Origin of the sequence: Photorhabdus hindustanensis (assembly GCF_002968995.1) — a bacterium.
Taxonomy (GTDB): Bacteria; Pseudomonadota; Gammaproteobacteria; order Enterobacterales; family Enterobacteriaceae; genus Photorhabdus; species Photorhabdus akhurstii.
Genome location: NZ_PUWT01000049.1, coordinates 57,672 through 102,125 on the forward strand (window position 1 = coordinate 57,672; position 44,454 = coordinate 102,125).

Sequence of the window (44,454 nt, forward strand, 5' to 3'; positions counted from 1 at the left end):
AGCAGGACAAATCATTCTCAGTGGATCGTTTACCCGCCCGGTTCCAGCCAATAAAGGGGATACCTTCCACGTAGATTACGGCCCCCTCGGCGCTATCAGTTGCCGTTTTGTTTAAGGAGGAAAAAATATGGATCGATTAACCAATAAATTTAAACAGGCATTAAAAGCAGGCCAACCACAAATCGGTCTATGGTTGGGGCTTTGTAGCCCCTATAGCGCTGAATTAGTGGCCGGAGCCGGTTTCGACTGGCTACTCATTGATGGCGAACATGCACCGAACGATGTTCAGACGATTTTAAGCCAATTGCAAGCCATCGCCCCTTATCCAAGCCATCCCATTGTGCGCCCGCCTTGGAATGATCTGGTCATCATTAAACAACTACTGGATATCGGCGCCCAAACTTTATTAATCCCCATGATACAAAACGCCGAACAGGCTTATGAAGCGGTTCGCGCAACCCGCTATCCACCGGAGGGTATCCGTGGCGTGGGTAGCGCTCTGGCAAGAGCTTCCCACTGGAACAGAACGCCTGATTATCTACATCGCGCCAACGATGAGATCTGCGTTCTGGTTCAGGTAGAAACCCGTGAAGCACTGCGTAACCTGCCGGAGATCCTCAAAGTAGACGGTGTGGATGGTGTTTTTATCGGCCCTGCTGATCTGAGTTCCGATATGGGCTTCACCGATAATCCGCATCACCCCGAAGTGAAAGCGGCAATTGAGCAGGCAATCGGCCAAATCAAAGCGGCGGGTAAAGCGCCGGGCATTCTGATGTCAGCGCCCAATGTTGCCGAGCATTACCTGAAACTCGGCGCACTGTTTGTTGCCGTTGGTATTGATACCACTTTACTGGCTCGTACAGCGGAAGCGCTGGCAGCACGATTTATCAAGGATAAAGAACTGCCGACAACACCTTCATCCGGTGTTTATTAATCTCAACCAATACCACATTAACAACCGATTTACCCGACAACCTTTTGATTTGCCATGACCATGTAATACAAATAAAAAAGCAATTAAGGAAAATGACAATGAGCGATTCATCAACCGCTGCGCAACAACCGGGTAATCCCGCGGTTCAACATAAGCAACTCACGGCACAACAGCAATCCGTCATTAACAAACTATTCCGTCGCCTGATTATTTTCCTATTCGTCTTATTTGTATTCTCATTTCTGGATCGAATCAATATCGGGTTTGCCGGCTTGACAATGGGTAAAGATCTTGGACTGAACGCAACCATGTTCGGTCTGGCGGCAACGCTGTTCTATGTCACTTATGTCATTTTCGGTATTCCTAGCAATATCATGCTCAGCATTGTCGGGGCGCAACGCTGGATAGCGACTATCATGGTGCTTTGGGGGATCTCCTCCACTGCCACCATGTTCGCCGCCGGACCAACCAGTTTGTATATCTTGCGTATGCTGGTCGGTATCGCCGAAGCAGGTTTCGTGCCGGGTATCCTGTTATATCTGACTTACTGGTTCCCGGCTTACTATCGCGCCCGTGCCAATGCGCTGTTTATGGTGGCAATGCCGGTGACAATGGCGTTTGGTTCTCTGGCTTCCGGTTATATTCTGGAAATGGATGGCCTCCTGAACCTTCACGGCTGGCAATGGTTATTCCTGTTGGAAGGTTTTCCTTCTGTACTACTAGGAGTTGTCGTTTGGTTCTATCTTGATGATTCGCCAAAGCGTGCTAAGTGGCTGACAGATGAAGACAAAAAATGCTTACAAGAGATGATGGATAACGACCAGCTCGCTCAGATTCAACCGGCAAGTTCATCAACTCATCAGGCTATGCAAAAACACAGTATATGGCGTGAGATTTTCGCACCGATCATGCTGATGTATACCCTGGCCTACTTCTGCCTAACTAATACTCTGAGTGCGATTAATATCTGGACGCCACAGATTGTGCAAAGCTTCAATCAAGGCAGCAGTAACATCATGATCGGTATTCTGACCGCTATTCCTCAGTTTTGTACCATCATCGGAATGGTGTACTGGAGTCGTCGTTCAGACCGGTTACAAGAGCGTAAAACGCATACAGCGCTACCCTATCTGTTCGCCGCCGTGGGCTGGATATTGACCTCATTGACCCACCACAGCGTCATTCAACTGATTGGGATTATTATGGCTTCAACCGGTTCATTTACCGCGATGGCGGTTTTCTGGACCACGCCGGATCAAGCTATCAGCTTACGCGCAAGAGCGATCGGCATTGCGGTTATTAGCGCCACAGGTAACATAGGTTCAGCACTTAGCCCATTATTAATCGGCTGGCTGAAAGATCAGACCGGGAGCTTTAATACCGGTCTCTATTTCGTTGCCGGGTTACTGGTCATTGGCGCAGCCATTATCTGTCTGATCCCGATGAAACACGCCAGACAGAGAACAGCGCAGTAATTTCAATAAAAAGGAACAACCATCATGACTGAGCCTATCATTGCCAATATTGATATCAGCAAGGATTATGATGAAACCCAAGGCACCGATGATGTGCATTATCAGACCTTTGGCCGAATGGCGGCATTTTTTGGTCGTAATATGCAAGCTCATCGTCACGATGGTTTCTTCCAACTTCATTTTTTGATCACCGGCCATATTGAATTACAGTTGGATGCTCAACACTATTCTGTACAAGCACCGCTGTTTATTCTCACTCCGCCCTCCGTTCCTCACGCTTTTTTCACTCAAGATGACAGTGACGGATATGTCCTTACCGTACGGCAAGATCTGATATTACCGTTATTGGAATCGCTCTATCCGGCCAATAAAGATATTCTTGATATTCCGGCTATTTGCTTATCCGTCGCCGATAAACCGGAAGAGCTGGCCGCTTTTAATCACTATTGGGCGTTAATCGCCCGCGAATCATCTAATCACTTTATTGGTCGAGAGCAATCGCTGACATTCCTGGCACAAGCTATATTTACCCTGTTATTACGCAATATTCCTCTTGATGATCACCCGATTAATGGCGTGCGAGGAGAAATTAAGTTATTTCAGCGCTTTAACCAATTAATAGACAATTATTATCATCATCATCTTTCCGTACCGGAATATGCCCATAAGTTAGATATTACAGAATCGCGATTAAAAGATATGTGCCGTAGGTTTACCAACCGTCCACCGAAACGACTCATCTTCGATCGTCAACTGCGTGAAGCCAAACGGCTATTATTATTCAGTGATTGCCCGGTATTTGAAGTTGCTTATCAGCTCGGATTTAAAGATCCAGCCTATTTCGCCCGCTTCTTTAATCGATTAGTTGGCTGCTCTCCTAGTCATTGGCGAGAAAGAAATATTCACGAAAAATAAATATCCATGCTAATTATATCAAGCCCGGCATTTTATTCTGCCTGTTCAGCAAATCTCATGCTATTAATTCGTGCTAAACTGATTCATTTTTATTACAAAATCTCTTCCAAGAATTAAAATTCTGAATATACTGAGACTCTGTAACCCACTGGAGCTTTGTGAAGGATAAATGATGGCAACCGGAGTGCCGGTATAAATAAATTAATTTAAGAAAAGGAAACACAACATATGCAAAATCCTTACTATATGACAGGCGAATTCGGATTCCCACCTTTTGATGTCATAGACTTCATATAATCATGAGAATTCGAGAATGAGCAAATCAGCCATAGTTTTAAATATCACTTATGCTATCTTTTGTGCATTATTTATATATATGATGTCATACTTAGAAGAAGAGCATTATATCGGTGGTCAGGATACAGATAATCTCTGTACTGTTTACAGAGAGCTGGTAGATGATAACCGTGATGTATTTGCTCCGACATGTTTACTGATTATGTCCCCCTTAATTTATGCAACTGTAAAAAAAAGATTCAAATCACTCTCTCTTAATATCATTACATTCGCCTTGCTAGGATACTGGATATGGCGTTTTTTCATCAGATTAATAGTATGTACCTAAAATAATCTCAGATATTCAGGTAGCGGCTACTGAGTAGCTACCTGAATGTCAGCTTCCGCTATTCGATTATTACAAACATGCCATCTGGATACCGGATTTTTAATCTCCCTCTTAAATACTTTGACGCCATGTTTATAAGTATTCCGGTTTTATTATTTTATCCCCTTACAAATGTAAATTATTCCAAATTTATAAATTTTTGGTTGACTTTTATACACACCCTACAATAGAGTCGAAAAAATTTCATTTAGGAGAAACTAATATGTCAAATATCATTTATCTAACATTGAAAGGCAAAAAACAGGGACTGATCTCCGCTGGCTGCGGCTCCTTAAACTCTATAGGAAATAATTACCAGCACGGCCATGAGAATGAGATTTTTATTTACTCGCTTCAACATTTAATGACGAGGGAACAACACGTATCCCATCATCCGGTTATGGTAATAAAACCCATCGATAAATCTTCGCCTTTATTGGCGCGAAGCTTCGATGATAATGAAGAGCTGGAATGTTTATTTGAAAACTATCGCACATCACTAACCGGAGGATTAGAAAAAAAACTATTCTATCAGGCTAGGCCACGCCTTGATATCCAGCATAAAAAGCAATTATCCGCATTCCAGAGACAGTAATGCCAGCGTACCACAGGAAATCATCTGTTTTACTTACAAAGATATCACGTGGAACAATCTTGCTTGTTCAACCGGTTCTTATAGCTTCTGGGATGACAGGATTTATTGACGATGAATAATGCCGCTTATTTAACTGATACTCCTGTTGATTCAGAATCTGAGAATGGATTACGAATTGTTTTATCACCTGTGCAACTTGCGGCGGTCCTGTCGGATAATACTATTACCGAGGAAGAGACCTGGAGTAATAGAATATTAGGTGGCGCGGGTTTAGCGGCAGGAGTCGTTGAACTCATTGGCGCTGGCGCTCTTTGTCTAGCGCCCGATCCTTCAACCCTAACCAAAGCTGCCTGCGTTATTATCGGCGCACACAGTCTTGACGTAATGAATGCTTCTGCCAGTCAAGTAATTACTGGCAGAGAAACCATGACGGAAACTTATCGTGAGGCGGTAAGATTAGCAAAAGAATTTGGTGCTGATGATTATACCGCTTCTGAAATAGGACTCACCGTTGATATTGCTGTACCGTTGTCATTTGCTTCAATAGCGGGCGCTGTTAGAGTTGCCTCTGTACGAGTAGGACGAATTAAGTTAATTGAACATGAATCGCCTACAGGTTTAAAACCGGGTGGACATACTTTGGCTAAACATGTTGGGTTATCGGAGCAGGAGTTGAGGGCTAGGATACTAAATAGTAAAGGGAGATTAAAAGAAGCAAGCACATTTTATAATCAAGATGTGGCAGAGAAAGTGATTTCAAAAGCCTTAAAAAATAATCAGATAAAAATAACCACCTTGCTAAAATATACTCCAAAAGGAGTAAAAGAAGAGATAGAATATGCTTCAAGTACACCTGTTGGTTTTGGCATTGTTAATGGTTCCCAAGACATACAAAAATTATATAAAGTTAGAATAGTTTTAACTCATTCCGAATTTAATGGTAAACTATATTATATATTAACAGCGTTTCCCGCATATTAATATCTTAGGAAAAAAAATGGAACTAAATCGCTTAATGTTTGCTTATTTCAATCAAGACTATGACATAATATCTGGCCCTGAGCTTGATGATGTCATAAATGACTATCTTGATACCACGAATGAAGCAATGAAGAAAGAGCTAATAGAAGAAATAGAGTCTCTTATCCATAATTCAGAAAATATAGAGAAAGACTTTCAAACTCTCTATTATAGTTCTAGCTTTTGCCCTAAATTATGGGAAACCACAGCATTTGAATTTCTAAAATATGTATCAAAAAAAACAAAAGATTATCTGGATAAAAACGAATAATTAAACGTTTTTTCAGACAACAACAAACAAGGAAATTTAATCAATAAGAATGATTTATATATTTCAAGAAATTCTATTAATTTTGATTACCAAGAGATCGCAATAATATGAAAGGCCACAATTAAAATGAACGGACGATATCCATTTTTAGACATCTTAGTAGGCGCTTATTTTTGCCAAGATTATGACTTATTGTATGGAAAAACTATGGATGAAGTTACAGACTGCTTTCTTAATGTTGCAACTCAGGAAATGATAAAAAGATTAATAGAAGAGATTGATTCTTTTATTAACACCTCAGAAGATATAGAGAAAGACTTTGATGCTCTCTACTATAGTGACTTTGACCCAGATTTTTGGGACACTGCCACAGCGCTTGGCTTTTTAAATTATGTATCCAAAAGAGCGCGAGATTATCTAGATAAAAATAAATAATTACAGTATTTTTAATTCAAAAATAAACAAGGAAGTTTAATAAATAAGAATAGTTTATATATTTCAAGTAATTCTGTTGATTTCGGTTACTAGGAGATCGCAATAATATGAAAGGCTACAATTAAAATGACCGGACAATATCCATTTCTAGATATTTTAATGCATGCTTATTTTAATCAGGACTTCGATATAATATCAGGTCCCGAGCTTGATGATGTTATCAATGATTTTCTTAATGACGCATCTCAGGGAATGAGAAAAGGGTTAATAGAAGAAATCAACGATCTTATTGACTCTTCTGAAGATGTAGAGAACACATTTAATTATCATTATCATGATGTTGACGTTCTCCCGGAAGTATGGAATATGACAGCACTTGAATTTCTAACGCATGTGTCAAACAAGTCACAAGATTATTTAAACGAGCATACTGAACAAAATGAGTAATTAAGGCATTCTTAAATAAAAAAATAAACAAAGAGGTTTAATTCAATGGAAAAGGAAATAGAAAGAAAATATATCGATGATTTAACGCTGACTTATTTTCATCAAGATTATCAGTTATTTGGTGAAACAATAGATGAAATAGCAACTGATTATCTAAACTACCCAATAACTATAATAAATTTAATAAGAGAGATTAATAATTTCAGCCGTAATTCTAATGACGTAGAAAAAGACTTTCATAGCTTGAATTACCATGAGTTTGTTCCTGAATTATGGGAAACCACGGCGTTAGATTTTCTAAATCATGTATCCAAACTAGCACAAGAATATTTGGATAAAGATGACTAATCATAGTAATTTTTAACGTGATAGAAAATAAAGAGGTCAAATATAATGGATATGAGAGAAAAATTGCTGTACATAGATAAGATGAAAAATGCTGTTGATAAGAATGATTATGAATCATTTCAAAAAATATTCAATGAGCTGCAAGGGAATTATCTTAATATTGCACCACTAATGTTATTAAAAAATATTAATAATCTTATCCTTAGTGCTAAAAATATAAGAGGATGTTTTAGAACTCATTATTATGGCTCAGCTAATCCACAGTTATGGGAAACTATTTCCGCCGTATTAGAACATCTGAATGAATCATCTAAAATAATGCAAAATTATATGAATAAACACCATGAAAAGGATAAATAAATCAACCTTGAATCCATAAGATATTCAAATAAAAAACGCTTTTGAAGGTGATTAATTATATATTATACTTCAAAGGCGTCATTCAATGCTAATCCATAGCATAACAAATAGATTATTTCATTCTTAACTAAAAAATTATATAAATAATAATAAAGACATTGGAAATATCCCCATGCCATATGCAATAATTTGATTTTTATTCAGTTTTACTTTATTAATATCGGTCCGTTAGATATTTAATTTCTTAATATAAAACTTTAAATGAGAATATTATGCAAAAAATTACATTAATTACCGGTGGATCGCGTGGTATTGGTCGAGCAACCGCTTTTTATCTGGCAGAGAAAGGGCATCACATTGGTATTGGCTACCACACCAATCAAGATCAAGCGCTGGAAGTCATCGAAATTATCCGTCAAATAGGTGGTAAAGCTATCGCCATTCAGGTCGATGTCGCTGATGAAAAACAAGTTGTAGAACTCTTCCAGAGAACCGATGCCGAACTCGGATGCATCACCGGTTTGGTAAATAACGCCGGGATATTAAAACCACAAGCATCGATTGAACAATTAACCGCTCATCGCCTGCATGATATTTTTGCCACCAATGTTGTAGGCAGTTTTCTCTGTGCACGGGAAGCGGTTAAAAGAATGTCTTTCCGACATGGTGGTCACGGTGGATCAATCGTCAATGTTTCATCAGCAGCATCTCGACTGGGATCACCGCACGAATATATAGATTATGCCGCTTCGAAAGGGGCAATCGATACTTTGACTATTGGCCTGTCTCTGGAAGTGGCAGATCAGGGAATTCGGGTCAATGCTGTTCGCCCCGGATTTATTTATACCAATATGCATAGCGATGGCGGCGAGCCAAATCGAGTTGATCGGGTGAAAAATTCCTTACCAATGAAACGCGGCGGACAACCGAAAGAAGTGGCACAGGCTATCGCCTGGTTGCTGTCGGATGAAGCTTCATATGTAACAGGAAATTTTATCGATCTGGCCGGAGGGAAATAACGTTTAAAACAAGTATAAATTGAGCTGAATTTATCAATACATAGAGAAGGAGATCAGAAAATAAAAGGAGTTCCATATTTTTAGTCATCTTAAATCACTATTTAAGATCTATCATTAATTAGGTGAATTAGCATATCCATAGCAGTGATGATCACTGTTATCTATATCAAAACACCTATTCAGCTTAATGCAAATAAAGCTGTGATGACAGAAATTCTTAAATATAACAAAGAGGTAAATCATGAAAAACATTGATCCAAAACTTTATCAACATACGCCCACCGTTAACGTCTACGATAATCGTGGCCTGACCATTCGTAACATCGATTTTCACCGCACTGTCGCGGGAGGTGATACAGATACTCGTATTACCCGCCACCAATATGATGTCCGAGGACACTTGAGCCAAAGCATTGATCCACGGCTGTATGACGCCAAACAAACCAATAACTCGACAATCCCCAACTTCCTCTGGCAATACAATCTCACCAGCGATACTTTGCGGACAGAAAGTGTCGATGCCGGCCGTACCGTTTCCCTCAATGATATTGAAGGCCGTCAAGTGTTGATTGTAACCGCAACCGGCACCATTCAGACCCGACAATATGAAGCTAATACCCTGCCCGGCCGTCTATTATCCGTAAGTGAACAAGCCCCCGGAGAACAGACTCCCCGCGTTACTGAGCATTTTATTTGGGCTGGTAATACACAGGCGGAGAAAGATCATAATCTTGCCGGCCAATATGTGCGCCACTACGACACAGCAGGAGTGACGCAACTGGAAAGCCTGTCATTGACAGAAAACATCTTATCTCAATCCCGTCAGTTATTAGCCGACGGTCAGGAAGCAGACTGGACAGGTAACGATGAAACCCTCTGGCAGACCAAACTCAATAGCGAAACTTACACGACACAAAGCACCTTTGATGCTACCGGCGCTTTGCTGACCCAAACCGATGCAAAAGGCAACATGCAACGTCTGGCTTACAATGTGGCAGGACAATTACAAGGTAGCTGGCTGACATTGAAAAACCAAAGTGAGCAAGTCATTGTCAAATCCCTGACCTATTCCGCCGCAGGCCAGAAACTGCGTGAAGAACACGGTAACGGCGTTATCACTGAATACAGCTATGAACCGGAAACTCTAAGATTGATCGGTACCACCACTCGCCGTCAATCAGATAACAAGGTGTTACAAGATCTACGCTATGAACATGATCCTGTAGGGAATATTATTAGTGTCCGTAATGATGCAGAAGCCACCCGCTTCTGGCGCAATCAGAAAATAGTCCCTGAAAATACCTACACCTACGATTCCCTGTATCAGCTTATCAGTGCAACAGGACGTGAGATGGCTAACATCGGCCAGCAAAGCAACCAACTTCCTTCGCCAATCATCCCTCTTCCTACTGATGAAAACTCATATACCAACTATACTCGCAGCTATAATTACGATCGCGGCGGCAATCTGGTTCAAATCCGGCACAGTTCGCCCGCCGCCCAAAATAACTACACCACAGATATTACCGTTTCGAATCGCAGTAATCGGGCAGTGCTGAGTTCGCTAACCTCAGACCCAACACAGGTGGATGCACTGTTTGATGCCGGCGGACATCAAACAAAATTGTTACCGGGGCAAGAGCTGAGTTGGAATACACGAGGTGAACTACAACAGGTAACGCCAGTCAGTCGCGAGAGCGCCAGCGATCGGGAATGGTATCGTTACGGCAACGACGGCATGCGACGGTTAAAAGTCAGTGAGCAGCAGACTGGCAACAGCACGCAGCAGCAACGAGTAACTTATCTTCCCGGATTGGAGCTACGTACAACGCAAAATGGGACCACGACATCAGAAGACCTGCATGCTATTACCGTGGGAGCAGCAGGCCACGCACAAGTGCGGGTACTACACTGGGAAACTACGCCACCAGCCGGTATCAATAACAATCAACTCCGTTATAGCTATGATAATTTGATTGGTTCCAGTCAACTTGAACTGGATAACGAAGGACAAATTATCAGTCAGGAAGAGTATTATCCATTTGGCGGTACAGCGCTATGGGCAGCGAGAAATCAAATAGAAGCCAGCTACAAAATCCTCCGTTACTCAGGTAAAGAACGCGATGCTACCGGGCTCTATTATTACGGCTACCGCTATTATCAGCCGTGGGTTGGTAGGTGGTTAAGCGCCGATCCGGCTGGAACTGTGGATGGTCTGAATCTGTACCGGATGGTGAGAAATAATCCGTCAACACTGGTTGATATTTCTGGGCTTAATTCTGAAACTCACAAGATTTTTGGGTTTAATATACAAATAGATAACCCAGAAGAAGAATCAGGACCAACACAAATAAGAGTCAGCAATAAATTCTTGAATTTCGGTCCTGTAGATACTTTGCTAGAAGAAAAAAAAATATGGCCTCAATGTGCCAGAAGAATTATTCGATAGACAAATTGAAAAAAATGAGTCGATATTAACGTTCAAAAAAAAACCTACCCATAAGCTGTATCAGCAACACAGAGTATACCCTTGATATTTTATACAATAAACATGAAACTAAACCATTTCCTTACTCCCAAGAAGCAGCAGGTGAAGCAGATCTAGGAGTAATAATGTCCGTAAAATTCGGAAATACATCAATTGAAAACGCATCAGACGTAGATTTAAAAGACGTTCTACCATTAAAAAAATCCACGGATAACACAGACCTGCCAGATTTAAAACAAGGGTTAATGATCGCGGAGAAAACAGAAAGTGAAGAAGGGGCATATCCTTTTCATTTTGGTGCCGCAATAGCTGTTGTATATGGTAAAGATAAAAAAGTAGCCGCTTCAATTCTTACAGATCTATCTGAACCTAAAAGAAATCCAGGCCAGCGTTTAGAAAAGACGAGAAAGGTAAACGCAATGTTTATCAGGAACATAAGTAAATTTCGAGGTGAAATTGGTGACGAGGGACATTATGAAGAAAATAAATATAGCATCGGATTAGTTACAGCTAAAAAACGTCCACCGGTAAAGCGTGCAAACATGGAAGAGGCCCCTTCATCATCCAGAAATAAAAAATTGCGTACACATTAATCTCTGTACCTTAATCAAGGCTCCGGTACATAAGCTCATATAACTATTATCCCACTAAAGGTGACCGTATAAACGGTCACCAAACTCAATAATAAAATCACCACGAATCTGATTAATCCAACCAACAAAAAAGACCTTGAAATAACAATCACCAAAATCTCGCTTGGATCACACTTTAAATAATAAATCATCCTTCCCAACGAAAAGTACCAGCGAACCTTCCGAAAATCTATTCAAGAAACGCCGTTCTAAAGCTTCAATTAAGAAACACAAAACAAACATTAAATTAACATTTCCGTGCCAATATTGATTATATTATATCAAGACCGGCGCCTTTTATGACGACTGTGAGGTAGACATGAAACCAGAAGATTTTCGCGCCGACAAAAAACGTCCTTTCACCGGTGAAGAGTACCTGAAAAGCCTTCAAGATGGCCGCGAAATTTATATTTATGGCGAACGCGTAAAAGATGTCACCACACATCCCGCATTCCGTAATTCTGCTGCTTCAATCGGTCAGTTGTACGATGCCCTGCACGCCCCGGAAACTCATGATGTCCTGTGTTGGAATACCGATACCGGTAATGGCGGGTACACCCACAAATTCTTCCGCTTTGCTACCAGTGCGGATGATCTGCGCCAACAACGTGACGCTATTGCTGAGTGGTCGCGTCAAACCTACGGCTGGATGGGTCGCTCACCTGACTATAAAGCGGCCTTCGGCAACGTACTCGGCGCATTTCCTGAATATTATGGTCAATTCGCTGATAATGCCCGTACCTGGTACAAACGTATTCAGGAAACAGGCGTTTACTTTAACCATGCTATTGTTAATCCACCAATCGATCGTCATAAACCCGCTGATGAGACACGTGATGTCTATATTAAGCTAGAAAAAGAGACTGATGCCGGTATCATCGTCAGCGGCGCAAAAGTGGTAGCGACTAACTCGGCCCTGACCCACTATAACTTTATCGGTTTCGGCTCCGCACAAGTCATGGGGGATAACCCTGATTTCGCTCTGATGTTTGTCGCGCCAATGGATGCGGAAGGCGTGAAATTGATCTCCCGCGGTTCTTATGAATTGGTAGCAGGAGCAACAGGTTCTCCATTCGATTATCCTTTATCCAGCCGTTTTGATGAAAACGATGCAATTCTGGTAATGGATAAAGTACTTATCCCTTGGGAAAATATCCTGATTTACCGTGATTTCGATCGCGCGCGCAACTGGGCGATTCAAGCGGGTTTCACCAGCCTGTTCCCATTACAGGCTTGTATACGGCTGGCGGTGAAGCTGGATTTTATTACTGCTCTGCTACAAAGGAGCCTGGAATGTACCGGCGTGATCGAATTCCGGGGAGTTCAAGCTAACCTAGGCGAAGTGGTTGCATGGCGTAACCTGTTTTGGTCACTGAGCGACGCGATGTGGGCAGAAGCCAAACCGTGGAAAAGCGGCGCTTATATGCCGGATACTCAGGCAATACAAACTTATCGCGTTATGGCGCCAATGGCCTACACTAAGATTAAGAATATTATTGAAAGTAACGTCACCAGTGGCCTAATTTATCTACCATCTAGTGTACGTGATATGAACAACCCTGAAATTGATAAATATCTGGCCCGGTATGTTCGGGGTTCCAACGGTATCGATCACGTTGAACGTATCAAGATTTTAAAACTGATGTGGGACGCCATTGGCAGTGAATTTGGCGGTCGTCACGAGTTGTACGAAATCAACTATGCCGGTAGTCAGGATGAAATTCGAATGCAATGTCTGCGCCATGCTCATGGCTCCGGCAATATGAAAAAAATGATGGATATGGTTGATCGTTGCCTTGCTGATTATGATCAGCACGGTTGGCGTAGACCACACTTATACAATAATAGCGATATCAACCAGTTAGATAAGCTGCTGAAATAATCGGTAGCAGGAGGCCAATATGTCTGTAGAAAATGAACATCGCCTGCGTTTCAGGGATGCGATGGCGAGTCTGTCAGCAGCGGTGAATATCGTCACCACCGATGGCCGCGCGGGATGCTGTGGTATCACTGCCACAGCGGTATGCTCGATCACCGATACGCCACCCACGCTGATGGTATGCATTAACCGAAACAGTGCTATGAATACCGTTTTTCAGGAAAATGGCCGCCTGTGTGTAAATATTTTAAACCACGAACAAGAATTGATGGCACGCCACTTTGCCGGTATGACCGGAGTCAGCATGGAAGAGCGTTTTCGCTGGAATATCTGGCAAAAAGGGGTATTAGGTCAACCAGTGTTAACCGGCACCCTCGCGAGTCTTGAAGGTGAAATTGAACAGGTTCAAGAAGTGGGGACGCATAACGTGTATCTGGTTCAGATTAGACATATCACGGTAAGCGAACAAGGCCACGGCCTCATCTATTTCAAGCGTAATTTCCGTCCAGTTATGTTGGAAATTGAAGCTGCCGCAGTTTAACTGCCTCTCCTCCTGGCAGTCATTGTTCTTCCACTATTCAGGCCCTGAACGGCCTGAATAGCATTCCTTTGTCAATGCCTCTATTCAGCTCTTTTCCTGATCATTTTTAGCATTCACTTGATGAATATACTATTAAATTCAATATAAATATCTTTATGTTAGTGTGATCGGCCACCGGGAACATATTTTAACCATATAATAATCTACTGTCCTCCGACCACTTGAATAAAGTACATAAGAAAACCACTTTAGCGACAAATCATGTCACTGAACGTCACTGTACATTTACCGAGTGTATTTCAACCAATCAGAGGCAATTAACTATGAATAAACCCGTATCCATCGGTTTATTACAACAACCCAAGCCGTTCTTTATGATTTTCTTCGTCGAGCTTTGGGAACGATTCGGCTACTACGGCGTACAAGGGGTTCTCACTGTCTATTTTGTACAAAAATTGGGATTTTCCCAAGAACAAGCGTTTATTACCTTCGGTGCGTTCGCCGCATTGGTTTTTGGTTTGATCTCTATTGGCGGCTATGTAGGCGACCACTTACTGGGAACTAAACGAACCATTGTGTTGGGTGCCATTGTGCTGGCAATCGGCTACTTTATGACTGGCCTTTCTATCCTGCACCCTAATTTAATTTTCTACGCATTGGGAACGATCGCCGTTGGTAACGGCCTGTTCAAAGCCAATCCAGCCAGCCTGCTGTCTAAATGCTATCCCCCCAAAGATCCTCGTCTGGATGGGGCTTTTACGCTATTTTACATGTCAATCAACCTCGGCTCGCTGTTCTCACTCGCTCTCGCTCCCGTTATTGCGGAAAAATTTAGCTACGCCGTTACCTACAATATCTGTGGTATTGGTCTGATTATCGCGTTGTTGGTCTATATTTTCTGTCGCAATACCGTGCGTAATATTGGTTCCGAACCCGACCATCAACGAATCAACTACACAAACCTATTTCTAGTCGTGACAGGAAGTGTTGTGATGGTTTACGTCTGTGCATGGCTGATGCACAACGTGAAAATAGCCAATATTATGCTGATTACTCTATCTGTCATCGTAGTGTTTATCTTTTTCCGGGAAGCACTCAAACAGGATAAAATTAGCCGTAACAAAATGTTTGTTGCTTTCATTTTGATGCTTCAAGCTATTGTGTTCTTCATCCTATATGCTCAGATGCCGACTTCTCTCAACTTCTTCGCCATCCACAACGTTCACCATCAGTTGCTTGGTTTTAATATCAACCCGGTCAGTTTCCAGGCCCTTAACCCATTCTGGATCGTTGTCGCCAGCCCGATACTCGCCGCGCTATACACTCACTGGGGCGCTAAAGGTAAGGACCTGACGATGCCAGCCAAATTTGCGGTTGGTATGTTCCTATGCTCTTTAGGTTTCCTGACCGCCGCCGCTGCCGGTTTGTGGTTTGCAGATGAACAAGGTTTAACTTCCGCCTGGTTTATTGTTCTGGTTTACCTCTTTCAAGGCGTCGGTGAATTGATGATCAGTGCGTTGGGCCTGGCAATGATTGCGGCTCTCGTTCCTCAGTACCTGATGGGTTTTATTCTGGGGATGTGGTATTTAACTCAAGCGACTTCCTCCTTACTTGGCGGCTATGTCGCAGCCCTTACCGCCGCACCGAAAGGTATTACGGACCCATTGCAAACATTGCCAGTCTATACCAGCGTATTCGGCAAAATTGGTATTGCCACCTTTATCGTCGCAATCATTATGGCGGCCACCGTGCCGTTGCTGAACCGTATGATGCAGGAAAAATAAAAAATATGATTTGATCTAAAATAAAAAACCTCGCCAAAGGAGGAAATACCGCTCGTTTAAACACTTTTATTCGAGCGGAGTATACTTTTATTTCTCCGTAATTGTTTAATATTCTGACGGAGGAAATTACCGAAGAAAATGCCAAGGATCTTTACAAGAAAAACTTTAGTAATATCGAACCTGCTTCATTGGCAATGCCAGCATATCTTATAAGTTATTATAATTTAAGCAAGGGAAAACCCGTACCGACTGGTTTTATGGCTTTTTTTCCTCATTAAAAGGGCAAGAAACAGTAAATGAATGAAAAAGAGGCGCAGGAAGAAAAGGATGCACTGGAGTGCCGGTTTTTCAGTGAAACTCTCTCAGACCTACTTACTTTTCATCTTCGAAACTAGTCATGTGGAATCCCTCACTGACATTTTTGTCATAAGCAAGGAATTCCATCGGTCAGAATATAGTGCATCTAGAATTTAGTCGCTTTGAACATGACAAAAGGTGGGTAACATCGTAGATCTTCATTATCCTTTAAAGCATCCGCGTCACTGTGTTCAAAAAGCTCAATAGTTTTGAACCCGGCCTCGCTCAAGATTTTGTAATATGTATCTTTATGCCAATGCGTATCTGAAATCTTAAAAATAGTTCCATTTGGCAGATCTAAATACACTGGTTTAATTTCTCCATCATTGTATTTTTTATTTAGATCACCGCTCATAAAAGAACTGAATTTAATCCCAGCAGAATCTGGATTATTATCCAATACGTAAAAAATGCCGCCAGGTTTTAATGTCCTATGAATTTCCTTAGCGATTTTTAAAAGATCAGACTTTTTACCAGTACTGATGAACACATAACAGCATATAGCTGCGTCGAAAGTATTATCATTGAAGTCAAGGACATCGGTTTTGATTTGATGATAAGAACTATTGCCACGATTGATGTTGCTGGAAGCTTTGTCCACCATAGTTTGTGAGATATCTACTCCCGTTACCGTCTTTATGCCTCCAGCAATTAGCCGACGTGACACTTTCCCATCACCACAACCGTAATCAAGAACCGATATGTTTTGCCCCAAGCTCTCCTTAAGGTTCTCAATTAACGGCGTGTACCCAAGTCTCTCTTCCAAATAATCATCATATTGTTCGAATAAGTTTGAAACCTCTTCATTCATCCAGTCAGTATTCATTTGTCATCTCATATTCATGTATGTTTAGTAATAACCAAAAAAGGACTATACCCGTTATCTTTCAAGTTGCCTCTTTGTTGGCTGCATTCACTCGCTCCAGTCATATTGCAATCAATTCTAAAGATACAAGGGCTTACGGCGATTTTTGCTAAGAAAAAACATAACTGAGTTAAATAAACAGGTCTAACAGGACCTAAAATAATAAATTGATTTTTGCAATATTGCTTTTTCTTTAAATTGATCACACTCCTCCAAAATACCATTATGAAAAAAATTCAACATCAACATGACACAAATACAACCATGTGTATATAATTATTATCTATATGTTGAGTCCAGTCACAACATTCCTTTTTTTTTACAGGAAATTTTTTTGTATATACTTGAATCCCGCATTTTCAAATTAATGGAGTATATTATCATTCTAAAAATAATTTTAAAAAATAATAACCACACTCATTGAAAATCACTACTTTATACAGACTAATATATAGTCTAAATAATTACTGAAATAATAACAAAAAAGAAAAAATATTCACTGAATGCCATATGACAATTACCTAAAAACAGCCCAAAATGAGGCCAGAAAACAGTCGAAATAATGTTTTTTATAATTATTCTCTTCGCTCATCACAAAATATTAATCACTTTACTTTCCATAAAACACCATTCAAAACAATAGCAATTATTTCATAAACTTATCATTAATCAAATTAACTATTATTTATATGATTATAAATTTTGTTATTGCATTGCCGCAGGCATTTAGAGAAACAATAGATAATAACGTAATGAAATAGTTAATGACCGAATGATACCGTTTTATCTACCCGTTACTTTCAGCCTATTTCAACCCGTTATCAGACGCCATATTTGCTGCCTTATTTTAATGAATATCAATAACTTTTTTATTGTATCCATGACACGCAGGGCAGCATAACTACCTTATTTATTTAACATTTAAAAGGAATAAACATGAGCACAATCACACCAGAACGCCCTGAAATGACACAACCGGAACAAAAAGCTAACCGACTGCATGAAGCAAGTATTCTCAAACGTGCTAATCCCCAATTACAAAATGCGGTACATCTTGCCATTACAGAACCTCATGCTGATCAGCAAGGTTATAACAGTAAATTTGGTGGCCGCGCCAGCCAGTATGTCGCCCCCGGCGCAGTTGCTTCCATGTTCTCTCCTGCGGCATATCTGACTGAGCTTTATCGGCAAGCACGGGATTTACATGCAGAAAACTCCATTTATCATCTGGATAAACGCCGCCCTGATTTAAAATCACTGACACTCAGCCAGCAAAATATGGATGATGAAGTTTCTACACTTTCTCTATCTAATAAAGTGTTGCTGGAAGGGATTAAGGCGCAGGCCGGGCTGGAAGGCCACACTAATGTGATGAAAGCGCTATCAATCTTTCGCTCTTCTGGCTCTCTGCCATATCACGATGCTTACGAAAGTGTACGTAAGGTTATTCAATTACAAGCTCCGATATTTGAGCAATTCAATACCTCCCCAGAAACAACAATCGCTAAACTGAAATATCAAACGGCCCTGTTGGGAATTAATATTTTTATCTCTCCAGAACTATTTAATATCCTAACGGAGAAGGTCACAGATGACGAAGAGGAAATTAAAAGGCTTTATAAAAAAAACTTTGACGATATTCAGCCTTCTTTAATAGCAACGCTAGAATATCTAAAAAGTTATTACAATCTAACTGATGAAGAAGTTAACCAGTGTATTGACCAACAAAATATTATACGAATACATGAGGAAATGAATTCCGAATATGGTAGCCAACAACCGGCTCAATATTATTTACTCAGACTCAATAAGATTATTCTTCTGTCACGGGCCACAGACATGGCACCAGCAATCCTTAAAGATATTGCCTTTAGCAGTACTTATCAGAAAATATCTCAACCTGTAGAAATCACCCTAGAATATGACCCCACCATATACGACGAATTGAGTGATATCCCCGATATCAACACAGAGATATTAGAAAGAATCTTTCGCGTTAAATACTATATGCAGCGTTACAATATTAACGCTGAAACTGCATTGATACTATGCAATGCGCCAATTTCACACAATTACTATCGCCACAGCCCTGATCAATTTAGTCGTTTATTTAATACCCCACCATTGAATGATCGGGATTTCCATATTTGGGATGATGAAGAGATTGATTTAAGCCCAAATAATGCCGATAGCTGGCAAAAAGAAGTGCTTAAACGGGCTTTTAATGTCGATGATATTTCACTTTATCAATTACTAAAGATGACCCATCTTGACAATAACAATGGAAAAATAATCAATAATTTAACCAATATTTCTTATCTCTATTTGGCCAAATTACTCGCAGATATCCATCAACTAACTGTTAATGAGCTGAGTTTACTGTTGGTTAACATAGGTGAAGAATCAACCAGTTTATTTGAGATTAGTGATGATAACCTGGCTGCTCTGATTGACAAACTCTATGCCGTTACCAGTTGGCTACGTACACAGAAGTGGAGTATGTACCTGTTGTTTATGATGACCACCAACGACTATAACCAAACCCTGACGCCGGAAATCCAGAACCTGCTAGATGCTGTCTACAATGGTTTGCAAAACTTTAGCAGCGAAAACGAGGCAAATCTTCTGTCGAAGATCTCGCCTTACATCGCCGCCGCTCTGCAATTGCCGTCTGAAAATACCGCTTATTATATACTCAACTGGGCAGATCAGCTAAAACCTGGCTCTGGTGCAATGACAGCAACAAAATTCTGGGAATGGTTGCAAGCTTCACATAATCCAGAGCAATCAACCGCTATAACAGAAGAACAAGCAGTCCAATATTGCCAATGCCTGGCACAACTGGCACTGATTTATCGTTCCACTGGCCTTAGCGAAAGTACCTTACGTCTGTTTGTCACAAAACCACAACACTTTGGTCTTACCGCAGGATCAGCATCAACACACAATGCATTATCACTGATCAAGCTGACACGTTTTACTGACTGGGTTAACTCTCTAGGTGAAAAAGCCTCTTCTGTACTGACCGAATTTGAAAAGGGAACATTAGAGGCAAAACAGTTGGCTGACGCCATGAATCTTGATGAGAATCTGCTGTCGCAAGCCAGCACTCAAGCACAAGTTAATTTCTCCAACTGGGCATCTATCGACACTATCCTGCAATGGGTTCATATCGCGCATCAACTAAGCATCTCTCCACAAGACGTTTCCACACTGACACAAGTATTGACCACAGAACCTCCCCCAGACTATAGCCAATGGGAAAACGTAGCGGCAGTATTAACCGCCGGGCTGGACACCCCAAAAACCGATATCCTACACACTTTTCTGGATGAATCTCGCAGCGCCGCGTTAAGCGCGTACTATATAGCCAACAAAGATAAAGATGCAGAAATTAAAAACCGTGATGACCTGTACCAATACTTATTGATTGATAACCAAGTTTCCGCCGCCATCAAAACTACCTCGATTGCGGAAGCTATTGCCAGTATCCAACTGTATATTAACCGGGCACTGAAAAACATGGAGGGAAATGCAGTTTCGCCGGTCGTCAGCCGACCATTCTTTACCGATTGGGATAAATACAATAAACGCTACAGCACCTGGGCCGGCATAACTAAGCTCGTTTACTACCCTGAGAATTACATCGATCCGACAATACGCATCGGGCGAACAAAAATGATGGATATGTTGTTGCAATCCATCAGCCAGAGCCAATTGAATACCGATACAGTAGAAAACGCCTTTATGTCTTATCTGACGTCGTTTGAACAGGTGGCTAATCTGGAAATCATCAGTGCTTACCATGACAACACCAATAGTAATCAAGGATTAACCTACTTTATCGGGCACAGTAAAACAGAAGTGAATCAATATTATTGGCGTAGCGTGGATCACAATAAATTCAGCGACGGTAAGTTTCCTGCTAACGCCTGGAGTGAATGGCATAAAATTGACTGTCCAATGAATCCCTATAAAAGCACTATTCGCCCGGTAATCTTCCAATCCCGCCTGTATCTGATCTGGCTGGAGCAAAAGAAAATTGCTCAACAGGCAGATAATAATCAAACCGTCAAAGATTATCATTATGAGTTAAAACTAGCACATATCCGTTATGACAGTACCTGGAATACACCAATAACCCTTGATGTCAGTGACAAAGTATCTGATGTTTTAATACCTGAGTCATTAAAGAAGCAATGGGGAAAATTTAAGGAAATATTGCAACAATCAGAGCAGAATCTGGCACAACTGGAGCAGAAACCAGAGCAGGAGAAACTGGAGCCAGCAATAACAGAACTAAAGGAAATAATAGAGGACCAAAGGAAATCGAAAATACAGATGCAACAGAAGATAGAGGAGCTAATGACGCAACCACCAAGGTTCTATTGTGCAAATTATCAAGGCGAAGATAAATTACTGATCATATTTTATAGCAAACAAGATAAAACAAATGAATATGAAAGAAAAATAAATAGAGATAGTAGCAGAAGAAACAGAAAAATTAATAAAAAAAATATGATGCAGAAGGCATATTAATAGCAAAAATAGAAGAAGCAAGAATAGAAATAGAAGAAAAACCGGAAGTATTAATGCAAGGACTGCGTATCCCCTCAAACATGTTATTTGAAGATTTCAATCCTGGCGATGACATAATTCATATTCGTAACCAGTTTGATACCAGTACTGAGACCAATCGCAGCATAAGGGTTAATAATCAGTATAGGATCGCCTCATCAGAGACAACTAATGACGATAATATTCTGGTCATTCACCATGATACAAATGGGGCGCAATATATGCAGTGGGGAGCCTATCGTATCCGCCTTAATACGCTGTTCGCCCGTAAATTAATTAATCGCGCCACGGCCGGAATCGATACTATTTTAAGTATAGAAACGCAGAAATTGCCAGAACCTCAGTTAGGGAAAGGATTTTTTACTTATCTTACTCTTCCTAAATATGATCAAAATGTACATGGCAGAGAACGTTGGTTTAAAATTCATATAAGAAATGACAACAAACTGATGAACTTATATCACAAAGGAATATTAACTGATACCGAAACTAACGTCACTCTTTTCATCCCTTGGGCTAATACACAAGAACGCGTCGAAATAGCAGTAGAATATCAGAATAAGTTTTATCAGGATCAACAAAACTGGGAAACAGCCTTATTCAAGTTTAATTTGGCTAACCAAAAATTTATATTGGTTAATAATGCTGATAATAAGAAAGTCGTGATAAATGATATTGAGACAATCGTTAAGAAATATAAGGGTTTTCTTGATATTTCCATTTTTATCGATCAGCACATGGAACCAATGGATTTCAGCGGTGCTAACAGCCTCTATTTTTGGGAACTATTCTACTATGCCCCGATGCTGATTGCTCAACGTTTACTACACGAGCAAAACTTCGATGAAGCCAACCGTTGGCTGAAATATGTCTGGAACCCATCCGGTTATATTGAACATGGTCAGATTCAGCACTACCGCTGGAATGTCCGCCCATTATTGGAAGATACCAGTTGGAACGATGATCCACTGAATTCGGTCGATCCCGATGCCATAGCACAATATGATCCAATGCACTACAAAGTCGCTACTTTTATGCGCACCCTCGATCTGTTACTGGCCCGTGGAGATTATGCCTATCGTCAGTTAGAACGGGACACACTCAACGAAGCTAAGATGTGGTATATGCAAGCACTGCATCTATTAGGTGATAAACCTCATTTACCGTTCAGTTTAGAGTGGAGTAAGCCAAGTTTAGGTGATGCCGCCAGAACGGAAAAACAAGAAGAGCACGCCCAAGCAATGGCCGCCCTGCGACAAGGTGATATTAGTCGGCACAACCACCCGACAGATCTTTTCTTGCCACAGGTCAATGAAGTGATGCAAAACTACTGGCAGAAACTGGAGCAACGGCTGTATAACCTGCGCCATAACCTCTCTATCGACGGACAGCCCTTGCATCTGTCTATTTACGCCACACCGGCAGATCCAAAAGCATTACTCAGTGCTGCTGTTGCTAGCTCACAAGGTGGAAGCAAGTTACCAACGTCATTCATGTCACTGTGGCGTTTCCCACACATGCTGGAAAATGCACGCGGTATAGTAAGCCAGCTAACACAGTTCGGTTCCACGCTACAAAATATTATCGAACGTCAGGATGCGGAAGCCTTAAACACGCTATTGCAGAATCAAGCGGCAGAATTGATATTGACCAATCTCAGCATACAGGACAAAACCCTAGAAGAGCTGGATGCGGAAAAAATCGTACTGGAGAAATCCAAAGCTGGAGCGCAATCACGCTTTAACAGCTACAAAAAGCTATACGATGAAAATATCAATGCGGGTGAAAACCGGGTGATAGCCTTGCATGCCTCCATTGCTGGCCTCAGCACTGCCCTGCAAGCATCGCGTCTGGCAGGCGCTGCCCTTGATCTGGCGCCCAACATTTTCGGCTTCGCTGATGGCGGCAGCCGTTGGGGGGCAATTGCCGAAGCGACAGGTAATGTCATGGAATTTTCTGCGAGTGTTATGAACACCGAAGCGGATAAAATCAGCCAGTCTGAAGCCTATCGCCGTCGCCGTCAGGAGTGGAAAATCCAACGTAACAATGCCGAAGCAGAGATAAAACAGATCGATGCCCAACTTCAATCGCTGGCAGTACGCCGTGAAGCTGCGGTGTTGCAGAAAACCAGCCTAAAAACCCAACAGGAACAGACTCAGGCGCAATTGACTTTCCTGCAACGTAAATTCAGTAATCAAACGTTGTACCACTGGTTACGTGGTCGGCTAGCTGCTATTTACTTCCAATTTTACGATTTGGCTGTAGCTCGTTGTCTGATGGCTGAAATGGCTTATCGTTGGGAAACTCATGACACCGCGGCAAGCTTTATCAAACCCGGCGCCTGGCAGGGGACGCACGCTGGTCTGCTCGCCGGTGAAACCTTGATGCTGAATCTGGCGCAAATGGAGGATGCCTATTTGAAATGGGATCAACGCGCTCTGGAAGTGGAACGTACTATTTCACTGGCACAACTCTATGGAACACTACCAGAAAAATCATTTAATTTGGCAACACATATTTCTGCTCTGCTAGCAGGTAGTACAACTGAACCCGTTGAGGAGCATCCCGTTACATTAGAAAAAGGCCAACTTAGCGCCAAAATCTCTCTGTCAGGTCTGTCACTACATAATGACTACCCAGAAGGCAATGGCGTAGGCAACATTCGACGTATTAAACAGATCAGTGTCACCCTGCCAGCCCTGTTAGGGCCATACCAAGATGTACAAGCCATTTTGGCCTATAGTGGAAATGAAACCGGATTAGCTGAGAGCTGTAAATCACTGGCAATTTCTCATGGGGTTAATGACAGTGGTCAATTCCAGTTGGATTTCAACAATGGTAAATTCCTGCCGTTTGAAGGGATAGCGATTAACGATACCGGCACATTAACACTCAATTTCCCGAATGCGACCAGCAAACAGCAAGCCATGTTACAAGCATTGAGCGATATTATTCTGCATATTCGCTACACCATCCGCCAATAACTATCTCAATCAAATAGTAAAAACAGGCTCCTAAACGGGGCCTGAACCTTTCATGAATATACAAATCTGCCCTCTTAACCTGTCCAGCGCTGGTTATAACAGAGATATTTCCTTTTCTCGTGCGTCCGATTGCCTACTATAAAATATCAACCCTCTTCTTTTTCATAGTATGCCATATGTAACAAAGACAATTATTTCATTTGGTTATTGTCAATCAATTATATTACTTGTGATGTAATTATAATTTTTGTTATTGCATCACAACAGCCATTTAAATAAATAATAACGTTACGAAATAGTTGATAGTTAAATGGTGTTTTTCATTTGACTGTTATTTTCAACCTAATTTCAAACCGCTATCAGACGTTACCTGTGTTGTCTTTGTTTTGATAGAGATAAATAACCTTATTTATCTCCACAATACTCAGGCCAGCGTAAATGTTTTATTGACTCAACAGTTAAAAGGAATAAGCATGAACACACTCAAGCCCGAATATCAACAAGCGTTAGGTGCAAGTTTTAATAATCTAACCGATATTTGCCATCTCTCTTTTGACGAACTTCGCAAAAAAGTGAAGGATAAACTCTCATGGTCACAGACCCAGAGCTTATATCTTGAAGCACAGCAGGTGCAAAAGGATAACCTTCTGCATGAAGCCCGTATTCTGAAACGTGCCAATCCTCAATTGCAAAGTGCGGTCCATCTTGCCCTGACAACACCTCATACTGACCAACAAGGTTATAATAGCCGATTTGGCAATCGCGCTAGTCAATATGCAGCCCCTGACGCGATTTCTTCCATGTTTTCTCCCGCGGCTTATCTGGCTGAACTTTATCGTCAGGCACGAAATTTACATGCCGAAGATTCTATTTATCATCTGGATAAACGCCGTCCAGATCTAAAATCATTGGTACTCAGCCAGAAAAATATGAATACGGAGATTTCCACACTTTCTCTGTCTAATAACATATTGCTGAACAACATTAAGACTCAGCCTCAATTAGGCCAAAATACTGACGTAATGGCAATACTACCAACTTTCCACCATTCTAGTTCGATGCCATATAACGATGCCTATGAACGTGTGCGTAAGGTTATTCAGTTACAAGCCCCAGTATTTGAGCAATCAAGTATATTCCCAGGAACAACCGTTGCTAAAATAAAGTATCAAACATCTCTCTTGGATATTAATGCTTCTGTCTCACCTGATTTATTTAATATTCTGACAAACACAACTACAGAAGACAACGTTCAAAACCTTTATCTGCTGAGCTTTGGTGATATTAAGCCCTCTTTAATGATCAGACCGGAAAAGTTGAAAAACTATTATCATTTGACGGATCAAGAAGCCAACCAATTTATTAAGAAGGAAGAAATCGCACGAGTACATCAACTGATGGACAGTGAAGAAAGTGAAGAATCAGCTAAATACTATCTGCTAAGACTCAACAAAATTATTCGTCTCTCCCGGATAACAAAACTTCCCCTTACCATTCTTCGAAGCATTATTCTTAGTAGTACCAATAAATATCAACCGGGAGGATCTAAAGATGATGAAATATATGACATCATAGAAGCTCCGGCCCTTCCACAATACAATGAATTTCGTGACAAACCGGATATTAATACAGAAGTATTAAAGAAAGCATTCCGTGTTAAATACTATATGCAACGTTACGGTATTGATGCCGGTACTACATTGAAATTGTGCAAAATATCAATTTTAGAAGATGATAATATTACCCTTTCTCCTTCTCCTGATCTAACCAAATTACTGGCAGATACCCATCAATTAACTATTAATGAGTTGGGTTTACTACTGGTTGCCATAGGCAAAGGAACAATAACCGATTTACCTGAGATCAATGAAACTGACCTAATCACGCTAATTGATGAACTCTATGCCGTTACCAATTGGCTGCGTACACGAAAATGGAGTGTATATCAGCTATTTATGATGACCACCACCAACTATGACAAAACCCTGACACCAGAAATCCAAAACTTACTGGATACTATATATAACGGTCTGCAAGATTTTGACAAGAAAATACTAAAAGCCAAAGAGGAGCTAAAAAAAGCGGAAGAAAACCAGCCAAAATCGGAAGAAAATTTAAACAAAGCCAAAAAGAATCTGCAAGAGGTTGAGGAGAATCTGAAAAAAAACACTATCTCATTATATCTCCGCAGCTCTGCAATTACCGTCTGAGAATGTTGCTCTCTCCGTGCTGAACTGGGCAGATAAACTAAACTCTGGCAAAGCAGACAAAATGACAGCAGACACACTCTGGGACTGGTTGCGGAAAAATCCCTTTGGAACTCAATCATCGGAACCAACAGGAACAACTGCATCAGATAACTCAATCCAACAAGCTGTCCAGTATTGCCAGTGTCTAGCACAACTAGCACTGATTTACCGTTCTACTGGCCTTAGCGAAAGCACCTTGCGTCTGTTTGTGACAAAGCCGCAACACTTTGTTATTAAAACCAAAGCAACTGAAACAACCGGGACAATACCGGCACATGACGTATCAACACTCATGTCACTAATGCGTTTTGCTGACTGGATTAACTCACTAGATAAAAATGCCCCTTCTGTACTGACCGAACTTGAAAAAGGAACATTAACAGCAGAACTATTGGCTAACGCCATGAGTCTTGATAAAAATCTACTAGAACAAGCCAAGACCCAGGCAAAAACTGGTTTATCCAACTGGTCATCTATCGACAGCCTATTGCAATGGATTAACATCTCGCGTCAATTGAACATCTCTCCACAAGGCGTTTCTGAACTGGCGAAAATATTAGACATAGAATCTTCTGCTAATTATGCCCAATGGGAAAATGTCGCTTCAATATTAACCGCCGGACTAGATACCCAAAAAGCCAATGCCCTGTATGCGTCTTTGGATGAGTCTCGCAGCGACGCGTTAAGTACATACTATATTTATTCTCATAACCAAAAAGATCGAGAAGAAAGAAAACATACGGTAATTAAAGACCGTGATGATCTATATCAATACCTATTAATCGATAACCAAGTTTCCTCAGCCATCAAAACCACGGAGATTGCGGAAGCTATCGCCAGTATCCAACTGTATATTAACCGCGCGTTGAAAAATATGGAGGGAGATACCGACACAAGTGTCACTAGCCGTTCATTCTTCACTAACTGGGATAAATACAACAAACGCTACAGCACCTGGGCTGGTATTACTAAGCTCCTTTACTACCCTGAAAACTACATCGATCCAACACTGCGGATCGGCCAGACAAAAATGATAGATGCGCTACTGCAATCTATCAGCCAAAGTCAATTGAATACCGATACCGTAGAAGATGCTTTTAAATCTTATCTGACATCATTCGAACAAGTGGCTAATCTGGAAGTAGTCAGCGCCTATCATGACAACATTAATAATGACCAAGGATTAACTTACTTTATCGGGCACAGCAAAACAGAAGTGAATCAATATTATTGGCGCAGTGTGGATCACAATAAATTCAGCGAAGGTAAATTCCCCGCTAATGCCTGGAGCGAGTGGCACAAAATTGACTGCCCAATTAATCCCTACGAAGATACTATCCGCCCGGTAGTCTACCAATCCCGCCTGTATATTATCTGGCTGGAACAGAAGAAGGTAACTAATCGAGCAGAAGGAGAAGCTGTCAAACAAGGAAGCAAAACGACCACAAGCTATCATTATGAACTGAAATTGGCACATATTCGTTATGACGGCACCTGGAATACACCAATTACCTTTGATGTAGATGAAAAAATATCTGGTCTAAATTTAGAACTGAATAAAGCGTTAGGGCTCTATTGTGCAAGTTATCAAGGCAAAGATAAATTGCTGGTTATGTTTTATAAAAAACAGGAGCAATTAAATAATTACACAGAAAAAACAGGAAACACATACACAGCACCAATAAAAGGGCTATATATCACTTCCAATATGTCTCCTGAGGAAATGACACCCGAAAGTTACAGACTTAATGCTCATAAACAGTTTGATACCAACAATGTCATAAGAGTCAATAACCGCTATGCAGAAAGCTACGAAATCCCTTCATCAGTAAACAGTAATAATGGTTATGATTGGGGAGAGGGCTACCTGAGTATGGTATACGGTGGGAATATTCTGATTACCCGCCCCGAACCAAAAGGCTCAAAAATCCAAATCTCACCAAAGTTAAGAATTATTCACAATGGATATGAAGGTCGACAACGTAATCAGTGCAATCTGATAAAGAAATACGGCAAGCTAGGTGATAAATTTATTATTTATACTACGCTAGGTATTAACCAAAATAATTTATCAAATAAAAAATTTATCTACCCTGTTTATCAATATGAAGGAAATGAAAGTAAGCTTAGTCAAGGAAGACTTCTGTTTTATCGGGATAGTGCCACTAACTTTACAAGAGCCTGGTTCCCTAACCCTGATCCACAACAGGCGAAAGAAATACCTAAAAACAAAGATGATCTTAATATCAGTGGTAACGATGGCTACATCATCAATTCACTTGAAAACGAAGAGCTATTTACAAGATATTTCTATATGGATGACCACGGTGGTATTGACACTGACGTTTCTGGACCGATATTTATTAATACAAAAATTGAGTATTCAAACGTTAAAATCACAGTGAAAACAGTGAAGGAGAATGGAGAATTAGACAGTAAACTATATACAGCGAACGACAAAGTTTCAGTTAAACCGACACCAAACTTTGAAGAAATGTGTTATCAGTTTAATAATCTCGACCAAATAGATGTCTCCACTCTAGTATTTAAAAATAATGAAGCAAGTATTGATATCACCTTTACAGCATCTGCTGACGCATTTGAAAGTGGTAAAGAACAACGTAATCTAGGTGAAGAACATTTCAGTATTCGTATTATCAAAAAAGCGAATATTAATGATGTCCTGACCCTTCACCACGATCCAAGTGGGGCACAATATATGCAATGGGGAGCCTATCGTACTCGCCTTAATACCCTGTTTGCCCGTAAATTAATTAGTCAAGCCAACGCTGGGATTAATACTATTCTAAGTATGGAAACTCAGAACATTCAGGAGCCGCAATTAGGATACGGATTTTATATCGCAATAACCGTACCCAAATACAATGCAGATAAACATGGAACAAATCGCAAGGCAGACCTTGTACTGAACATAGGAAGTGAGGAACCAGGGGATCATACTTTTTGGAGCGGTACACTGACTGATACCAAACAACAAGTGACTTTGTTTGTCCCAATTTCCCAGTTAACAATAGAACCTTATGATCCGTTTATGTCTCTTCGTAATCTGACAGGTAAATTAGGTATCTACCTGAAATGTCAAAAAGGCCGACTGAAATCCGGAATATTGGACGAGAACAAGTCTTCGCTGGCTATGACCACATTTACAAAAGAGTCCAGTTGGGATACAGAGCGAGATCTTAATGTTGTTATCACATCGGACAACACAGAACCAATGGACTTCAACGGCGCCAACAGCCTCTATTTCTGGGAACTGTTCTACTATACCCCGATGTTGATCGCTCAACGTTTACTTCACGAGCAAAACTTCGATGAGGCTAACCGTTGGCTGAAATATGTCTGGAATCCATCTGGACATATTGTCAATGGTCAAATGCAGCATTACCGCTGGAATGTTCGCCCATTACAAGAAGACACCAGTTGGAACGATGATCCGTTGGATACATTTGATCCCGATGCCATAGCTCAACATGATCCAATGCACTACAAAGTCGCTACTTTTATGCGCACCCTTGATCTATTGATCAAACAGGGAGATTACGCCTACCGCCAATTGGAACGGGACACACTCGCCGAAGCCAAAATGTGGTATATGCAGGCACTGCATCTATTAGGCGATAAACCTCATTTATTACTCAGTTCAACATGGAGTGATCCAGAGCTAAAAGAGGCCGCAGATCTTGAAAAACAACAGGCACATGCCAAAGCAATAGCAGATTTACGACAAGGCCAGCCTAAAGATGGAAGCAACACAGATCTTTTCCTGCCACAGGTCAATGAAGTAATGTTGAGCTATTGGCAGAAACTGGAACAACGGCTGTATAACCTGCGCCATAACCTCTCTATTGATGGTCAACCTTTACATTTGCCTATTTTTGCGACACCGGCAGATCCAAAAGCGCTGCTCAGCGCCGCCGTCGCCAGTTCACAAGGTGGAAGCAATCTTCCGTCAGAGTTTATATCAGTTTGGCGTTTCCCACATATGCTGGAAAACGCCCGCAGTATGGTCAGCCAGCTAACCCAATTCGGTTCCACGTTACAAAATATTATCGAACGTCAGGATGCGGAAGCATTAAACACGCTGTTGCAGAATCAAGCGGCGGAACTGATATTAACCAATCTCAGCATACAGGACAAAACCATTGAAGAGCTGGATGCTGAAAAAACTGTACTAGAAAAAACCCGCGCCGGAGCTAAATCGCGTTTTGATAGCTACAGCAAATTCTACGATGAAGACATCAACGCGGGTGAAAAACAGGCAATGGCGTTGCGAGCCTCCGTCGCAGGCATCTCTACTGCACTTCAAGCATCACATCTGGCAGGCGCAGCACTTGATTTGGCTCCCAACATCTTCGGCTTCGCTGATGGCGGTAGCCATTGGGGGGCAATCGCCCAAGCCACAGGCAATGTCATGGAATTCTCCGCCAGTGTCATGAGCACCGAAGCGGATAAAATCAGCCAGTCTGAAGCCTACCGTCGGCGTCGACAGGAGTGGAAAATCCAGCGTAACAACGCTGATGCAGAGTTGAAACAAATCGATGCTCAACTTCAATCATTAGTCGTACGCCGTGAAGCCGCCGTGTTGCAGAAAACCAGCCTGAAAACCCAACAAGAGCAGACGCACGCACAACTGACTTTCCTGCAACATAAGTTCAGCAATCAGGCATTATACAACTGGCTGCGTGGTCGGCTGTCCGCCATTTACTTCCAGTTCTATGATTTAACAGTAGCTCGCTGTTTGATGGCTGAAATGGCCTATCGTTGGGAGACTAACGATGCCGCAGCACGCTTTATCAAGCCCGGTGCCTGGCAGGGAACCCATGCCGGTCTGCTGGCGGGAGAAACCTTAATGCTGAATCTGGCACAAATGGAAGATGCCCACCTGAAACAGGAGCAACGCGTACTGGAGGTAGAACGTACCGTTTCACTAGCAGAAGTTTATAAAGAGAAAGGCCAATTTTCTCTGACCGAGAAAATTGCAGAACTGGTGAATAAGAAACCAGACACTACCAGTAGCAGAAATAACACACCGAGCTTTGGTACCGGAAATAACACCCTGAAGTTTGGTACAGGAAATGCTCAAACTTCTCTGCAAGCATCTATTTCGTTAGCTGACTTACAAATTCGTAACGATTACCCAAAAAGCAGTGGAGCCGGTAACGTTCGCCGGATTAAACAGATCAGTGTCACCCTGCCGGCACTGTTAGGACCTTATCAGGATGTGCAAGCGATTCTGTCTTATGGCGGAGATGCCACCGGGTTAGCCAAAGGTTGTAAAGCGCTGGCAGTTTCTCACGGAATGAATGACAGCGGTCAGTTCCAGTTGGATTTCAACGATGGCAAATTCCTGCCGTTTGAAGGAATCGAAATCGATAAAGGTACGCTGACATTAAGCTTCCCGAATGCAACCGAAAAACAAAAAACCATGCTGGAGAGTCTAAGCGACATCATTCTGCATATTCGCTACACCATTCGCCAATAACGATTTCAATTAAGTGCTAAAACAGGCCCCTAAGCGGGGCCTGCAAAGGAGTCTTTCATGCAAAATTCACAAGATTTTAGTATTACGGAACTGTCACTGCCCAAAGGGGGGGGCGCTATCACGGGAATGGGTGAAGCATTAACCCCCACTGGCCCGGATGGTATGGCCGCGCTATCTCTACCATTGCCTATTTCTGCCGGGCGCGGTTATGCTCCCGCACTCACACTGAATTACAACAGCGGCGCCGGTAACAGCCCATTTGGTCTGGGATGGGATTGCAACGTTATGACTATTCGCCGCCGCACCCATTTTGGCGTTCCCTATTATGACGAAACCGATACCTTTTTGGGGCCAGAAGGCGAAGTGCTGGTGGTAGCGGATCAATCCCGCGACGAATCCACATTACAGGGTATCAATTTAGGCGCCACCTTTACTGTCACCGGCTACCGTTCCCGTCTGGAAAGCCATTTCAGCCGATTAGAATATTGGCAGCCCAAGACAACCGGCAAAACAGATTTTTGGTTGATATATAGCCCAGATGGGCAGATGCATCTACTGGGTAAATCACCGCAAGCGCGGATTAGCAACCCGTCCCAAACTACACAAACTACACAAACAGCACAATGGCTGCTGGAAGCCTCTGTATCATCACGTGGCGAACAAATTTATTATCAATATCGCGCCGAAGATGACACAGGTTGCGAAGCAGATGAAATTACGCACCATTTACAGGCTACAGCGCAACGTTATTTACACATCGTGTATTACGGCAACCGTACAGCCTGCGAAACGTTACCCGGTCTGGATGGCAGCGCCCCATCACAAGCAGATTGGTTATTCTATCTGGTATTTGATTACGGCGAACGCAGTAACAACCTGAAAACGCCACCAGCATTTTCGACTACAGGTAGCTGGCTTTGTCGTCAGGACCGTTTTTCCCGTTATGAATATGGCTTTGAGATTCGTACCCGCCGCTTATGCCGTCAGGTATTGATGTACCATCACCTGCAAGCACTGGATAGTAAGATAACAGAACACAACGGACCAACGCTGGTTTCACGCCTGATACTCAATTACGACGAAAGCGCGATAGCCAGCACGCTAGTATTCGTTCGTCGAGTGGGACACGAGCAAGATGGTAATGTCGTCACCCTGCCGCCATTAGAATTGGCATATCAGGATTTTTCACCGCGACATAACGCTCACTGGCAACCGATGGATGTACTGGCAAACTTCAATGCCATTCAGAGCTGGCAACTGGTTGATCTAAAAGGCGAAGGATTACCGGGCCTGCTATATCAGGATAAAGGCGCCTGGTGGTACCGTTCTGCACAGCGTCAGGCAGAAAGTACCCCAGATGCTGTCACTTGGGAAAAGATGCAACCTTTATCGGTTATCCCTTCCTTACAAAGTAACGCCTCGCTGATAGATATCAACGGAGACGGCCAACTTGATTGGGTTATCACCGGACCAGGATTACGGGGATATCATAGCCAACGCCCAGATGGCAGTTGGACACGTTTTACCCCACTCAACGCTCTGCCGGTGGAATATACCCATCCGCGCGCACAACTCGCCGATTTAATGGGAGCCGGGCTATCCGATTTGGTGCTGATCGGCCCTAAGAGCGTGCGTTTATATGCCAATACCCGCGACGGCTTTGCCAAAGGGAAAGATGTGGTGCAATCCGGTGATGTCACACTGCCAGTGCCGGGCGCCGATCCGCGTAAGTTAGTGGCGTTTAGTGATGTATTGGGTTCCGGTCAGGCGCATCTGGTTGAAGTGAGCGCGGCTAAAGTCACCTGCTGGCCTAATCTGGGGCACGGACGTTTTGGTCAACCCATTACCTTACCGGGATTCAGCCAGCCAGCAACCGAGTTTAACCCGGCTCAAGTTTATCTGGCCGATCTGGATGGCAGCGGTCCAACGGATCTGATTTATGTTCATACAAACCGTCTGGATATCTTCCTGAACAAAAGTGGCAATGGCTTTGCTGAACCAGTGACATTACGCTTCCCGGAAGGTCTGCGTTTTGATCATACCTGTCAGTTACAAATGGCCGATGTACAAGGATTAGGCGTCGCCAGCCTGATACTGAGCGTGCCGCATATGTCTCCCCATCACTGGCGCTGCGATCTGACCAACATGAAGCCGTGGTTACTCAATGAAATGAACAACAATATGGGGGTCCATCACACCTTGCGTTACCGCAGTTCCTCCCAATTCTGGCTGGATGAAAAAGCCGCGGCGCTGACTGCCGGACAAACACCGGTTTGCTATCTCCCCTTCCCGGTCCACACCCTATGGCAAACGGAAACAGAAGATGAAATCAGCGGCAACAAATTAGTCACAACACTGCGTTATGCTCGTGGCGCATGGGACGGACGCGAGCGGGAATTTCGCGGATTTGGTTATGTAGAGCAGACAGACAGCCATCAACTGGCTCAAGGCAACGCGCCAGAACGCACGCCACCGGCGCTGACCAAAAACTGGTATGCCACCGGACTGCCGGTGATAGATAACGCATTATCAACTGAGTATTGGCGTGGTGATGATCAAGCTTTCGTCGGTTTCTCACCACGCTTTACGACTTGGCAAGATGGCAAAGATATTCTGTTAACACCGGAAGATGATAACAGTCGGTACTGGTTCAACCGCGCGTTGAAAGGTCAACTGCTACGTAGTGAACTGTACGGATTGGACGATAGTACCAATAAACACGTTCCCTATACTGTCACTGAATTTCGTTCACAGGTACGTCGATTACAGCATACCGACAGCCGATACCCTGTACTTTGGTCATCTGTAGTTGAAAGCCGCAACTATCACTACGAACGTATCGCCGGCGACCCGCAATGCAGTCAAAATATTACGCTATCCAGTGATCTATTTGGTCAGCCGCTAAAACAGCTTTCGGTACAGTATCCGCGCCGCCGGCAACCGGCAATCAATCTGTATCCTGATACATTGCCTGATAAGTTGTTAGCCAACAGCTATGATGACCAACAACGCCAATTACGGCTCACCTATCAACAATCCAGTTGGCATCATCTGACCAACAATACCGTTCGAGTGTTGGGATTACCGGATAGTACCCGCAGTGATATCTTTACTTATGACTCTGAAAATGTACCTGCTGGTGGTTTAAATCTGGAACTACTGAGCGATAAAGATAGCCTGATCGCGAACGATAAACCACGTGAATACCTCGGCCAACAACAAATCGTTTATACCGACGGGCAAAACGCGGCGCCATTGCAAACACCAACACGGCAAGCTCTAATTGCCTTTACCGAGACAACGGTATTCAATCAGTCCACATTATCGGCGTTCAATGGAAGCATCCCGTCCGATAAATTATCAACGACGCTGGAGCAAGCCGGATATCAGCAAACAAATTATCTATTCCCTCGCACTGGAGAAGATAAAGTTTGGGTAGCCCATCACGGCTATACCGATTACGGTACAGCCGCACAGTTCTGGCGCCCGCAAAAACAGAGCAACACCCAACTCACCGGTAAAATCACCCTCATCTGGGATGCAAACTATTGCGTTGTGGTACAAACCCGGGATGCTGCTGGACTGACAACCTCAGCCAGATATGACTGGCGTTTTCTGACCCCGGTGCAACTCACCGATATCAATGACAATCAGCACCTTATCACACTGGATGCATTGGGCCGACCAATCACATTGCGCTTTTGGGGAACTGAAAACGGCAAGATGACAGGTTATTCCTCACCGGAAAGAGCATCATTTTCTCCACCATCCGATGTTAATACCGCTATTGAGTTAAAAAAACCGCTCCCTGTAGCACAGTGTCAGGTCTACGCACCAGAAAGTTGGATGCCAGTATTAAGTCAGAAGACCCTCAATAGACTGGCAGAGCAAGACCGGCAAAAGTTATATAACGCCCGAATCATCACCGAAGATGGACGCCTGTGCCCACTGGCTTATCGCCGCTGGGTACAAAGCCAAAAGGCAACCCATCAGCAATTTAACTTGTTGAACGACAATTCCCGTTTACCTCCTCACAACCTGACATTGACTACGGATCGTTATGATCACGATACTGGGCAACAGATCCGTCAACAGGTGGTATTCAGTGATGGCTTTGGCCGCTTGCTGCAAGCCGCTGCCCGACATGAGGCAGGCATGGCCTGGCAACGCAATGAAGACGGCTCTTTGATTATAAATCTCCAGCATACTGAGAACCGTTGGGCAGTGACTGGACGAACGGAATATGACAATAAGGGGCAACCGATACGTACCTATCAGCCCTATTTCCTCAATGACTGGCGATACGTCAGCAATGATAGTGCCCGGCAGGAAAAAGAAGCTTATGCAGATACCCATGTCTATGATCCCATAGGTCGAGAAATCAAGGTTATCACCGCAAAAGGTTGGTTCCGTCGAACCTTGTTCACTCCCTGGTTTACTGTCAATGAAGATGAAAATGACACAGCCGCTGAGGTGAAGAAGGTAAAGATGTAACGTGATCAATCCCGCCTGGCTGACAGGCGGGAAACATAGATAGAGGTGAAAGGTGTTGCTCATAATACCGTCAGACACTCAACTTATTATCTGGTTGATCATTGGTTTTATTGCGGCCTGGGGCGGACTCGTAAGGTACCTCATTGATATGCAAAACAAACAATATAAATGGAGTTGGATCAACGTATTCTGTCAACTCATCATCTCCTGTTTTACCGGTGTACTGGGAGGATTGCTGAGTTTTGAAAGTGGCGGCGGCATCTATATGACTTTTGCGATTGCAGGTCTATTCGGCACAACAGGCAGTACCGGATTGAACTGGCTTTGGCGCCGCCTCATTACGCATCATCAAGATCATGGAGGAAAGCAATAAAGCATTCCCATTGCCACAACAAACCATCTGTCTCCAGTTAAACTGGAAAATTATCCACTACACTATCGTAAGAAAACTAATATGCAGACAAAAATTGTGATTGCAGAAAGGATTACACACAACAACCCAACAACGAGGTAACTCATGAAAAACATTGATCCCAAACTTTATCAAAAAACCCCTACTGTCAGCGTTTACGATAACCGTGGTCTGATAATCCGTAACATCGATTTTCATCGTACTACCGCAAATGGTGATCCCGATACCCGTATTACCCGCCATCAATACGATATTCACGGATACCTAAATCAAAGCATCGATCCGCGCCTATATGAGGCCAAGAAAACCAACAATACGATCAAACCCAATTTTCTTTGGCAGTATGATTTGACCGGTAATCCCCTATGTACAGAGAGCATTGATGCAGGTCGCACTGTCACCTTGAATGATATTGAAGGCCGTCCGCTACTAACGGTGACTGCAACAGGGGTTATACAAACTCGACAATATGAAACTTCTTCCCTGCCCGGCCGTCTGTTATCTGTTACCGAACAAACACCCGAGGAAAAAACATCGCGTATCACCGAACGCCTGATTTGGGCTGGCAATACCGAAGCAGAGAAAAACCATAACCTTGCCGGCCAGTGCGTGCGTCACTATGACACGGCGGGAGTTACCCGGTTAGAGAGTTTATCACTGACCGGTACTGTTTTATCTCAATCCAGCCAACTATTGATCGACACCCAAGAAGCTAACTGGACAGGTGATAACGAAACCGTCTGGCAAAACATGCTGGCTGATGATATCTACACAACCCTGAGCACCTTCGATGCCACCGGCGCTTTACTGACTCAGACCGATGCCAAAGGAAACATTCAGAGGCTAGCTTACGATGTGGCCGGGCAGCTAAACGGGAGCTGGCTAACACTCAAAGGCCAGACGGAACAAGTGATTATCAAATCCCTGACCTACTCCGCCGCCGGACAAAAATTACTCGAAGAACACGGCAATGGTGTTATCACCGAATATAGTTATGAACCGGAAACCCAACGGCTGATCGGTATCAAAACCCGTCGTCCGTCAGACACTAAAGTGCTGCAAGATCTGCGCTATGAATATGACCCGGTAGGCAATGTCATCAGTATCCGTAACGATGCGGAAGCTACCCGCTTTTGGCACAATCAGAAAGTGGTGCCGGAAAACACGTATACCTACGATTCCCTGTATCAGCTTATCAGCGCCACCGGGCGCGAAATGGCGAATATAGGTCAACAAAGTAACCAATTTCCCTCCCCGGCTCTACCTTCTGATAACAACACCTATACTAACTATACCCGTACTTATATTTATGACTGTGGCGGCAACCTGACTAAAATCCAGCACAGTTCACCGGCGACGCAAAACAACTACACCACCAATATCACGGTTTCAAATCGCAGCAACCGCGCAGTACTCAGCACATTGACCGAAGATCCGGCGCAAGTAGATGCTTTGTTTGATGCAGGCGGACATCAGAACACCTTGATATCAGGACAAAACCTGAACTGGAATACTCGTGGTGAACTGCAACAAGTAACACTGGTTAAACGGGACAAGAGCGCCAATGATGATCGGGAATGGTATCGTTATAGTGGCGACGGGAAACGGATATTAAAAGTCAATGAACAGCGGGCCAGCAACAACGCTCAAATACAGAGAATAACTTATTTGCCGAGCCTGGAACTCCGTTTAACACAAAACAGCACGACCACAACCGAAGATTTGCAAGTTATCACCGTAGGAGAAGCGGGCCGGGCACAGGTACGAGTATTACATTGGGAGAGCGGTAAACCGGAAGATATCGACAATAATCAGTTGCGTTATAGTTACGATAATCTTATCGGTTCCAGTCAGCTTGAATTAAATAGCGAAGGACAAATTATCAGTGAAGAAGAGTATTATCCTTATGGTGGAACAGCATTATGGGCCGCCAGGAATCAGACAGAAGCCAGTTATAAAACTATCCGTTATTCAGGCAAAGAGCGGGATGCCACCGGGCTATATTACTACGGCTATCGGTATTACCAACCGTGGATAGGACGGTGGTTAAGCTCCGATCCGGCAGGAACAATCGATGGGCTGAATTTATATCGGATGGTGAGGAATAATCCAATTAAATATCATGATACTGATGGTAGAGTCCCTGAAATTAAAGACGTCGAACACACGGTTATATATGGTTTCAGTCATCACCGCGGATCTGAGATGGGAAAAGCATTCGCTGCTAATAAGAATCCGGTTACCATCGATGAGTATAATGCCGGGCTAGGTATCATGGGTGAATTAAGTCTGTCTGATTATTTTAGAATTTCTCAAAATCTTAAAGAAGACAGCCCGCCTAAATTGAATGAGGGAAATATAAGAGCTAACTCACTTAAATATCTGGATGCTATAGGTATAAAGGCGGATTCAGCTACGGATAAAATTAAACAGGAAGCCTATGAACAACAATATGCTTACACTGCGTCATGGAGTTTTCATATGGTAGAAAATCAAGGAAAATTAGATATTCAGAGTAAAATAAAAAACCTTCTACCGCCAAAGGGACTTTTCAGTGGGTTATCCGGCCAAAAACGATTCCAGAAATTAGACGCATTCATTTTCAAAAATAGCGACGGTAACGATTTCACTATTCAAAGGCAGAGAGATATATTAACGAAATTTGCTTCCGCAGGAAGTGCAGGAGAACTTGAAAGCACCTTATCAGCCGAAGACCAATCATGGCTAAAAAATACTATTGCAACGGCATTTTTTAGACAAACAAGTAAATTAGGCATGGATTGGTTTATAAAACAACTAGCATCACCTGATTTCAGATTTGTGATGGCTGGATATAACGGTGAAAAATTGACTATCGAGCAGTTAAAATCAGACAAGCCTTGGAAAACAGGAAAAAGAAGGAAAGAAGGTCCGAATGAATATGCCGAAGCAATAACTTTCTCTGAAATTCGCCACGCTGATAGAAAAAAAATACAACAGTAAAATAAACTTTATCCAGAAATAATTATGAACAAGCCATGAGAGAATATTTATCTCATGGCTTGATTATTCTTATTATTTTATTGAATATTAACAAATCATTTTAACATTAAATATCATATAATTATGATAATATTTAAAATATCAAATCAGAAATTAATGAATTTAATGGCTCTTTATATTTATTTCTGAGCGCATAAGCACAATATCTTACCGATGGTGCTGGAAGTAATTCAAAATTCAGAAACGCTATACTTTTATCAATATGGGCAGAATAGCGCATTTCATTAGGTGTCATTAAACTTATCGCGACACCCGTTTTCACCAGATCTAATCTATTAGTAAAATCAGGCACCGTCAATAACACTAGATTCTGGTATTCAGGCGGGCAATTCAATGGCATAAAATTATCACATTGTTTTAAAAAAGCACTATTATGCTGAACCAAAGGAAAACTATATATTATTTTATCAGCATGACTTTCTGGCTCTAAAATATCACTGGATACAGCAAGAGACAGCTTTTGATAAGCGCCATCTATCCTGATAATATCATCATTATCTGGATAACATTCCGTAGTCACATAAACCGTTATATCCCCTTTTATTAAGGAAGAAAATACCGAGTCTTGTCTTATTAAATCATCAATAAGGAAATTGTTGATTATACAAACATCGCGGTAATGATAACGTTGCACCGCTCTTTTTACGACTGTAGATATCTTATTAACATATTCTCCACTTGTGCCAATAATTAGTTTGTCTCTGTTTGACAATTTATAATTTCTACGACAATTCCAGTTATCCTCAACTTGCAGGATTCTTTCATAACACGGCAATAACTCCTGATATAACGCCTTGCCCTCTTCTGTAAGCTTGGTTTTTCCCGGTAATCGCTCAAATAATTGGCATCCCACACGCTGCTCCAGTTGATATACGAGCCTGCTAAGTGGAGAGGGGGTAATACAAAGCGTATCCGCCGCTAACGTGAATGACTCTTTCTTAGCTGACTCCATAAAATATTTTAGTTGCTTTGAACAAAATATCATCACATACACTCTTGTTTTCATTCCAGAAATAGAATATTAACCATAGAACATGACAACTATGTTTCTACTTTGCATTCTTTTACATTAGGACATGCGTTAATTGACATTGGATTTCACCACTTTAATTCTTAATATTTATTTAATAATTACATTATATTTATAAAATAAATATAATTTACCACTATGTTGGAATAATGATTTTAATGAAAACCCATATCATTCCATTTAATATAAATATATCTCATTATCATTCATATTTTATATTTCAATTTATTACAAAAATATTTCCATTAAATTAACCTCAATATAACATTAAATAAATTATATAATTTACACCAACCACAATTTATTAATATTTCACAAGAAGAAATTAATCGCATTTCTTCTTGTTTAAAATCGCCATCATAATGATAGGTTTATGAATTCGTAAAATATTGACCATTAATCGCTAATTAATGCCCGTATATTGTTCATCGAGCGTCTGTAAATAATCTGCACTGGTCAGGTGACTAATATTACATCCACTTTCTAAACGCGATTTCAGCCAATCAATAATCCGTTCCTGTAATTTCCCTGCTGGCTCATCCAGCTTATCAGCCAATTCACCGTGGTTTTCCCATAAATCGCTAATAAGTGCGAATACCTGACCTTGAAAAGCATAATCAGAATGTAACCAAGCCTCGATTAAATGGTCGCCCAAGACAAAGGTTTGTTCACTCCCACCGTGACCACAATTTTCAGGCCGATAATAAATCTGCGGCTCGGGCATATCGATCATCAGCTCACTTACCGGTGTCAAAAATGCCGACCAATCGCTGACGATCATTGCCGGTAATAACTGACCGAGGATACGCGCATCCATACTGCGTAAGAGCACCTGTTTCTCCTGTAATATCACCTGCTGGCGTGAACGCCAATGATTAAGCTGTCGCGCCCATAAATCCTCACTGCGATAAGCCCAACCCCAACTGTTATCGCTCAGAGTTTGGCTATCAAGCAGATGACCGATTACTGACAGACAACCTGACTTAGGCTGAACCAGCCAGGGGCTTTGCGCCAGCAGGTGATCCATTGGTGTATTGCTGTATAGCGGAAAAGCCTGCTCTACCCAGTCATTACGATAAAAGAGCTCCACCGGGTTAGGTTCCGCCAGTGAATTGAGCATAAAGAAAACAGGTGGCTTATTAGGCGTAGTCAGCCATTGTTTCCAGTTCATAGAAGTGTTCATACATCCTCCTGGTTATCGATAATCAAGTTAGCTTCCAATTGAGCCTGCACAGCACAAAGCGGTCTGGCAAGATACTTAAGGCGCGACGCCTTCCACCGTGATCAACTGTTTCTTCTCGTCAGGTGAAAAAGGAAATAGCCTGTCAAAAAGAGTGTCGCCAAACGCCCAGTAAATAAAATAGAGAAATAATAAGGACAGCGTGATTTTCAATATTTTCATACGGACAGTTCCTTTTAATAACAGTATTCTCATGTTGGCATTTAGATAAACTGGTGACACAACCTTATAGAACGTTACTTTATGTAACGGGTATCTATCATTCGGGTATTGATTTCAATGTGCCCGTCAGGATATTCAACCCATTCACTTTTCCTAGTTACTATGACCTTTGGCATTTTGGTTTCATCCAGCTTAGGTTTAAAAATAATTTTCCATTTTGCTCCCGGTGTTAACTTCAACCTAAAGGGATACAATTCAACTTCACCTTGTAAGGATACACTTTTCGGAAATCCTTCAACCATTTCTAAAACAGGGTAAAGAACCGGATTAAAATCAATCGTATTCGATGCAGGGATTTCGCTAATATTCGTCTGGACAGCATCATTGATAAAGGCGGTTAAACTGGTTCCCGTATACGGCACAGCATCTTTCACCAAATGTCGGACATCGGTATACCCCACTGCCACAGAAGCCTGATTGATTTTCCATTTACACCATCCTCCACCATTGAAAGGCAATTTCGCCTGAAAGTAACCGGTTTGGGGATCTGACTTCACATCCAGACGTAATCCATAATAAGTCGGCACTTGATAAGGCGACATACCTGCATCAAGCTGATATTTAAGGCAGTCTTTTGAGATATACTGCGCAGATACATACGGTTTTGTGTATTTCGGCACGACACCTTCCACCGTAATCAACTGTTTCTTCTCATCAGGCGAAAAAGGAAATAGCCTGTCAAAAAAGGTGTCGCCAAACGCCCAGTAAATAAAATAGAGAAATAATAAGGACAGCGTTATCTTCAATATTTTCACACAGATAGTTCCTTTTAATAACAGTATTCTCATGTTGGCATTTAGATAAACTGGTGACACAACCTTATAGAACGTTACTTTATGTAACGGGTATCCACCATTTGGGTATTGATTTCAATGTGCCCGCCAGGGTATTCAACCCATTCTCCCCTTCCGTTAGTGACAGTAATTTTCGGCATCTTGGTTTCATCCAGTTTAGGCTTGAAGGTGATTTTCCATTCCTCTCCTGGCATTAATTTCAACCGAAAAGGAAACGAATCTACCTTGCCCTGTAAGGAAACTCTGTTTGGACGTCCCTCAACCATTTTCAAAACAGGGTAAATAACCGGGCTGAAATTTATCGTATTCAATGCACGAGTCTCAGAGGCTTCAGAATAATTTGTTCGTGCGGCATCATTGATAAAGGCGGCTAATCCTGTTCCCGAAGAGAGTTCGGCATCTTTCACCAGATGACTAACATCGGTATAACCCACCGCCACAAACGCTCGATTGATTTTCCATTTACACCATCCTCCACCATTGAAAGGCAATTTCGCCTGAAAGTAACCAGTTTGCGGATCAGCTTTTACATCCAAATCCAATCCATAATAAGTCGGCACTTGATAAGGCGACATACCTGCATCAAGCTGATATCTAAGGCAGTCTTTTGAGATATACTGCGCGGACACATACGGTTTTGTGTATTTCGGCACGACACCTTCCACCGTAATCAACTGTTTCTTCTCATCAGGCGAAAAAGGAAATAGCCTGTCAAAAAAGGTGTCGCCAAACGCCCAGTAAATAAAATAGAGAAATAATAAGGACAGCGTTATCTTCAATATTTTCATACTGATAATTCCTGTTTATCACAGTAATGCTGTAAGGCCAGTTCCCCTTGTTCTTCCTGCTGGCTGACCGTCAGTGATTTTATTAACTG

Annotated in this window: 27 protein-coding genes and 3 pseudogenes (1 of these 30 cut by a window edge); 24 read left to right on the forward strand and 6 right to left on the reverse strand. The window is 42.1% G+C overall.

The window, feature by feature from the left end:
- The 18 genes and pseudogenes from hpaH to dtpB all read left to right on the forward strand — a co-directional run.
- Window positions 1-115, forward strand: partial view of a 2-oxo-hept-4-ene-1,7-dioate hydratase gene (gene hpaH, locus C6H66_RS17110; RefSeq protein WP_046396111.1) — the end only. Its footprint begins 689 nt before the window's first position; 115 of the gene's 804 nt are visible here — the last part of the coding sequence; the start codon falls outside the window, past its left edge; its stop codon occupies window positions 113-115.
- Between the two features lie 12 nt (window positions 116-127).
- Window positions 128-934, forward strand: a complete 807-nt coding sequence (gene hpaI, locus C6H66_RS17115) for a 4-hydroxy-2-oxoheptanedioate aldolase (RefSeq protein ID WP_105396206.1) — start codon at window positions 128-130, stop codon at window positions 932-934.
- A 98-nt stretch (window positions 935-1,032) separates the two neighbouring features.
- The gene (gene hpaX, locus C6H66_RS17120; RefSeq protein ID WP_105396207.1) at window positions 1,033-2,409 is read left to right on the forward strand and encodes a 4-hydroxyphenylacetate permease; all 1,377 of its coding nucleotides are present in this window, start codon (window positions 1,033-1,035) and stop codon (window positions 2,407-2,409) included.
- Between the two features lie 24 nt (window positions 2,410-2,433).
- Window positions 2,434-3,324, forward strand: a complete 891-nt coding sequence (gene hpaA / locus C6H66_RS17125; RefSeq protein ID WP_065391248.1) for a 4-hydroxyphenylacetate catabolism regulatory protein HpaA — start codon at window positions 2,434-2,436, stop codon at window positions 3,322-3,324.
- Window positions 3,325-3,637: 313 nt separating this feature from the next.
- A complete protein-coding gene (locus tag C6H66_RS17130) occupies window positions 3,638-3,949 on the forward strand; it encodes a YjeO family protein (protein WP_046396115.1) in 312 nt (103 codons plus the stop codon).
- 262 nt (window positions 3,950-4,211) lie between these two features.
- Window positions 4,212-4,692, forward strand: a pseudogene (locus C6H66_RS17135) (Hcp family type VI secretion system effector).
- 2 nt (window positions 4,693-4,694) lie between these two features.
- Window positions 4,695-5,564 (forward strand): RNase A-like domain-containing protein, encoded by an 870-nt coding sequence (locus C6H66_RS17140; protein ID WP_105396208.1) that lies wholly within the window; start codon window positions 4,695-4,697, stop codon window positions 5,562-5,564.
- A 16-nt stretch (window positions 5,565-5,580) separates the two neighbouring features.
- Window positions 5,581-5,874, forward strand: coding sequence for a contact-dependent growth inhibition system immunity protein (locus tag C6H66_RS17145; RefSeq protein ID WP_046396118.1), 294 nt, complete (start codon window positions 5,581-5,583; stop codon window positions 5,872-5,874).
- Between the two features lie 126 nt (window positions 5,875-6,000).
- The gene (locus C6H66_RS17150) at window positions 6,001-6,309 is read left to right on the forward strand and encodes a contact-dependent growth inhibition system immunity protein (RefSeq protein ID WP_105396209.1); all 309 of its coding nucleotides are present in this window, start codon (window positions 6,001-6,003) and stop codon (window positions 6,307-6,309) included.
- Window positions 6,310-6,435: 126 nt separating this feature from the next.
- Window positions 6,436-6,756, forward strand: coding sequence for a contact-dependent growth inhibition system immunity protein (locus C6H66_RS17155; protein WP_105396210.1), 321 nt, complete (start codon window positions 6,436-6,438; stop codon window positions 6,754-6,756).
- A 45-nt stretch (window positions 6,757-6,801) separates the two neighbouring features.
- Window positions 6,802-7,104, forward strand: coding sequence for a contact-dependent growth inhibition system immunity protein (locus C6H66_RS17160; protein WP_046396120.1), 303 nt, complete (start codon window positions 6,802-6,804; stop codon window positions 7,102-7,104).
- Window positions 7,105-7,149: 45 nt separating this feature from the next.
- Entirely contained in the window at window positions 7,150-7,464 is a 315-nt protein-coding gene (locus tag C6H66_RS17165; protein ID WP_040150267.1) for a hypothetical protein, read from the forward strand.
- 272 nt (window positions 7,465-7,736) lie between these two features.
- Window positions 7,737-8,483: an SDR family oxidoreductase gene (locus tag C6H66_RS17170; protein WP_105396211.1), complete on the forward strand. Its 747-nt coding sequence runs from the start codon at window positions 7,737-7,739 to the stop codon at window positions 8,481-8,483.
- A 241-nt stretch (window positions 8,484-8,724) separates the two neighbouring features.
- Window positions 8,725-10,761, forward strand: a pseudogene (locus C6H66_RS17175) (RHS repeat-associated core domain-containing protein); the annotation flags it as partial.
- 335 nt (window positions 10,762-11,096) lie between these two features.
- On the forward strand, window positions 11,097-11,564 hold the full coding sequence (locus C6H66_RS17180; protein WP_105396212.1) for a hypothetical protein: 468 nt from the start codon (window positions 11,097-11,099) through the stop codon (window positions 11,562-11,564).
- Between the two features lie 358 nt (window positions 11,565-11,922).
- Entirely contained in the window at window positions 11,923-13,485 is a 1,563-nt protein-coding gene (gene hpaB / locus C6H66_RS17185; RefSeq protein ID WP_105396213.1) for a 4-hydroxyphenylacetate 3-monooxygenase, oxygenase component, read from the forward strand.
- Window positions 13,486-13,504: 19 nt separating this feature from the next.
- On the forward strand, window positions 13,505-14,023 hold the full coding sequence (gene hpaC / locus C6H66_RS17190; RefSeq protein WP_036779276.1) for a 4-hydroxyphenylacetate 3-monooxygenase, reductase component: 519 nt from the start codon (window positions 13,505-13,507) through the stop codon (window positions 14,021-14,023).
- A 323-nt stretch (window positions 14,024-14,346) separates the two neighbouring features.
- Complete coding sequence (gene dtpB, locus C6H66_RS17195) at window positions 14,347-15,807, forward strand: dipeptide/tripeptide permease DtpB (RefSeq protein WP_105396214.1); 1,461 nt, start codon at window positions 14,347-14,349, stop codon at window positions 15,805-15,807.
- Window positions 15,808-16,270: 463 nt separating this feature from the next.
- On the opposite strand, the gene C6H66_RS17200 is transcribed toward dtpB, so the two are convergent.
- Entirely contained in the window at window positions 16,271-16,990 is a 720-nt protein-coding gene (locus tag C6H66_RS17200) for a class I SAM-dependent methyltransferase (protein WP_105396215.1), read from the reverse strand.
- A gap of 975 nt (window positions 16,991-17,965) precedes the next feature.
- On the opposite strand from C6H66_RS17200, the pseudogene C6H66_RS27490 reads away from it, so the two are divergent.
- From C6H66_RS27490 to C6H66_RS17230, 6 genes and pseudogenes are all read left to right on the forward strand, one after another.
- Window positions 17,966-24,591: pseudogene (locus C6H66_RS27490) on the forward strand (Tc toxin subunit A-related protein).
- 473 nt (window positions 24,592-25,064) lie between these two features.
- Window positions 25,065-26,801 (forward strand): Tc toxin subunit A, encoded by a 1,737-nt coding sequence (locus C6H66_RS26900; RefSeq protein WP_248000710.1) that lies wholly within the window; start codon window positions 25,065-25,067, stop codon window positions 26,799-26,801.
- 61 nt (window positions 26,802-26,862) lie between these two features.
- The gene (locus C6H66_RS17215; RefSeq protein ID WP_248000711.1) at window positions 26,863-32,343 is read left to right on the forward strand and encodes a Tc toxin subunit A-related protein; all 5,481 of its coding nucleotides are present in this window, start codon (window positions 26,863-26,865) and stop codon (window positions 32,341-32,343) included.
- 57 nt (window positions 32,344-32,400) lie between these two features.
- The gene (locus tag C6H66_RS17220; protein WP_105396217.1) at window positions 32,401-36,837 is read left to right on the forward strand and encodes a SpvB/TcaC N-terminal domain-containing protein; all 4,437 of its coding nucleotides are present in this window, start codon (window positions 32,401-32,403) and stop codon (window positions 36,835-36,837) included.
- A gap of 52 nt (window positions 36,838-36,889) precedes the next feature.
- Complete coding sequence (locus C6H66_RS17225; protein WP_105396218.1) at window positions 36,890-37,210, forward strand: phage holin family protein; 321 nt, start codon at window positions 36,890-36,892, stop codon at window positions 37,208-37,210.
- Between the two features lie 144 nt (window positions 37,211-37,354).
- Window positions 37,355-40,231: an RHS repeat protein gene (locus C6H66_RS17230; protein WP_105396219.1), complete on the forward strand. Its 2,877-nt coding sequence runs from the start codon at window positions 37,355-37,357 to the stop codon at window positions 40,229-40,231.
- Window positions 40,232-40,364: 133 nt separating this feature from the next.
- Here the strand turns inward: C6H66_RS17230 and C6H66_RS17235 are convergent, their stop codons facing one another.
- The 5 genes from C6H66_RS17235 to C6H66_RS17250 all read right to left on the reverse strand — a co-directional run bounded on the left by C6H66_RS17235 (window position 40,365) and on the right by C6H66_RS17250 (window position 44,365).
- Window positions 40,365-41,276 carry a LysR family transcriptional regulator gene (locus C6H66_RS17235; RefSeq protein ID WP_105396220.1) on the reverse strand — a complete coding sequence of 304 codons (912 nt, stop codon included), beginning with the start codon at window positions 41,274-41,276 and terminating at the stop codon, window positions 40,365-40,367.
- 448 nt (window positions 41,277-41,724) lie between these two features.
- Window positions 41,725-42,504, reverse strand: a complete 780-nt coding sequence (locus C6H66_RS17240) for a DUF4123 domain-containing protein (protein WP_105396221.1) — start codon at window positions 42,502-42,504, stop codon at window positions 41,725-41,727.
- 75 nt (window positions 42,505-42,579) lie between these two features.
- The gene (locus tag C6H66_RS26045) at window positions 42,580-42,723 is read right to left on the reverse strand and encodes a hypothetical protein (RefSeq protein ID WP_181150231.1); all 144 of its coding nucleotides are present in this window, start codon (window positions 42,721-42,723) and stop codon (window positions 42,580-42,582) included.
- A gap of 74 nt (window positions 42,724-42,797) precedes the next feature.
- A complete protein-coding gene (locus C6H66_RS17245; RefSeq protein WP_248000712.1) occupies window positions 42,798-43,538 on the reverse strand; it encodes a hypothetical protein in 741 nt (246 codons plus the stop codon).
- Between the two features lie 74 nt (window positions 43,539-43,612).
- The gene (locus C6H66_RS17250; protein WP_105396223.1) at window positions 43,613-44,365 is read right to left on the reverse strand and encodes a hypothetical protein; all 753 of its coding nucleotides are present in this window, start codon (window positions 44,363-44,365) and stop codon (window positions 43,613-43,615) included.
- Window positions 44,366-44,454 lie beyond the last annotated feature (89 nt).

Bases quoted from the DNA above. Each gene is read 5' to 3' on its own strand.
- C6H66_RS17215 (WP_248000711.1), top strand. From the start codon at position 26,863: ATGACAGCAGACACACTCTGGGACTGGTTGCGGAAAAATCCCTTTGGA.
- hpaI (WP_105396206.1), top strand. From the start codon at position 128: ATGGATCGATTAACCAATAAATTTAAACAGGCATTAAAAGCAGGCCAA.
- dtpB (WP_105396214.1), top strand. From the start codon at position 14,347: ATGAATAAACCCGTATCCATCGGTTTATTACAACAACCCAAGCCGTTC.
- C6H66_RS17160 (WP_046396120.1), top strand. From the start codon at position 6,802: ATGGAAAAGGAAATAGAAAGAAAATATATCGATGATTTAACGCTGACT.
- C6H66_RS17235 (WP_105396220.1), bottom strand. From the start codon at position 41,276: ATGATATTTTGTTCAAAGCAACTAAAATATTTTATGGAGTCAGCTAAG.
- C6H66_RS17165 (WP_040150267.1), top strand. From the start codon at position 7,150: ATGGATATGAGAGAAAAATTGCTGTACATAGATAAGATGAAAAATGCT.
- C6H66_RS17170 (WP_105396211.1), top strand. From the start codon at position 7,737: ATGCAAAAAATTACATTAATTACCGGTGGATCGCGTGGTATTGGTCGA.
- C6H66_RS17200 (WP_105396215.1), bottom strand. From the start codon at position 16,990: ATGAATACTGACTGGATGAATGAAGAGGTTTCAAACTTATTCGAACAA.
- C6H66_RS17150 (WP_105396209.1), top strand. From the start codon at position 6,001: ATGAACGGACGATATCCATTTTTAGACATCTTAGTAGGCGCTTATTTT.
- C6H66_RS26045 (WP_181150231.1), bottom strand. From the start codon at position 42,723: ATGAAAATATTGAAAATCACGCTGTCCTTATTATTTCTCTATTTTATT.
- C6H66_RS17130 (WP_046396115.1), top strand. From the start codon at position 3,638: ATGAGCAAATCAGCCATAGTTTTAAATATCACTTATGCTATCTTTTGT.
- hpaC (WP_036779276.1), top strand. From the start codon at position 13,505: ATGTCTGTAGAAAATGAACATCGCCTGCGTTTCAGGGATGCGATGGCG.
- C6H66_RS17145 (WP_046396118.1), top strand. From the start codon at position 5,581: ATGGAACTAAATCGCTTAATGTTTGCTTATTTCAATCAAGACTATGAC.
- C6H66_RS17180 (WP_105396212.1), top strand. From the start codon at position 11,097: ATGTCCGTAAAATTCGGAAATACATCAATTGAAAACGCATCAGACGTA.
- hpaB (WP_105396213.1), top strand. From the start codon at position 11,923: ATGAAACCAGAAGATTTTCGCGCCGACAAAAAACGTCCTTTCACCGGT.
- C6H66_RS17155 (WP_105396210.1), top strand. From the start codon at position 6,436: ATGACCGGACAATATCCATTTCTAGATATTTTAATGCATGCTTATTTT.
- hpaX (WP_105396207.1), top strand. From the start codon at position 1,033: ATGAGCGATTCATCAACCGCTGCGCAACAACCGGGTAATCCCGCGGTT.
- C6H66_RS17230 (WP_105396219.1), top strand. From the start codon at position 37,355: ATGAAAAACATTGATCCCAAACTTTATCAAAAAACCCCTACTGTCAGC.
- C6H66_RS17240 (WP_105396221.1), bottom strand. From the start codon at position 42,504: ATGAACACTTCTATGAACTGGAAACAATGGCTGACTACGCCTAATAAG.
- C6H66_RS26900 (WP_248000710.1), top strand. From the start codon at position 25,065: ATGAACACACTCAAGCCCGAATATCAACAAGCGTTAGGTGCAAGTTTT.
- hpaA (WP_065391248.1), top strand. From the start codon at position 2,434: ATGACTGAGCCTATCATTGCCAATATTGATATCAGCAAGGATTATGAT.
- C6H66_RS17220 (WP_105396217.1), top strand. From the start codon at position 32,401: ATGCAAAATTCACAAGATTTTAGTATTACGGAACTGTCACTGCCCAAA.
- C6H66_RS17140 (WP_105396208.1), top strand. From the start codon at position 4,695: ATGAATAATGCCGCTTATTTAACTGATACTCCTGTTGATTCAGAATCT.
- C6H66_RS17250 (WP_105396223.1), bottom strand. From the start codon at position 44,365: ATGAAAATATTGAAGATAACGCTGTCCTTATTATTTCTCTATTTTATT.